The organism is Vibrio proteolyticus NBRC 13287 (assembly GCF_000467125.1).
Lineage (GTDB): Bacteria > Pseudomonadota > Gammaproteobacteria > Enterobacterales > Vibrionaceae > Vibrio > Vibrio proteolyticus.
Window position 1 is genome coordinate 173015 of record NZ_BATJ01000005.1, and the last position, 57671, is coordinate 230685.

Below are 57671 nucleotides of genomic sequence, written 5' to 3' on the forward strand. Positions count from 1 at the left end.
AGCCGGGCGTAACACGTACCCACTGCCAGCGTTATTCCTGGTCATGGCAACCCAAAACCCAATTGAACAGGAAGGCACTTATCCGTTACCGGAAGCACAGTTGGATCGCTTTCTCCTTCATCTTGATGTCGACTATCCTGACGCACAAAGTGAGCTGGAGATCTTGCGCTTAAACCGTGGTGAAGCCATGGGAACCAGTAAGGCGCAGCCACCAGTGCTATCCCAGCAGGATATCTTTGCCGCTCGCCAGGAAGTGCTCAACATACATATGGCGGAAGGCATTGAGCAGTACATCATTCGTTTGGTGATGGCAACCCGTCAGCCAACGCAATACGATGATAAGCTGGCACAATGGATTGAGTTGGGCGTCAGTCCCCGAGCCACCATCGCTCTGGACCGATGCGCTCGGGCGCATGCATGGTTATCCGGTCGAGATTTCGTCTCTCCGCAAGATGTTCAGGCAATGGCTTACCCGGTACTGCGTCACCGTTTATTGCTCACTTACCAAGCACAGGCCGAAGGCGTGCAGCCGAATCAGGTCATCGACCACCTGCTCTCATTGGTCGGCAGCGCATAACGGTTGGATAAAGCATGAAGCAGCCTCAAACGCCCACCTGTCCACCAAATGCCGACGGCGTGACATTGTCACTGGATGAATTGCTTTATTACAAGCAGCAGACGGTGCACTGGCTACCGCCCGCCAAAAGCTTGTGGTCGCAGATGCTCGGTCAGCATCAGAGTCGTCAGCTTGGACGAGGTATGGACTTTGCTGAAGTACGCCAGTATCAGCCCGGGGATGATATCCGCAGTATCGACTGGCGAGTCACGGCCAGAACCGGCAAAACCCACACCAAGCTGTTCAGTGAAGAACGCGAAAAGCCGGTGGTGCTCTATATCGATTTGAGCAGCAGTATGATTTTCGGCTCGACGCTGATGCTGAAATCCGTCCTGGCTGCGCACATGGCGAGCCTAATCAGCTGGCTGTACGTGGCACAAAAAGATAGGATCGGCGCCGTGATAGACACCGGAACCCAGCTCGTCGAGCTGAAGCCGACCAGCCGTAACAAAGGGCCACTCGTGCTGATTCAGCAATTGATCACCTTGCACAACCAATTGCTCCAACATCCGGCCAGTGAACATGTGGATTCGATGACAAACGCCTTTCAGGCGCTGAATCGTCTGTGCCCTAAAGGCAGTGAGGTCATCATGATCAGCGACTTTGTCCGTATGAGTCAGCAGCATCACACCCTGTTAACTCAACTACGCCAACACAACCGGGTACGGTTCGTACACATTTCTGATCCACTGGAACAAGGTAAGACCCGCTACCGTGGTGTTGAACACGTTTCAGACAAAAAAAATACGCAGTGGTTAGACTTCGCCTCGCGCAAAACGCGCCAGCGCATTGAACGAGCGTTCGATTCGAAACAACAACAATTGAAGTCTAGCGCCCAATCTCTGGGCATTACCTTTACTTCGCTCTCAAGCGACCAATCCTTACTACAACAATTATCTGGATAATTTTGAATGACCGAACAAGCTAATTCTTCGCTTCTTCCCTTAAACCCGATGCACCTGCCAGACGCGCCTTCGTGGTTTCCTCTGGCATGGGGCTGGTGGGCGATAGCTGGCACGCTCGTCCTGGCAGTATTACTGTTCTGGATGCTGATGCGCCGTAAGAAAAAACATCTGGCACCGAAGAAAACCGCATTACGCTTGCTTGCGGCGAACCAACACCCATCCAGTGCAATTGAACTGGTTCGTCAGGCCGCCCTCTGCTACTTCCCACGTGAAGAAATCGCCAAATTAACCGGCAAAGAGTGGTATGCCTTTCTCGACTCTTATCTCAATACTCCGCTGTTTGAACCAAATCAGGAACAGTGGCAGCGAGCACTTTACACCAAAGAACCTGTCGCCAGCGCCGATATGCTGGTCCAACATTGTGCCCAATGGGTAAACGAAGCCCTGCCACCGAAAAAAAGGAGAGCTTAGATTGGCGAATATTGAACTGGCTTGGTGGTGGATGCTGGCGCTTCTTCCCCTGCCTCTGCTCATTTATTGGCTAACTCCATCAGCCCGTAAAACGGCCCCCATTTACCTAGCGTATTTACCTAGGGCTGATGCCAAGTCGTCGCCGAAAAACGTCTCTGCCCGAGTGCTGGCTGCGCTCGTGTGGATAGCGCTGATCATCGCCGCCGCGCGTCCGGTGTGGTATGGCGACCCAGTCACAACTCAACCTAAGCATCGTGACCTGATGTTGGTGGTCGACCTGTCTTATTCGATGAGCCAGAAGGACATGAAACAGGGTGATAACTATATTGATCGTCTCAGCGCGGTCAAACATGTTCTGACTGATTTTATCGCTAAACGTCAGGGGGATCGCCTTGGCCTGGTGCTGTTTGCCGACCATGCCTATCTGCAAACGCCACTGACGCTAGACAGAAATACCATTTCTGAGCAGCTCAATTCCGCCGTGCTGCGCCTGATCGGCACCAAGACCGCCATCGGCGAAGGCATTGGCCTGGCAACCAAAACGTTTATCGACAGTGATGCGCCTCAGCGCGTCATGATTTTACTCAGTGACGGCAGCAACACGGCCGGTGTTCTCGATCCCATCGAAGCGGCCAAAATTGCCAAGAAATATCAGGCCACCATTTATACCATCGGTGTAGGCGCCGGCGAGATGACGGTACAAGACTTTTTCATGACCCGGAAAGTGAATACCGCGTCGGATCTGGACGAGAAAACACTGATGGAGATCGCCAAAATGACCGGCGGGCAATATTTCCGAGCTCGCGACAGTCAGCAGTTGGCGACCATTTACGACACCATCAATAGCCTGGAGCCTGTCTCTGAAGGCAGCCAGACATGGCGTCCTGAGCAGGAGTGGTTCGGTATCCCGCTCGGTATCGCTCTAGTGTTGTCTGTTGTCCTGTTCATCATCCGGAGGAACCATGTCTGACTTCACCTTCCTCTATCCATTCTGGTTATTGGCGCTGGTCCCTCTAGCCGTACTTTTGGCCTGGCTCGGAATCCGGTCTCGCAGCCAGACGCTGATAGCGCCGCACCTCGCGAAAGCCATGGGGTTAAGCGGTAACCAGCGTTCAAAATCCGCACTGCTGGTGATCGCTTTGTGTTGGCTGATCGCGGTGGTTGCCTTGGCAGGCCCCAGCCTGCGTACAACTGAACGGCCAAGTTTTAAAAACGCTTCGGCACGTGTACTGGTCATGGATATGTCGATGTCGATGTATGCCACCGATATCAAACCCAACCGACTGACTCAATTGAAATACAAAGCCACTGACTTACTGCATCGCTGGCAGGAAGGCAGTACCGGTTTGGTCGCATACGCAGGTGACGCCTATACCGTGAGTCCGATGACAGAAGATACTCGTACGATCACAAACCTAGTTCCTAACTTAACGCCAGAATTAATGCCCTACCCTGGCGCTGATGCGGCGTCCGGGGTTCAGTTGGCGATCGCCATGATGAAAAATACCGGACTGGAATCAGGTGACATTGTTCTGATGACCGATGATCTCGACATTCAGGAGCGCAGCAGCATTGCCTCTCTGCTGTCCGGAACCCAATGGAAATTATCCATACTGGGTGTCGGTACCCGCGCTGGCGCTCCCATTCAGCTTAGTGACGGTTCGTTACTGCAAACCGAGTCCGGTACGACAGTAGTTGCTAAGGCAAACTTTACTAACATGCAAAAATTAGCCAAGCAAACCGATGGATTCTTTACCCCGGTTCAACTCGACAGCAGTGATATCAACGCCATCGCTGCACGCACGCAGGAAGTCAGTACTACGGCCGACAAAAACACGACTCATCAGGTTGAAGATAAAGTCAATGATGGCTTCTGGCTGGTATTGTTCCTATTGGTGCCCGCTGCTCTGATGTTTCGTCGTGGCTTGGTTTTCTCGCTGGCCTTGCTGAGCGTGCCGTGGTTGACTCCAACCCCCGTCCAAGCCAGCCCCTGGTTAAATCAGGAGCAAACGGCCATGCAGCTTTATCAGGCTGAAGATTATTCCAATGCCGCTCAGGCATTCAGTAGTCCGGAATGGAAAGGCGTCGCGCAGTACAGTGCGGGGGATTTTGAGGGCGCCATTGAGTCGTTAAAAAACGTGCCGGGCACTCGTGGCAAATACAACCTGGCCAATGCGTATGCGCAGCAACGTGATTTCGATAAGGCCATCGAGCTGTATGAAGAAGTTCTCAAACACGATCCGAGCAATCAGGACGCGCAGCATAACCTGGATGTGGTGAAAAAAGCCAAGCAACAGCAACAGCAACAGCAACAGCAACAGCAACAGCAGGATAAGTCCGAACAGAATCAATCGTCAAAACAATCTGACTCAGACGGTCAAAACGGCGATCAGCAGCAGGCTCAACAAAACAGCTCGGGCTCAGACAATACCGACACATCGCCGCAACACAACGCTCAGCAAGAACAACCGGACCGCTCAACGGATCAGAATGATCAGTCAGCGGATCACGAGAACACCCAGAACAGCGAATCTGAGCAGAACACAGACCAAGCCGAGAGCCGCGCGCAAACGCAATCGACCAAACGCGCTTCGGACAACGCAGCCCAGCCACAAGATCCCAGTGCAGAGGCGAATGCGGTTCAGACTGACAACCAGCAACAAGTCGATCCAGAGCTACGCAAGCTGGAGCAAGTGGAAAGCGCACGGGACCCAAGCCGCTTATTACGTGCCCAACTGATGCTTCAAGCTCAACAGAAACAACCTCCTAAGAACTCAGGTAAACAGTGGTAATGATGAGACATCCTATTTTGAAACTGATCACCGCCCTTCTCCTGGCTGCCAACCTTTTCAGTCCGGCAAGTTATGCCGCGACCGTCTGGGCAAGCGTCAGTAAAAACAAAGTCGCCAAGAACGAAGTATTCCAATTGAGAGTCGTGACTGACCAAAAAGCCAGTGCGGACGCCATTGATTTCAGTGCGCTTGAAAAAGACTTCTATGTGGGTCGACCTGGGTTTGGCTCTTCGGTCAACATTATCAATGGTGACCGAACCGTGCGCAGCGAGTGGAACGTGTCGCTGGCCGCTCAGAAGCTTGGAAAAATGATCATTCCTGCGTTTGATATCAATGGCGATAAATCTCAACCGATTGCGATTCAGGTTACCATGGACGAGCAGGATCCTAACATCGCCGATCTGGTTGAAATGCGTGCCAGCCTCAACAACAGCGACCTCTATCCTAACGAGAGTGCCACGCTGAAAACCCGCTTGATCATCAAAACCGATCCGCGCCGTTTGCAAAATCCTCAAGTCGAGCCTCCCGCAGTTAATGGCCTCACGTTGACACAAATCGGTGAGCCCAACCAATATCAAAGCGTACTCAATGGTGTTCAGGTTACCGTGGTGGATCAAAATTACCGCGTCACGGCCGAGAAAGCCGGAGAGTATCAACTGAAAGGTCCATCGTTCAAAGGAGCAGTGATTTACGGCAGTTCAATGACCGGAACCACCAAAATGATTAATGTCGATACCGCTCCGAAGCAGTTCGACATTTCGGTGCGACCAAAACCGGCTGGCTACAAAGGTGTCTGGTTACCCACGACTCAGCTGACCCTGCAACAAACCTGGACCGACAGCAGCGGCAATCCGGTAGCAGCAGATGTTACCTACCCTACGAAGATCGGAGACGCACTTACCCGAGAGATCACATTGGATATCACCGGTCTCAGTTCAGAGCGCTTCCCGGATATCAAAGTAAACTACCCGGATACCATCCGGGTCTACAGTGAGAAACCGCAATTCAGCGAACCGAAAAACGGCGTAACCCGTATGACGTTAAAGCAGGTGTTGATCCCACAAAGCACGGGAGATATCCCGCTCAACAGCATTTCAATCAACTGGTGGAACAGCAAAGCCAAGCAGCAGAAAACCAGTAAAATCCAAGGCCTGACACTGAACGTGTCACCGGGTGAAGCACTCAATGCCGCGCCGGCCAACTTTTCTGCCCCTGTGGCAGCAACGCCTGCAATCTCACCAGAAGTGCAAACCGTCACCGTAAAAGATCGTGGTATCTGGCCGTATCTCACTGGATTATTTGCGGCGCTGTGGCTGATCACCGTCATCATCGCAATAAAAATGCGCCGTACGCCGCGTGCCGTTAAACCTGAGGTAGCGACAGCATCGGGGTCGATCGTTGTTCAGGTAAAACAAGCGCTTGCTCAAGGCGATACCATTCGCGCTCAGTACTGTGTTCATCAGTGGATGACAGAGCTGCCGCTGAGCCAAGAGGAGCAGCGTGATATTCAACATGAACTGGATGCGATGAATGCATCGAGCTTCAGCTCGTCACCCTCTCGTTGGCAGCCCTCCGCCTTACTAAAACGACTGGCTAAATTGGACAAACGTCAACGCAGTGCATCGTCATCACCGGACCAACTGACCCACCTTTAAACCAATAGCGCCTGCGCGCACAAAACGGTGTATCAACCTTAGCGTTGTTACACCGTTCGTTTTAAACTTGATGCCATCTTGTTTCCATCATCGACATCCACATGAAAATCATCGCTGTAACCGCTTGCCCAACCGGCATTGCCCACACATACATGGCCGCTGACGCACTCAAAAAAGAAGCAACCAAGCGAGGCTTGTGCCTGAAAGTGGAAACCCAAGGGGCTATGGGTATCGAAAACCCGCTCTCTGTCAGTGATATTGCACAGTGCGATCTCGTCCTTATCGCCTCGGACATCGACATAGAGCAACGCGAACGTTTCCATGGCAGCAAGATCATGAGCGCCTCGATAGAGGAAGTGCTGACCAACGTCGTAGCCGTGATTGATCGCTGTCTGAAAGTATGATTGTCAGTCGCATCACATTCTGCCTGCCTGGAGACGGTGTTCCCGGATGGCAGTTGAGCGAACTGAAAGGGCTGGCGAGTCTATTTCGTTCAGTGGTGGTGTGGATCAACATCACTCAGAGCCGCCAGGCGAATCTTGAACACGGGCTAAAAATGCTCAGCGTCAAAAACTGCCGTTATGATCTGTGTCAGCTAGCCATCGAAGGTTTGGACGCCGAACTGGCGTGTATGGTGCTGACAGAGTACATCAGCGAAAAATTCGATCTGGTTGCCACCACACATAACAGGAAGCGCATCGCTGCCTACCAGCTGGACAACTACCCGCCACTGCAATCCCCGGTCCCCTTCAACTGGCATTTTTTGCATTCACATCGCAATGAGACTGAGGACAAGAACCATCTGCTTGCCCAGTCCGCCATGTGCGCTAACCCCAGTCGTCAAGACGTGTTGTATCAGGCGTTGCAGGCGAGAGAAACAATCTCATCAACCTTGATCGGACAGGCACTGGCACTGCCTCATATCATGCACAGCGACGTCACCGTGCCGACAATGGTATTTCAGCGACCAAACGCACAGGTAGTTTGGCATCAGAACAAGGCACCGGCACATCTGGTCATCACTCTGTTTATCCCCTCACCGACAGATAGGCAAACCCTGATCCCCTTTACCCGACTTACCCGTTGGTTACTCAGCGAGCCCCATCAGACACTGCTGCTGGACAATCTGGACGATTTTACCCTGCGCATCATCATCAGCCACATCATGGCGACCTATCAGCCAGAGTGAACCATCACTCGGTATTCTGACGGCGTCAGGCCCGTGCGGTTCTTAAAAACACGAAAAAAGTAATTCACATCCTGAAAACCGCAACGCGTCGCCACTTCTGGCAGGCGAAAGTCATAACGTTTGAGCATGAATTTCGCACGCTCAATCCGCACCCAGGTAATATAATCAGCCAATGTCATATGCCCTTGTTGGCGGAACATTCGTGACAGATGGTTTGGCGAAATATTAAATCGATGTGCAATACTCGAGCGTGTGATAGTTCGGTGAAAGTTTTCCTGAATATAAATGCAGATCCCCTGGTAGAGATCCTCACTGCGCTTTTTGGTTGAAACGACCGGACTCTCGAGCATCGTACTGCTGTAGCTGAGCAATGCCAGTAGCAAATGTTCATCCATCGGACGCTTGTTCGGCTCACGGGCCAGGGCATTCAGCGCTTCGAGAATGTGGTCAATCGCGTGTCCGGTCCGGGTTTGGATACTGTGTTTTCGAATGTCAAAAAAACCCTCTTCGCCTTTCTCTTTACTCACCAGACTGAAGCCGAGCTGACGGCGACCAAACAGCAGACTCAGTACCGAGCATGACTCATCCCAATGCGGTTTATTCCAGCAGTTGGGAGGAATATACAGCGCATCCCCCGAATGGATACTGACGGTCGAGATACCGTGTTCATTATCTTCCATTTCGTTCACATACGTGCCTTTGAGTACCAGCTCCAGACGAGGAAAGTTAACCTGATAACTGAACGCCGGCGGTGTACATTGATCGCTGCCAAACCAGATACGATTGACGCTCTCTCGCTCTGCCATCACGACATCAATCACATTTTTAAAGGTATCCACCGCACTCTCCTACCCAAACAAGGTAGATACTTTAGTCCAACCTCATAGCCAATACCACAACCTTACTTTTAATACCGACATATTCAAAATATCAAAAAATCAATTTATCTAACTGTTTTTATTGATTTTTAAAACCAAACAATAACCATCCATTTAACTCAACGAAAAGAGATACAGATCACGTTTAAAGTTATAGGTTACAATAATCCAGTAAATGCATCTTTTCTTCACTATATGAAGTGCGTTTGCGGATCCACAATGTCAGCATCAAATAACAAAACAACAAGAATAATCCTACGGGGGTGTATGACATGATCACTCAATTGATCAATGAGGACCTGATAAAGCTGGACCTCACCGCGACCAGCAAAGACGACGTTTTTGCTGAACTGATCGATGTTCTAGCAAACCAGGGGCGCATCAACGACAAAGCCCAGTTTCTGTCGGACATCAAAGCCCGAGAAGAGCTGGGAAATACCGGGTTTGAAGACGGGGTCGCCCTGCCACATGCGAAAAGCGCTGCTGTGGTAGAGCCGGCGGTCGTCATTGGTGTGAGTCGTCAGGGGATCGACTATGGCGCCGAAGACGGGCAACCTTCTCGCTTATTTTTCATGATTGCATCACCCGACGGTGGTGCCAACCACCATATTGAAGTTCTGGCCGAGCTGTCGTCCAAACTGATTGAGGACGGATTTATTGAGCGCTTCCTCCAGGTTGATACGCCTTCCGATGCATTAGCCCTGTTGTTACAAAAAGAGAGTACGCCAACGGATTTGCCACACGCCACTAACGGTTTCATCATCGGTGTCACTGGCTGCCCTGCCGGCGTTGCTCACACCTATCTGGCGGCCGAAGCCCTGGAAAAAGGGGCGGCGGCGCTGGGCTATGAAGTCAAAGTTGAAACCAATGGCTCCATCGGGGTAAAAAACAGCCCGACTGCGGAAGACATTGCCCGTGCCGATGCGATCGTTGTCGCCTGTGACAAACAGGTCGACATGACCCGCTTTGCGGGTAAGCGCGTAATAGAAACAGGGGTCAAAGCACCGATTCGCGATGCTGAAGGTTTGATCAAACAAGCGCTGTCTGCCCCGACTTACCAAGCGGATGCGTCTGCAAAGCCTCAGGAATCTGCCGCCAGCAAAGCCTCTCAGGCACGCTCGGATCTGTACCGCTACCTGATGAACGGGGTTTCTCATATGATCCCGTTCGTTGTCACCGGCGGCCTGCTGATCGCACTGTCGCTGGCCATCGGTGGCCAACCGACTGAAGCGGGCATGGCTATTCCGGCTGGCAGTATGTGGCAAAAAGTGCTGGATACCGGCGTAGTCGCCTTCCAGTTGATGATCCCAATTCTGGCGGGTTACATTGCGTATGCCATTGCCGATCGTCCTGCGCTGGCGCCAGGCCTGATTGGTGGCTGGATAGCCAACAACGGATCTTTCTATGGCGCTGAAGCTGGCACGGGCTTTATTGGCGCGATCATCGCAGGTCTGCTAGTGGGATACTTTGTGAAGTGGCTGACCAGCATCAACTACCACAAATTCATTCAGCCGTTGGTGCCAATCATGATTGCACCCATTGCAGGCTCTTTGTTTATCTCCGGTCTGTTTATTTTCGTCATTGGTGCACCGATTGCGAGCCTGATGGACAGCCTGACCGCGATGCTGACAGCCATGAGCACCGGCAACGTTGTACTGTTGGGTATCGTACTGGGTGGCATGGCTGGCTTCGACATGGGTGGCCCCTTCAACAAAGTAGCGTTCTTGTTCTCCGTCGGCATGATTGCCAGCGGTCAGACCCAGTTTATGGGCGCGATGGCCTGCGCTATTCCTGTGGCTCCGCTGGGCATGGCGTTAGCAACGGTATTAGGCCGTAAACTGAATCTGTTCGAAGACTCGGAAATTGAGGCCGGTAAAGCGGCGGGCGCGATGGGTTTGGTCGGCATTTCAGAAGGCGCAATTCCATTTGCAGCTCAGGACCCCATGTCGGTTATTCCGGCGAACGTACTCGGCTCAATGGTCGCGGCTGTCATGGCTTTCTCATTTGGCATCACTAACAGCGTCGCCCACGGAGGACCTGTGGTCGCCCTACTCGGCGCGATGAACAAACCATTGCTGGCGCTAGTGTGTATGGCCGCAGGCGCAATCGTCACTGGTATTGCATGTGTCACGTTGAAAAAAGTGCGTAAAGCCAAGCTCGAAGCGGTCGCGGCATAAGCCAGCCTTGACTTCAATACGCGAAATTTTAAGTTGGCTCTGTTAAAATGAGCCAGCTTTTTACAACGCAAACCAGATGTCAAACTGGTGCTATGCTCCTGACCATTCCCTGAATGGCCATTTGTTGTACTCCCGCTCCGTTCGGGAGCTTTTTCGTAAGGTAATTACAAGATGTCGATCCACGAACCGCATCCCCGCTGCTTCTACCCCATGGACAACGTGATCCAGAATTATGCCTGGGGCAGCACAACGTCAATCAGCCAGTTGTTCAATATCGAAAACCCGACCAACCAGCCACAAGCTGAGATTTGGATGGGCGCACACCCGAATGGTTGTTCCCGTACTCAGATCAACCAGCACTCTACACTGCTGTCTGACTTAATCGCCACCGACAAAGATGCGTTTTTGTCTGCCGATACCAATGCACGTTTTGGCGAACTGCCTTATCTGTTTAAAGTCCTCGCTGCGGCTAACGCACTGTCCATTCAGGTTCATCCGAGCAAAGCCGAAGCCGAAGCCGGATATGCAAAAGAGCAACAAGCTGGCATCCCTCTGACAGCCGGCCACCGCAACTACAAAGATCCCAACCACAAACCTGAGCTGGTATACGCCCTGACTCCGTATCAGGCGATGAACGGGTTTCGTTCATTTGCTCAAATTTCAGCGCTGTTTTCAGCCCTGAATATCAGTGCCATTTCGTCACTGGTTAACGCGTTTACCCAGAACCTGACATCAGCAGGTTTAGCGCAGTTTTTTACCGAGTTACTGTCACTGCAAGGTGAGCAGAAAGCACAAGCGGTGGACGCGTTACTGACTTACGCCGATACCCATAAAGGCGAACCTCTGTTCGCGCTTATTCTTGAACTGGCAGACCAATACCCGGGTGACATTGGTTTGTTCGCTCCGCTGATGCTGAATGTCCTGACGCTACAACCGGGCGAAGCCATGTTCCTGGATGCACGTACCCCGCACGCTTACCTGAAAGGCACCGGGCTGGAGATCATGGCCAACTCAGACAACGTACTGCGCGCCGGATTGACGCCCAAGCATATGGACGTCGAGGAACTGGTGAGCTGTACCCTGTTTGAAGAAAAGCCGGCTGAAACTTTGCTTTTGGCACCGCAAGTCGATGGTCAGGTATTGAGTTATCCAATCCCAGTCCCCGATTTCAAATTCACTGTCTATCTGTCGGCCAATCAGCAAACAATCACCACACACAGCGCGGAGATTCTGTTGCCTCTTGATGACGTAATGACGGTCTCTCATGCAAGTGGTGAAACGGTGACGCTCAAAAAAGGCCAGTCACTGTTTATCCCCGCGTATGCAGGCGAATACACGCTTCAATGCGCAGGACGCGTCGCTCGCGCCCATAACTGATGTTCGCCACTGGCCGGCCACGCTCGGCCAGTGCTCCCCTCTCCTCTTAAACACACACCGCCTCTTAGCTCGTTGTTTATTATTTTTCAGAAACACGCAATACCCAGAACTGAACGTTTTCGCGCATCATTACGACGCGAACAACCCTTGACATAAAAACAATAAAATTATCGTTTTGCGATAAAATATTGTTGATCAACGATCAAATTATGATTAATATTTCTCCATCGCAGAATGACAAAGGAAAACCTTCATGAATAAAATTCAGACACAAAGCCGCCGGATCAGACAATTCTTTCAGTTCTTTCTGATCGTGACTCCAATCGCAGTCTGCTATTACTGGCTTACCGTCGGAACAACGTACGATGTTCTCACCCGCTTTGGTATTGTCGAGTTGAGCTACGACTTCAGTGAGTACACGCAACAGCCACTGACCGCAATGACACGGCTGTTCGCCGCAGGCGCCAGTTTACTGCTGTGCGCTATCTTGATGTACGCACTTAGTGTGTTAATCCGCTTATTCCGCAACTACGAACATCACGAAATCTTCACTCTGGACAACGCCATTTGCTATCAAAAGTTGGGACGTTGCTTGTTTTACTGGGTGGGGGGCTCTATCATCCACGGCGCACTGATATCAGTGATTCTCTCGTTTAATAATCCACCGGGAGAACGCATGGTCACCTTATCATTTCAAGGGTTGGATTTTTTAACGCTGGTGTTAGGTGTCATCATTCTGATCATCTCTTGGGTCATGCGAGAAGGACATGATCTCGCGGATGAAAGCCGCCTGACGATTTAAGGAGTCTCATGTCTATTCGAATCAATTTGGACGTTATGATGGCGAAACGCAAAATGCGTCTGAAAACTCTCGCACAAGCCGTCGACATTACCGAAGCGAACTTGTCCATACTCAAAAACGGTAAAGCTAAGGCCATTCGTCTGCCTACGCTGGAAAAACTGTGTGAAGTGCTTGAGTGCCAACCTGGCGATCTGCTCGAATACGTAGACGATCAGGATAACCCGACGCCTTAATTTCAAATGGTATCCACTGCCATTTAACCCGCAGCCCTGTGTTGCGGGCTTTTTGCGTCAGGAACTGGCGTTGTATTCTGCGATTCAAACCAAACGCATCAGGGCTTTCCCCCTTTGTGACAAAGGCACCTGATGCGTATGCAATCAGTCTTGTAAATAGTTGCATATCTGCGACAAGCTGAGATTTTATAAAACTGAAATTTTTCTCTACTCATACTTTAGTTTTGTTTCAATATCTTACGAGCCATTATAAAGATTGAGTAAAATTCCTGTCAGCGTTGTGCTTTCTTCCCATATCTGGATTGTCGTATCATACTTTACCTATAAGGCCTTCAGCCTTGTCAGAATGAATAATTTTAACAAACCAACAAGAAAAATTTGCCGTGAGATTTTTAGTTTATTCTTTTCTCATTAGCCTGTTTTGCGCGCCCGCACTGGCAGCCGTCGACTTAGTGAAAGTCGACAAGTCGAAACGACGGATGTATCTGTTGAAAGACGATGAGATCATTCGAGAGTATCGTATTGCATTGGGAAAACGTCCAAGAGGACACAAAGTTCGTGAAGGCGACAGCCGGACACCGGAAGGTCGTTACCAACTTGATTTTGTGATGAACGACTCCGACTTTTATCGTTCCATTCATATTACTTACCCAAATCAGCACGATGTCGACTACTCCCATCGTTTGGGCTACCGGCCTGGTGGTAATATCAAGATCCATGGTCTTAAAAATGGTGATAAAGTGAATCCGGATTTTGTCCAGAGCTTTGACTGGACCAATGGATGCATCGCAATCACCAATGAAGAAATGGACGAGTTCTTATCACTGGTTCAAGCCGGAACACCCATTGATATTGAGTGGTGATCAGGACGCGTTACTTTGAGCCGATGCCGGGCTGTCAGCAGCCTGGCTGCGCTTGTCTCGTGTCACCCACCAGCAGATCAACGACCCAATCGTCACCATCAGCACCCCCTGCCAGAAACTGCCCGTCAATGCCACGCCTAATATCACGGACGACAGCAACGTGGAGAAGATTGGCGTGAAGTAAGACAGGGTCGCGAGTAAGACCATATTGCCACCCAAAATAGCAATATTCCACAACGCATAACCTCCCCCCATCACTATACCGGTCCACAATACATTGCCCGCCGCAGAGAGTGAGAACGTCATGCCGGTTTCATCACTGAACGCATACTGGGTCCACAAGGAGACTGCCGTCATAGCAAAAAACAGCGTGATCGCGTTTTGGCCCCCGGACAGGCGTTTCGTAACGTTGCAATAAATCGCCCAGAGAAAGGCACCAATGAATGCCAGCGAGTACGTCAGGGGGTTCGTGGCAACACTGGCCGCCAGCTTCACCACCGACAGGCCTTCATCTCCGGTGATCGCCCAGGCGACACCAATAAATGCCAGGGCCACGCTCGGATAAACCAGAATATTGGTTTTCTTATTACTGACGATCACCGCCAGTAATACCGTCAGAGCCGGCCACAGATAGTTGATCACCGCCATCTGCATTGCCTGATGACGATCATTGGCCATCCCGAGCGACAACGCCAGACACACCTCGTAAGCAGCAAATAACCCGCCGCCAATCAATACATAACGCCAGGATAAATTACGCCACTTCGGCACACCAATAACGATCAACAAAAACACCGAGGCAACGGTATAAATCCAGGCTGCGCCACCAATTGGTCCGAGCTGCTCCGCCACTTTGCGGGCAAACCCTAACATGGAGCTCCAGAGAAGCACGGCCGCAACGCCATACAGAGTAAATTTATACTGATTCAACACACTACAACTCAAACAACCGCAAGCAAACTCTCACCTTGCGTTAAGAATCGTTTTCTGTCAATCGACGAATCAGTTTTGCCGGAGTCCCCCCAACCAGGCTGTCAGGCGGCACATCACGCGTCACGACTGAATTCGCTGCAATCACGGAACGTGCACCGATCGTGACTCCCTGATTGATCACCACATTGCCACCGATCCAGACATCATCCTCCACCACAATCGGCTGACAAAAAGTTTCCCAGGTGCGACGGCGACGATAGTCCAGAGAATGGCCTGCGGTGTAAAACTGCGCATTCGGTCCGATAAGAACATGATTGCCAATGGTAATGTGCGCACCATCCAACATGGTGGCGTTCATATTGATAAAGGTGTTGTGGCCAATGGAAATCGTCTGGCCAAACTCACAACAAAAAGGAGAACGAATCACACTGCCTTCACCAAACTGCGCCAACAGGTCGTTGAGAATAGCACGGCGAGTATCCTCGTCACTGGTCTGATTGAGGTCACGACCGAGTTCGCTGGCTTTGTCCCTCACCACGTTGATACTCTCATCACCTCCGTCAAACAGCTCACCGGAAGTCATTTTTTCAAATTCAGTCATGCTCACTCTCCTACTTTGCGAGATTTAGACAGGAACCGAGAGCATACCCGCTTAACCGGACAGAAACAGAGAAAACTTTGGCAAGTTTTACATCCGTAATTAGAGCGAGTCATCAACGAGCACAAAAAAGCCGGGTAACACACCCGGCTTTTGAATCAATGTGCGGATTAACGCTAAGTGGCTCAGACAATTTCCCAGCTGTGCGTCATCTCGACACCTTGTCCGAGCATCAGACACACGGAGCAATACTTCTCTAATGAGTTGGCCGCAACCTGAGCGACCACATCGGCATCCAGCTCGTGGCCCGAGACAACAAAATGAATGTTAACCTGAGTAAAAATGCGCGGCGCGGTTTCACGACGCTGTGTGGTCAGCTTTGCGGTACACGCCGTCACTTGCTGGCCCGCTTCTTTGAGTCCATCAACCACATCCACAGAGCTGCAGCCACCGGCCGCCATCAACACCATCTCCATTGGGCTTGGCGCTGTTGCGCCGCCGTTGCCATCCATCACCACAGAGTGGCCAGACTGTGATTGACCCAGAAATTTAAACTCTTCAATCCACTTAACTTCAGCTTGCATCTCTTTCTCTCATTTAACAGCAATACCATCGGACAACTCTAGCACAGGTGAGCTTATCCACACGAGGCTTTACCTCTCCTGCCCCAGTAATGGCCAGACAGGAGAAAGACCATCAGGTCATCCACACGACCCGCGCAGCTAATAAAATCAATACCACACCGGAAAGCCGGTCGATCAACTGTGCTTTCGTCCGCACTCGATCCAGCAAGCGGGGGCTGGAAAGTAGGAAAGTGAGCAACGTATACCACAATCCATCAACCACCAGTGGCGTGGCAACAATGACTGCTTTGCTACCGAAATCACTTCCCACCGCAACAAATTGACTGAACAAGGCGATAAAAAACAACGCGATTTTAGGGCTGAGCAAAGAAATCAAAAAACCTTCTTTGGCTGACTGCCATAGCGTAGTGGTTTCACCGGATTCCAGTTTGGCCGCCACACCACCTTTTGAGCGTAACGCATTCCACCCCAGATAAACCAGATACAACGCGCCCGCATAACTGATGGTTTTGAACAACAAAGGCGACTGGTGCAACACCACCGCGAGGCCAATGAGGGTGATAAACGCATATATCCCAATTCCCAACGCGTGGGCCCATGCCGTCGCAAGGCCGTTCGCCCGCCCACCGGCAAGGCTGTGCTTCGCGACCATTGCTAAACTGGGACCGGGAGACATCGCTCCCAACAGACAAACGGTAAAAAGCGATAGCCAGATAGTAAAAGTCATAGATGTGTCCTCCTGATAGCAGCATCATTGCTCAAATCAGGACATAAATAGAAATCAAAGTTTTTCATAAAAGCCATGATTTTAAATCATACCAATAGAATAAGGCGACTGACGCATCATCAGATACACTTGCTCACGCATCCAGCGGTGCGCACTGTCGTTGTCATATTTTGGGTGCCACATCAGCCAGTACTGATGTGTCTCCGTATCAAACGGCAAGGGCCTATGTTGCAAGGGCGCATGTTTAGAAAGATTGATGGCGATATGCTCAGGCACGACCATCAGCAAGTCACTGCCCTGGAGCGTATTAATTGCAGCGGAAAAAAACGGTACTTTAAGTGCAATTCGACGTTTTACTCCCAATGCTTTCAGCACTATGTCCGTGGACGCATCTTTATCGCCGCCTCCGGTGACTTTAATGTGCGCATAACGCAACAGATCGTCCGTGGTGATCGCACTGCGAGCGCAAAGCGGATGCTGGGTACTCATAAGGCACACTGACTTATCTTCCCCCAGTTTGAGGCTGCTGACCTGTTCAGGCTGTCGAGGCAGCATGGTGGATGCCAGTTGGATCCCGGTATCGTGCAAGTGATCTAGATAAGACGGATCCCATAATCGGTAAGCAATATCCACATCTGGGGCCTGCGCTTTAATGGTGCGTGCAATATCAGGCAGGATGTACTGCGCAACGTAATCACTGGATGCGAGCACTACTTCACTCTGCCATTGCTGCGGCTCAAACGGTTTGTCATCCAGCAAGTGCTCAAACTCACCCAGCAACGCGTCCAGTTTGTACTTGAGTGCTGTGGCCCTGGGCGTCGGTAAGAGCAAATTACCGTCCCGCACCAGCAAGGGGTCTCCGCATAAATCGCGTAATTGCGCCAGTTGACGACTCACCGCCGACTGAGTGATATTCAGGCGCTGGGCCGCACGGCTGACGTGGCACTCTTCCAGCAAGACGTGCAAAGAGCGCAATAAATTCAGGTTAATGTTACCCAACATATTCCACCCAGGGCTTGCGCCATTTCGGAGCCGGGTAGTTTTCTGGCCAATATTCAACCTGGCGTCGGATCAGGCCTTGTCCAACGGTGTGAAAGGTGATTGCGGTGTCGGTACGCTTCCCGTCCGACACGGTGACATCCGTGACGACCTGTTGTCCATCTGCCACGATACAATTGATGACAAAAGTCCAGCGACCTTCCGCCGGATACGCAGAATTCAACTCAGCAAAATTGTTGCGCCCTGTGATTCTTTCACCACTTTGAGGCCAAAGAATCTCCACATCTTCTGACAGACAGTTCGCCGCCAGATAAAAATCATTGCTCTGCATCGCTTGCCAATAGGCCTCGACGGTCTGTTGCGCATTCATGCTTGCCCCTTGGTGGTATTGAAGAATTCCGTCAGCACAGTATGTGTCATCAGATGGCGCAGTTCCGGAATTTGTTGCAACTGGTCGCGGATTGCGTTGAGGCGGTTCATAGTGGGTACCTCAACGTAAAGCATCATGTCTGTCTCACCACTGATGGCATGGCACCATTTCACGCCATCGATCTGATAAATATCTGCCGCATACGCTTCACATTGATGCGAAGAGCCGGACGTATCAAACTTAATCGCCAGATAAGCACAAATCATCTCCGTCGGCTTGTCGGTTACAATGTTGGCGTGATAGCCGAGAATAACCTGATCGTTTTCCAGCTTGCGGATTCGCGCAGTCACCGCTGAACGGGACAAGTTGACATCCCGGGCAATTTCACTCACCGAGCGCCGGGCATTGTGTTTGAGAATGTGGATGATTTGGTGATCGAATTTGTCCATTATGACTTCCTGTAATCGCTCAACTTATCCTGTTGAGTTCAGGTAATGTGACACAAATTCTCGATGCAGAAAAGCCGACAATGTGGCGAAAATCGGCAACCAAAACGTCATATTGACAGATAACTCCGTCATTTTGGTTACTGAGTTTCCGCGGAGAAGCGGGTACTCTTGGCGAATACGGATCTTACGGAGACAACAATAACAATGAGTCAGTTGAAACAGGACATCACTTTGCTGTCTGGCATCGGGCAGCTTTCCACTACTCTGATGGGCACCGGGCTGTTTATGATCCCCGCGATTGCCGCAGGGATCGCAGGTCATCTCTCACTTTGGGCCTGGCTGATTCTGTTTGTGGCTATTTGCCCAATCGCGTTGACGTTTGCCCAATTGGGTAAACGCTACCCGAGTGCAGGCGGCACTGCCTATTTTGTCCGTAAAGCCTTTAACAGTAAACTTGAACGCAGCGTGGCCTGGCTATTTGTCAGCGTAATCCCCGTCGGAGTCCCCGCCGCTATCGCTCTGGCGGCCAGTTTCTTGCAACAATTGCTCCCTGAGGCTCTGAATCACGCGTTGCTGGCACAAAGCCTAACGGTCGCATTGCTGATTCTGGTCAACCTGATGGGGACGAAATCGTCTGGTCGACTGCAAACGCTGATTGCCCTGAGCATCTTTGCACTGGTCGGTGCGTTTTTATGGCAAGGCAACGTCACCACGCAAGATCTGCACATGCCAACTCTGGATGGCGAGTCCTGGTGGCCGATAGGTGCGGCATTGGGAGTGATGTTCTGGTGCTTTGTCGGTATCGAAGCGTTTGCGCACATGGGGGAAGAGTTTAAAAATCCGCAGCGCGATTTCCCTATTGCGATCGTTGTCGGTTGTTTTGTGGCCGGAGCCACCTACTGGGCATGTTCAGTCGTGATCCTCAAATTCGGTGCTTACGGCACAGCTGAGCTCGACAGTGCGTCGATTCCCTGGCTAAGTGAGCAACTGTTTGGCGATGGCTTTAAAACGCTGATCAGCGTTGTCGGGTTTTCCGCGTGCTTCGCCAGCGTCAACCTCTACACACAAAGTCTGTCGCGCATGGTCTGGGCGCAAGCACGTGAATATCGTCCACACAGCGCTATCGCACGCGTATCCATCCGTGGTGTGCCAGCCAATGCAACGCTGTTTGTTGGTGCCGTTTTGATGCTGTCGTGTGTGATGGGTGCCCTCTCAGATCTGGATCTGGAGTTCTTCCTTAAGCTGGCCAACAGCATATTCGTTCTGATTTATCTGTTGGCCATGCTCGCCGCATGTAAACTGCTGCGCGGTATCGCCCGAGGCATGGCGATGGTTTCGCTCTTGCTTTGTACCGGTGTGTTTATTTGCCTAGGCTGGTCAATGCTCTACGCATTGAGTGTGTTTGCGGCCCTGTCACTTCCTTGGGAACGGTGGCTGAGAAAAACACCCACGGAAGCCACCTGAACAATTACAACAACTCACTGACGACCTGGTTGCCACGAATACACGTCAGCGTTTGTGGCGCCACTTTACACCAGCTTCCGTCACTTTCCAGTGGCTCAGAAGCCAGCGCTATATTTTCCTCTTCCGCTCTGATAAACACGGTCGGCGGCTCCTTATCGGTGCTGTAACGCACCACCCAGAAGCCGTCCCCATCAGACAGGCACATCGACGCTTTGAACGGCTGATCAACGCCCTTTTCCGCCATAATCGACTCAATGTCATCAATGGTTTTGCGGATTGCGGCGACCGGGTCTTCACGCAAACCATTGTTCATCGCTAATAGAAAAATCAGTTCACTGTCTGTGCTGCCTCGACGCTGCAAATACAAAGCTTCCGGCAGTTGCCGTTCAAGCGCGTACTTGACCTGTGAATACCCGCCTATCTGGCCATTATGCAGAAACATCCAGTTATCGAGAATGAACGGGTGACAATTTGAACGAGAGACGGAGGTCCCCGTAGAGGAGCGAACATGGGCCATAAATCGATGTGAACGAATATGGTGAGTCAGAGAACGTAAATTCTCATCGCCCCACGCCGGCAAGACTTCATGAAACTGGCCGGGCGTAGCCCGTTCTGTGTACCAGCCGAGACCAAACCCGTCTGCATTGACACGCGTGACCGCTTTACGAGCTTCGAGACTCTGGTGTACTAACGAATGCTCTGGTTCATACACCAGTTCATCAAGATAAATCGGGCGTCCCTGATACGCCAACCAGCGGCACATAATCGCTTTCCTGTTAGACTAAGAGAGGCATCCAATAAATCACGTTTCAAAAACCCTGGCAAGCCGCATGATCTGCGGCTCGATTTGATCCAGTGCGGTATTGCCAAACCCGAGAACCGCACCATACCAGTGGCGTAATTCTGCACAATCATGTTCATAGTAACTGAGAGGACGCAGAATGATATCGGCCTGCTTTGCCCTATGACACACAGTCCGCTCATCCGGACCGTTGCGCCACTTGAGTGTCACATGCAGACCAGCAGCCTGACTGATGACACTGACCGAAGGCAGGTAGCGGCCAATCGCTTCGCATACCCTCTGGTGCTTTTGTTTGTACAACCGGCGCATTTTGCGGATATGACGCTGCAGGTCCCCCGCGGCAATAAACTCCGCCAGCGCGGCCTGAGTGTGTGCCGGGGAGTCACCACTGAGCGCATCCTTCATTGCCACACAGCTCTCCACCAAGGACGCAGGTACCACCAGATACCCTATCCGCAGCCCGTTAAACATGACTTTGCTGAATGAACCGACGTACAACACACGCTCATCGCATCCCACCTGAGCTGCGAGCCCCTGTAAGCTGGTGTACGGCCGGTGAGCGAACTGAAATTCGCTGTCATAGTCGTCCTCGATGATCCAACTTTTTCGGATGCGAGCCCATTCAATCAGGGTGAGTCGCTGCTCGGTGTTCAACGTCGTGCCCATTGGGTACTGATTGCTGGGCGTCACATACAAAGCGCGGGCATGACTTTGCAACGCGGTTTCAATCTCCAATCCACTGCGCGCACGGACCGGCAACGGCTCCAGGTTCAAACTATTCAACTCAAGCACTTTGGTCATCTGAGTATAACCGGGCTGCTCCATCAGCACGGACTCCCCCTTTGGTACCGTGGCCATCAAGGCAATAGCCAATGCCTGCTGGGCACCCGACGTAATAATGATCCTATCGGCATGGCAATGCACAGAGCGGCTGCTGGCCAGATAAGCAGCCAGCGCAGAACGCAATTCCATGCTTCCCTGAATCGGTTGATTGCCCAACAGATTGATCCGGCCGACATGACGTTGCAAGCACTGGTTCCATTTCGCCAGTGGGAATTGGGCCAAATCAGGCACACCAGGCGCAAACGGGGCATTCACATCCCCTGGCGGTCGGTGTGTGTCTTGAGCACCTACCGTAGCATCACCGGGATTAAAATACTGTTCCGGCAACGTCACCGCGACAAAAAATCCGGCGCCGCGCCGGCTCTCGATATAGCCTTCCGCCACCAGCTGTTCATAGGCTGCAACCACGGTATTGCGGCTCAGTCCAAGCTCGGCAGCCATCTTACGCGTTGACGGCAAACGTCCTGCGGTCGGCCACAACTGACCGACGATTTTTAGGCGCACCGAGTGGAATAGTTTGCTCTGTAGGTTCTCCGGTCCGTCGGCCAGAACCAGATCACCAATTTCAATTGGCTGCAAATTGGACCTATAAAAAATTAAAAACTGGCACTCATAAAAGTACCAGTTTGCACTTACATTGCCAATCAGAAGCCATCAACGAGGACTGATCATGCTATCGCAAACCCAACGCACTGAAATCAAAAAATCCGTTCACAAAACTGTGCTCGACACCCAACAGCTTCACGCGATCATCGACGAGAGCCTGTTGGCACACATTGCAATTACCGAAGCGCATGGCCCCGTGGTGATCCCTATGCTAACTTGGCGAGTCGGACAACGAATCTATATCCACGGCGCACGCAACAGTCGCCTCATTCGCCAGCTCAAACAGGGTAATTCCACCTGCCTGACTTTTACGTTGTTTGACGGCTGGGTACTGGCCCGGTCAACGTTCCACCACAGCGCGCATTACCGCTCTGCAGTGGTGTTCGGCCAATTCGAAGAAATAGAGGACAACGCGGAAAAAGATCGCTTACTCAATCATTTCGTCGAACAGATTGCCCCCGGAAGAAGTGCCGAGGCCCGAACCGGAAATGAAAAAGAGCTGACGGCAACCGTGGTTCTGAGCATGCCACTGTCTGAAGCATCGGTGAAAATCAGTTGCTCTGATGTGAATGATGATGCTGCCGACATGGACTTGCCGGTTTGGGCTGGCATTGTGCCCTATCGTACGGTTGTTGGCCCATTGGTCCCGAGCCCAACCATGACCACGATACCGGAAACGCCGGATTACAGCCGGGCGTATGGTTCAAGGTGGGTCAATTATCCAGTTGATTAATCCAATAAAAAAGGAGCCTTTCAGCTCCTTTTTCAAGGTCTGTTACTCGTCCTCCGGTCGAAGCAGAGCATCGAACGTCGGATGCCCGTGCAATGATTCCAAATCCGGTTCTTCGTTGAGCAAATCTTTGATCGACGGGCTCACCTCAATGGCGTGCACTAAGTCTTCAATCGCCTGCTCTTCCGCACCTAATCGGGCAAACGCACACGAACGCTGATACAAAGCCGGGCCATTTTTACCATCCAGCTCCAGTACCCGGTTACACATACTCAACGCCCAGTAGTACTCTTTCATCTCCATGACCGCATCGGCTTTGTACGTCAAAGCTTCCAGGTCACCCGGACGGATCTTGAGGATTTCGTCATACACTTCAACTCGTTGCTCCGGCGTTGGCATGCTTTGCGCGCGTAACCACAAGTTATGAATTTCGTTAATAATCTCAATTTCTTTGTTGTTTTCAGTGATGATGCGGGTCTTACGCTTCAAGTCGCGTTCCAGCGCCACGAATTTCTTTTCGTACTCCAACGCAATTTTATTCAGTCGTTTATCCGCCAAATCTTTGGTGTTGTTTTTGATCTCTTTCATCGACTGCCAGCCGATCAAAGCGATCAGCGAAGCCACTCCGGCAATAATGTAGAAGAAATAAGTAACCGTGACGTTGGCATAGTTCAGTGATTTATCGGCAACCGCCAGCTCACGGTCAGTGATCTGCACAGTGAGACGACGCTCGAGATCTTGCTGCTCCTGACGCAAAGATTTCAGCTCGTCCATAATGTAGCGCTCCATTAACGGACGATCCAACAAGTCGCTCTCTGAGTATTTTTTTTCCTCGGCTTGGGCAACAGACAAGAAACAGCTAACAAAGACGGCAAATAACAGGCTGATTGTTCTCATCGTTATTCCTTTTTGTATTTTTTCAGTTGAGTTATCACCACACTAACAAATCCAACGCCTGTGAATCCACTTTTCGAATAAAAATCCTACCAAATCAGAACAAAGTGGTGAAGCTGTGCAAAATCGACGGCACATCACTCAAGCTAGCGTTCTGCTTTGCTATAGTGGCCAAAAGAACTCATTTAGACACAAGGATGAGCCCGTTGTTTGAAGTTCGTTGGCGTTGCCTTTACACCTTATTTTTTAGTACCTGTTTGTTTGTGCTCAACGGCTGCAGCTCGGTGACGTTGCCTGACGACGCCCAAAAGAAGCTGAGCTACCACTTTGGGTATCAACAAGACTCACGTCTCGACCACTATTTTAAGCCCACCGAACATGGCCATGACCTCACCCGAGAGTCCGGTTTTCTGCCCTTGAATAAAGGCCACGACGCACTTCTGACCCGGTTGGCGTTGATCGAAACCGCACAGAAAAGCCTCGATCTCCAGTACTACATCTATCGTAACGATGAGACCAGCCAACTCCTCACGTGGCGTTTATACAAAGCCGCAGAGCGTGGCGTGCGGGTGAGGCTGCTGCTGGATGACATGCAGGCACGCAGCGACAAAGCCATGGCCTACCTCAATGCGCATCCGAACATCGAAATCCGCCTGTTTAATCCACATAAAAACCGTCACTCTCGTGGACTGAGTTTCCTGGGTGATTTCGACCGGCTGAATCAGCGTATGCATAATAAGTCTCTGACGGCCGACAACGTCGCCTCCATCGTCGGTGGGCGCAATATTGGCAATGAGTATTTCTCTTACCTGTCGGATGTTGAGTTTGGTGATTTTGATGTGCTGCTGCATGGCAACACGGTCGAGCAGATTGCGGATCAATTCGACCTGTACTGGAACAGTGACTACGCCATTCCGATGGAGTGGATATATCCAGACGCCAGACCATACACGCCCGCAGAAGTGCAACAATGGCTCGACAAGACAAAAATTGCCGACAAGTTCTCTCACGGCATCTACGACTTTACCCGACTGCCACTATACCATCAGCTACGTCAGGGCCATCTTCCTCTGCACTGGGGACCAGCGCAGCTGTTGTACGACGTTCCGAGCAAACTCGAAGGACAAGACAGCCAACTGGTATTACAGCTTAAATCTTTACTGGCCAATGTGGAACATTCTTTGATCCTGATTTCGCCTTATTTTGTCCCGACCGAGTCCGGCACCCAACAATTGATCAGGGCCGTGCAGTCTGGCAAAAACATCATCATCGTCACCAACTCACTGGCTTCTAACGATGTGTTTGCCGTGCATGGCTGGTATGCCAAATATCGTGAACAATTGGTAAAAGGCGGTGTTCAGCTTTGGGAAACCAAATCCACCAGCAAACAAAATAACCGCTGGAGTATGACCGGCAGCAGTCGGTCCAGCTTGCATGCGAAGGTGATGTTGATGGATAACCAAAAACTGTTCGTTGGTTCTATGAATTGGGATCCACGCTCAGCCCTGCTGAACACGGAAATGGCCGTGGTACTCACACAACCAGAGTATGTCTCGCAACAATCGGAGCAGTTTATTCAGTCGTTACCCGAGGTCGCCTATCAGGTGTTATGGCAGGACGGCGATATCGTCTGGCGTGACGCTGCAACCGAAACGTTGTACACCAGCGAACCGGACGCCAGTCTCTGGCGACGCATCGGCGCCTGGTTTTCCGGAATTTTACCGATAGAAGATCAGCTTTAGCGGCTAAAAAAATGGCTCTGCAAGTGCAGAGCCAACATATCAGTAAGATATAGAGAGTTTCCAATTACAAAGCAGGATTAAGCTTTGTCGGTTTGCTCAGTGTAGGGGGCATGAGACGCAGAAGTGTAAGCATCAGGTCAGCACAACGTAAGAATATGTTCAATACATAATTAATATCAGTAGTTTAAACCTTAAACCAAATTCAGAATGCGTCCTGAAAACGCTGAATGTATTGCAACGGCGTCAGACCTCGATGACGTTTAAACATACGGTTGAAACTTGTGATGTTGGTGTACCCTAATCGAGCCGCCACTTGATCTAACGGCACATGGCGGCTGATTAACTCTACCGCGACATTGCTCAATACATAGCCACAGACAGTAGAGAAATTCAGCCCACGAGCATGCAGCAGGCGCTGAAAATGTTGCTGAGAAACGCCTAAAATGCCCGAAACCCGCATTAAGTTCGGCAAACCAAAATGACAGCTGTATTTCACCACTTCGTAAATCACTTTGAGCTCATCTTCTGGATCCGGCATGTTAATAAATTCATCCAAATCCGAAAAACTCATCGCCAGTCGATTTTTCGTGACGGTGCGATGCAGCTGAGTGGCCAGGCGTTGATCCGAATGCAACCAAATTTCGGTCCGATAATGATTCCACCCGACTTCGCAGCCAAAGTAGGCCTGATACGCCGCTTTATTCACGCGGCTTCCGGAGAGCATCACTCGCTTTGGCACAAACCCTTTCCCCAGATACTCACGCAGGACTTTCATCATGAAAACGGCCACACGCACACTATCATGAACCTTGACGTCAGATGAGACATACGTGTTGTCGTAGTACCACTTAATCAGCGACCCCTTCTGTTCACCCGCCATAAACGCCCCCGACTGTAAACTGCGTATACCGTAATTGATACGGCGGATCGTGGACGACAAGTCGTGACCGGAAAACATCCAACGTCCGGCCGCCCCCAGACGGCCAAGTTCAATGTTCTGGGTAACATTGAGTACGATGTCCGGATCCCCAGTCTTGAATTCCAGCTTCAACAACCAACGGCTCATTTCCGACACCGGGATCAAGTTCATCGGGTTATGAAAAACGCTATCCGGGATCCCAAGCGCCTGCTCATCTAGCCCATATCGGATCATGGCCGTGTCATGGATGTTTTTAATCCCTAACGCGCGAATAAAGCGGACACTTTTCATGGCATCAATTAAATCAAAATAAGTTAAATTTTGATTTAATTTGTCACAGACAATGGATTTCTTCAACGACTTCGCACAATGAGCTCGATTTTATTTAAAGGAGAAATCAATGAGTCTGTTCAGTGTTCCGTTTGTGGAAACCACAGCAGATACAGTACTGCACGTCATGGCTACCGTGGTTTTGGTTGGCTCTATCGGTGCGGCGTTGTATGGCTTCTGGAAGATACATGAATTGCCGATCAACAAAGCGCACAGTAAAGAACATCATCAACTTGGTCTGATCACGGCCTTAACGTGGATCGGTTTTATCTGGCATTGGGTCTGGGTGCTCGCCGTCATTCTGGCGTTCGTTGATCTGGATAAGGGCATCGTCTATCTGCGCGACACCTGGCGACATGCGCCAAGTCAAAGTAAGGAGGAGCACTGATGCTGGAAGGATTGGCCGTCTGGTCCTTGTTCATTTACCTGCTGCGTCTGGTCGGCATGCCATGGAACAAGCTCACCAAAACGTTCGCTTATCTCGGTGGGTTTAGCTGGCTGATGTTTGTCTGGGTCGGCTTAATCAATTTCGCGCCGATGGATTTATCCGGCGGCTCTGTCGTGCAATCCCCACATATTCAGTTGCGCCCGGACTCGATCAACATCAACGGCAAAGTCAAAACCATTTATATCCAACCCAATCAGGTCGTCAAAAAAGGGCAGCCTATTTACGATTTGGAAGATGCACCCTATCAAATTGCACTGAAGCAGGCACAAGTCAGTACGCAAGCCGCACAAATCGCACTCGATAACGCCCGAGAAGACATCACGGTCGCCAAAGCCAATGCTCAGGCAGCAGAGCATGATGTCACGACCTCCGAAAGTGAACTGGCCGCGGCTAAAGTGGATTATGACTTGCAAAAAAAGATGCTGGCACGTTATCAAGCGCAAAATCGCGCGGTGCACAACACCATTACAGAAAGCGATATCGACCAACAAACCACAACCGTGGCGCTGACCAGACAAAAGATTTCTACGTTGAGCGCCCAGCTGGCTAAAAAGAGAGCCGATGCAGAGAAAGCCAGGTTGGATATCCGTAAATCACAACTGACTGTGCGGTCGCGAGATGCTGACCGGCGCAGCGCGCAACAGCAAATCGCTAAAGCTAAATGGGATCTGGACAGCACAAAAGTACACGCTCCAGCCGATGGCTTTGTCACTAACTTTATTTTACGCGAGGGCCAGCTCATCTCGCGGTTGCCACGCTTGCAGATGTACACCAACGAAAAGTACGTGCTAATGCGTGTCAATCATCAGGCGATACGAAATGTCAAAGCAGGTCAGGCGGCCGAATTCGCCACCTCTGTGTATCCCGGCAAAATTTTCTCCGCCAGGGTCGAAGGCATTGTCGAAGCCACCGGAGAATCACAAGGCAACCTGCTGGGTTTTGATCAAAACGTGCGTGCCACAACAGGAAAAAACCTGCAGAATAAACATCACTTTGTCCGGCTTAAAATCGAAGAGCCTGATGGGTATGACATCCCTGTCGGCTCTGTCGGGCTGGCCTGGATCAGCGCAGAAAAACCCATTTCATTCATGGCGTTCCTCGACGTGATCCGCGGCATCATTCTGAGAATGAAATCCCAGCTGTACTTTTTCTATTCAATCTGAGCACATCCCTCAGCAAAACGCGTCGGCCTGGCCGGCGCTTTTACCTTTCCTTCCCCGCGCGATCACCGTTCGTCAACATTTATAAAAACAGTTCAAATTGGTCGAACAACACGCACATTTAATTTGATATCTAACCTTTAAAACTTATTCAACCCCAGTAAAAACGTTACAAAATCATGAATAATCACTTTCACATTTGAAAGTAGCTATAATATTGTTTAGTGTACTATATATTCGAACTGTAAATATTAACCACCACAAGGAAGTGTTGAATGTCAACCATTCTTGAAGTCCGTAACCTTTTTAAAGTGTTCGGCGAAGAGCCGGACAAGGCCTTCCCTTTGCTGGAAAAAGGCTTAGACAAAGATCAGATCTTTGATGCCACCGGACTGACCGTCGGCGTGAAAGATGTTTCGCTCTCTATCAATCAGGGAGAAATCTTCGTCATCATGGGTTTGTCCGGTTCGGGGAAGTCCACATTAGTCCGTCTGCTCAATCGACTGATCGAACCAACCCGTGGCGACGTGATCCTCAAAGACAAAGACATAGCGCACATCTCACCAGAAGAATTGCGTGAAGTGCGGCGCAAACAGATCTCGATGGTTTTTCAGAACTTCGCTCTGATGCCGCATATGACCGTAATCGAAAATGCGGCCTTTGGCCTAGAGCTTGCGGGGATAAGCCCAGAGCAGCGCCATAAAGCCGCTCGCGAAGCATTAGCCGCGGTTGGGCTGGAACCTTACTGTGAGTCCTATCCGGATGAGCTGTCCGGAGGGATGAAACAACGTGTCGGCCTGGCACGAGCCCTCGCCTGTGACCCGGATATCCTGTTAATGGACGAGGCTTTTTCGGCACTAGACCCACTGATTCGTACAGAGATGCAGGACGAGTTGTTGAGATTGCAGAATGAAGACCAGCGCACCGTTGTGTTTATTTCGCACGATCTGGATGAAGCCATGCGTATTGGCGATCGTATCGCCATCATGCAAGACGGCGTCGTGGTTCAGATCGGTACCCCGGATGAAATCCTGCACCATCCGGCCAACGACTATGTTCGCTCGTTTTTCCGTGGCGTCAACGTTGCCAGCGTGCTCAGCGCCCGGGACATTGCGCGCAAAAATCCGGCTGCCGTGATCAAGAAATCGGAGATGGACGGCCCGGCGTCTGCCATGCAGTTACTGATGGATCATGACCGTGAATATGGCGTTGTGGTTGACCGCTCTAATAAATACGTTGGTCTGGTGTCGCTGGAATCGCTGAAATCCGCCGCCGACGCACGCGCGTCCCTGACGTCTGCGGTGTTGGGAGATACCACTTCTTTATTGCCAGACGCCAGCGTCAGCGAGTTAATCAGCCAGGTGGCCGACCTTCCTTACGCCGTACCGGTGGTCGATGCAGAAGCAAACTATTACGGCGTTATCAGCAAATCACGCCTTCTACAAACGTTGGACAGGGAGTAAATCATGACCACGGAAACCACACCTTCAGATCCTTGGAGCCAGACGACTGAGCCTGCGAGCGATCCCTGGTCCAGCGACAGCAGTCAGGCAACCAACAGTGACTGGCTTAATGCCGCACCGGCAGATCAGCCGGACTTTGACTGGATGCACCCCTTCGACCACTCAGTGATCCCTTTCGATAACTGGGTCGAAACCGGACTTAACTGGCTGGTCACCCATGGACGCCCAGTGTTCCAGGCTATCCGCGCCCCTGTTGACGTCATTTTGAGTTCATTCGAAACCGTTCTGACCTCAACACCTGCGCCCGTAATGCTGGTCATCCTGTTCTTATTGGCTTGGCAGTTTTCTGGTATCCGCATGGGCATCTCAACACTGTTTTCACTGATCATCATCGGTTTAATTGGTGCTTGGAGCGAAGCCATGACAACGCTCGCGCTGGTTCTGACGTCTGTATTTTTCTGTCTTCTGATCGGGCTGCCGATGGGGATATGGCTGGCCCGAAGCCAAACCGCGGCCAAAATCGTACGACCCATTCTCGATGCGATGCAAACCACCCCCGCATTCGTTTATCTGGTTCCCATCGTCATGCTGTTTGGTATTGGTAATGTGCCCGGCGTGGTGGTTACCATCATTTTCGCCCTGCCACCAATTGTGCGACTGACCATTCTGGGCATCCAACAAGTGCCTGATGAGCTTATTGAGGCAGGCCATTCGTTTGGGGCGAGCCCGAAACAGATGCTGTACCGGATTCAGCTGCCGCTGGCCATGCCGACCATCATGGCGGGGGTCAACCAGACTCTGATGTTGTCACTGTCGATGGTGGTGATCGCCTCAATGATTGCCGTGGGTGGTCTGGGTCAGATGGTACTGCGCGGTATCGGCCGTCTGGACATGGGCATGGCCGCGGTCGGTGGTCTTGGCATCGTGATTCTTGCCATCTTGCTTGACCGAATTACTCAGTCGCTGGGACAGAAGTCCCGCGACAGTAAAGTGCGTTGGTTCCACTCAGGACCCGTCGCACTGATTCTACGACTGAAACCTGATTCTACGTCGAAACTTAATCACATAGGAGAAAAGTAATGAACCTGTCATGGATGAAACCTGCTCTTGGTGCCCTGCTCGTCAGTGGTGCTCTGTCAACTCAGGCATGGGCAGAACAACTACCGGGAGAAGGCATTACCGTACAACCTGTCCAGTCTACAGTGGCGGAAGAAACATTCCAGACTCTGATCGTCAACAAGGCGATGGAAGCGCTCGGTTATGATGTTCAGCCGACCAAAGAAGTAGATTACAACGTCGGCTATACCTCGATCGCTGAAGGCGATGCCACCTACCTGACCGTTGGCTGGTTCCCGCTACACGCAGACAAATATGAAATGGCGGGCGGTGACGCGAAGTTTTACCGCAAAGGCCAGTATGTCTCTGGCGCAGCACAGGGCTACCTGATCGACAAAAAAACCGCCGAAAAGTACGGCATTACGAACATCGGACAGCTGAAAGATCCGAAAGTAGCCAAACTGTTTGATGCCAATGACGACGGCAAAGCCGATCTCACCGGTTGTAACCCAGGCTGGGGTTGTGAGGGGGTCATTGAGCACCAACTGGATGCGTTTAAACTGCGTGACACAGTCAGTCACAACCAAGGCAACTACGCGGCGATCATCGCCGATACCATTTCCCGTTATAAAAAAGGGGACCCTATTCTGTATTACACCTGGACACCGTATTGGGTGAGTGGTGTGCTGGTACCAGGGAAAGACGTAGTTTGGCTGGAAGTACCGTTTTCCTCTCTGCCGGGTGAACGTAAAGACGTTGATACCACCTTATCAAACGGCAAAAACTACGGTTTTGAGATGAACTCGATGCGTATCGTTGCCAACAAAGCTTTTGCGGAAGAAAACCCGGCGGCAGCCAAACTGTTTGAAATCATCAAGGTCAACATCAACGATGTGAGTGCCGAAAACATGATGATGAGTAAAGGTCAGAACTCGCAAAAAGACATTGAAGCTCACGCGGACAACTGGATCAAAGCCCATCAACAGCAGTTCAACGCCTGGATTGATGAAGCGAAAAAAGCCGCAATGTAACCGCGACTAACGTATACGCACCAGCGTGTATCTTATGCAGGCTCGCCAGCGAGCCTGCTGTTTCCATTCAACCTGACAGGGAGTCCATCTTGGATAAGCACGAAGAAGTTTTAGTGGCAATCCGGCAGATCATCCGCGCTGTCGACTTGCATTCCAGACAACTGAATAAGGATCTTGGCTTGACCAGCCCACAGTTGATTTTGATGCGCTCTATACGCGACTCCGGGAATGTCACTATCAAACAGTTATCGATCTCGACCAACATGAGTCAGGCAACGGCCACCAGCATCATCGATCGCCTGGAAAAGCGAGGCCTGGTCAGACGTCAACGCAGTGAGAAAGACCGCCGCATTGTGCACACCATTCTGACCGAAAAAGGCGACCATGTGTTGGAAACCGCACCTCTTCCGATTCAAGATAATTTTATCGAGCGTTACCAGAAGCTGGATATTTGGGAGCAATCGCTGCTGCTGTCTGCCGTGCAACGCATCTCTTGCATGATGAACGCCAAAGACATTGACGTCGCGCCATTACTGAGTGTGGAGGAGTCCAAACACGACTAGCCGGTAGTGCAGTAATCATGCGCACTACCAGCTCCAGCCTATTGTTTTTCCTACCAGTTCGTATACCTTATTTAACGAAGCATCACCGCCATGATGAGCACCTTAGTATCAGGTTGTCTGCCGTGCTGCGTATACCTGATCCCAGATGAATACCAAAAACAAGGGCCTCCAGAGTGAGCGAATTTCAAGATTTATCCTTTCAAATAGAACAACTGTCCAAAACCGATCAGGAGCAACAACCTCAGGTACTGAATGAGCAGATAGAAGAAGGCCTCGAAGCCGGCTCCGTCGCTCTTATCCTCGAAGCGTTTCCCATTGATGATCGTGTACGTCTGTGGCGTGGGCTCCCCCTCGAGATGCACATTGATGTCCTGACCGAGATGCGTGCCGACGTGCGCCTTTCGATCATCCAGTCACTCTCTGAAGTTGAACTGAAAATTACCTTGGCCAAACTGGACAACCTATCGCTGATTGAATGGGCCGACTCTCTGCCTGAAGCCATCATTAATGACGCCATCGAGCTGATGGAAAAAGATGAGCTTGAACTGTTCGATCAGGCCAATGAATACGAAGATGACCAATTGGGCCGCTGGGCTGAACGGAAAGTAATTGCGCTCCCGTTTAATATTTCAGTCGCCAAAGCGCGTGAACTGATGGAGCGCTACAGTTACGAATCGCCGGATCACCTTTACTTGATCAACAAGAAGAAACAGATGCGCGGCATGGTGCGCTATTTGGATTTACTGCGCAGTGAACCAACGGAGCGTCTGAAAAATCTGGCAATAGAACCCATGACGACCTTAAATGCCAGAACGCAGTTGCCCGAGTCCATAGAAGCCCTGGAACACAGCTCTTTGCCCGCTCTGCCCGTCGTAGACGACGAACAAATTCTGATCGGTGAAGTGAACTGGCAGTTTGCGCTGAGCACGCAGCGTGAAATTTACGAGACCCGTTTGATGGCGGGTACCGGTATGGATGAAGGCGACGATTTGTTCGCTCCCGTGTTGAAAAGTTCGCAAAAGCGCGGTGTCTGGCTCGGTATCAATCTACTGACGGCCATCCTGGCGTCCATCACCATCGGCTTATTCGAAGATGTGATTGCTCAAGTTGTGGCGCTGGCGGTGTTGATGCCCATCGTGGCATCAATGGGCGGCATCGCAGGCAGCCAGACTCTTACTTTGATGGTGCGGGCAATGGCGTTAAATCAGATCACCCCTGGTAACCGGATGGCGCTACTGAAAAACGAATTAGGCATTGGTTCTCTTAACGGTTTGGCCTGGGCGGCGATCATCGGCATTCTCGCTGCGCTGTGGTTTCAGGCGCCAATTATCGGAGCCACGATTGCGCTGGCTATCGTGGTGAATATCATCACCGCAGCACTGTTTGGTGTCTTGATCCCGATCGCACTCGATAAGTTAAAACTCGACCCGGCCCTCGCCGGTTCGGTCATCCTGACGACCGTCACGGATGTGGTTGGCTTTTTTGCTTTCCTCGGTACGGCCAGCCTGGTGATGCTATAGTCAGTAATCAAGCGGTCTGGAGGCCGCTTTGTTTAAGCTGAACGCGAATAAAATGACAACTGTCATTAGCAAATATGTAAACATTTGCACATTGCATTTTCAATTTGCAATTTCAAACACTTATTTAGCCCCAAAACCCCTGACAAAGCCCTAATTTTGGTTGCTATAAAACTTGGCACATATACTGCATTAATAAATCTGACCCTTGTAAGCCGAGGGTCATCTAGCCAACTGACGTTGTTAGTGAACTCCGATTGTTCGCATCATACATAAGCCAATTGCCCTTCTTGCAATTGGCTCTTTTTTTATCTGTGAGAAAACTCAGGTTTCTACCCAATTCCATTTCGCTCTCGCAAAGATGTTTGAGTAAGCTTAACTCAACGTTCATCACCCTATATAACCTCTCGGCCAGCTGCCATTATGTCTGTCAATTATCATACTCGTTTACTTCCAGTGGTACGCCATTTAGAAACGCATTTCAATGAACCTCTTAATCTCGATAAGGTGGCCGCTTTGGCGTGTCTCTCACCCTATCACTTCCATCGCATCTTTAAAGCGGTCATGGGCGAAACACTCAATGAGTATTTACGACGCCTGAGGCTGGAAGCCATCGCGAGTACGCTCTTCTATCAAAAGCCCAGTGTGACAGCCATCGCCCTGGAGTACGGTTTTTCCAGTTCTCAGAGTCTGGCCAAAGCATTCCGGCAGCACTTTGGGTTGACACCCAGCCAGGTGCGAGACTGTGTCGACTTAGCCTCGTTTGCCCAGTTATTGCAACACAGCAAGATCGGACACACGTTGCGCAAGAATGGACACGCCGGTGACATCGAGGCTCCCTACACTACAGATGAACCGCTAACAAGGAGCATCATTATGGACACTATGTCACTCGCCCCCGGCCATCTGGCTTACATTCGCGTTACTGGCCCGTATGGGGAAAACTATCAACCTGCCTGTGAGAAGTTATTTGGTTGGGCAGGTCCGAGAGGATTGGCTGGTAATACCTGTATTTTCGTTTATCACGACAACCCAGAAATCACTGCGGCCGAAAAATGTCGTACGGACATCTGCCTGGTCCTGGACGAGCCGGTTGAAACCGCTCAGGGTATCGAGCTCAAATCGTTTGACGGAGGAGAGTACGCTTTTATTCGCAAAACCATTACAGACCACAGTCAATACGCCCCGGCCTGGGACGAGTTAATGGGGCAGTTGGTTAAAAGTGGGCTCGATTCCGACGACAGACCCTGCTTCGAGCTATATCACTCGTGCGACGACAACACAAACGTTTGTGATGTCAGCTTCTGCACCGCGATTAAAGCCTGAGTACCATCTGGGCGGTTGGTTTATCACCGCCCAAAACAAACAACCACGTTACAATTCGGTAAAAGCCGCTCAAAAGCATAGAAAAACGAGCGAAAAAATCAAAAATCAAATCATACCCCGCATTTACACAACAAATCACGCTCACATTTCATACATCCCGTATTCCCTCAGGTAATATCACTCAAAAGTGGTTCAAAATCCTTGCCAAACTTCACCATAAACCCGGTGAATAAGTAAAACATAAAAAAATCACCAAAGACACGCCATCATTTGCATTCAACAGAACAAACACACCAACAACACCCTTAAAAAAACCAAAAAAGTAAAAATTTCAAATCTTTGTTTTAAAAGAAAATAAAATCACAAAACATAAAAGCAAACGTTTTAATAGCAATAAACTCATTGACTCTCAATTTTACATCATCATAATACGCGCCGTTTGCCTGGATTTTGGTAACGTAAGTTTTCGACAATCAGATAGCGGAGGTTAAAAATGGCTGCAGACAACAACTACAGTCTTGGTCCGGTGCCAGTATCGGCCAGAAAAGGAGTCGCATCACTGACCATGGTGATGCTGGGGCTGACATTTTTCTCCGCAAGTATGTGGACCGGCGGTTCACTCGGTACCGGCCTGAGTTTCAACGACTTCTTCCTTGCTGTACTCATCGGCAATCTCATACTCGGTATTTACACGTCTTGTCTTGGCTACATCGGCGCTTCAACCGGCCTCTCCACCCATCTCCTTGCGCGTTTTTCTTTCGGTTCTAAAGGCTCATGGCTGCCCTCAGCCTTGTTGGGTGGAACGCAAGTGGGCTGGTTTGGCGTCGGAGTTGCGATGTTTGCGATTCCGGTGCAAAAAGCCACCGGTATTGATACAGATATTCTGATTATCGTGTCTGGTTTAATGATGACTGCGACGGTCTATTTTGGCATTTCAGCTTTGATGATTCTGTCTGCCATAGCGGTACCGGCCATTGCAATTCTGGGGAGTTGGTCCGTTTCTGAAGCCATAAACAGTGTGGGCGGTTTGAGCGAGCTACAGACCACACAACCAACGCAACCTATTGACTTTTCGGTTGCTCTGGCCATGGTTGTCGGCTCCTTTGTCAGCGCAGGTACACTCACTGCAGACTTTGTTCGTTTCGGTAAAAAGCCAGCAGGCGCGGTCCTGGTGACCATGATCGCGTTCTTTATCGGTAACTCACTGATGTTTGTTTTCGGTGCAGCCGGCGCCTCAGTGACTGGTCAGTCGGATATTTCTGAAGTCATGATGGCACAGGGGTTATTGTTGCCTGCCATTATCGTCCTCGGTCTTAACATCTGGACCACCAATGACAACGCGCTCTACGCCTCCGGTCTGGGTTTCTCCAACATTACCGGTCTGCCGAGCAAATTCATTTCTATATTCAATGGCCTGATTGGCACCCTGTGTGCGCTTTGGCTGTACAACAACTTTGTGGGCTGGTTAACCTTTCTTTCTTTGGCTATTCCGCCTATCGGTGGTGTGATCATTGCGGATTTCATGATAAATCGTAAGCGTTACCGTGATTTCTCGACCGCAGAGTTTCAGACCATCAACTGGGCCGCAATCTCCGCTGTCATCATCGGTGTGGTTGCAGGTCATTTCCTGCCTGGCGTGGTACCGGTCAACGCGGTACTGGGCGGGGCATTGAGTTACCTGATACTCAATCCTATTATCAACAAAAAAACACTCGCAACGCAGACGGCATAAGGACACGTCATGACAACATTACTGATAAAAAACGCCAGACTTGAAGGCGAAGAACCGCTCAAAAACATCTTGATTGAAAACGGCTGCTTCAGCCGGATCGACCCTGCGACGGACAGTGATGAATTTGCAGGCCAAATCCTTGATGCGAAAGGCGGCCTGGCTGTCGCTCCTTTTTGTGAACCACACATTCATTTAGATACCACGCAAACGGCCGGTGAGCCGGCCTGGAACATTTCCGGAACGCTGTTTGAAGGCATAGAGCGCTGGGCGGAGCGCAAAGAACAGCTCTCTATCGAGGATGTGAAAACACGTGCAACCCAAACCCTCAAATGGCAAATTGCCAACGGCGTGCAGCACGTCAGGACGCATGTCGATGTATCTGATCCCACTCTGATCGCTCTCAAAGCAATGCTTGAGGTACGGGAAGAGATGAAGCCCTGGGTCGACATACAGATCGTGGCCTTTCCTCAAGAAGGTATCCTCTCTTATCCCAATGGCAAAGCGTTACTCGAAGAAGCGCTCAAACTAGGGGCAGACGTGATCGGCGCAATCCCCCATTTTGAGTTCACTCGTGAATACGGTGTTGAATCACTGCACTATGTGTTTGAACTGGCGAAAAAATACGATCGACTGATCGACGTACACTGCGATGAAATCGACGACGAACAGTCCCGCTTCGTTGAAACGCTGGCGGCATTGGCGCACAAATACGCCATGGGTAATAAGGTCACAGCCAGTCATACAACCGCTATGGGTTCTTATAATGGCGCCTACGCGTCACGGCTATTCCGATTGTTGCGGATGTCCGGCATTAATTTTGTCGCGAACCCACTGGTGAATATCCACCTTCAGGGCCGTTTTGACGATTACCCTAAACGCCGTGGCGTCACCCGGGTGAAAGAGATGCTCAACGCAGGCATTAATGTCTGCTTTGGTCACGATGATGTATTCGATCCCTGGTATCCTCTCGGAACCGCCAACATGCTCCAGGTGCTGCATATGGGCCTACATGTGTGTCAGGTGATGGGCTATGACCAGATCAATGAGTCGCTCAAACTCATCAGCAGCCACTCCGCCCGCACGTTAAACATTCAGGATCACTACGGCATTGAAGTCGGCAAACCAGGCAGTCTGTTGATCCTACCAGCAGAAAGTGGTTTTGATGCACTGCGCCGTCAGGTCCCGGTGCGCTACTCGATACGTCATGGCAAAGTGATTGCTGAGACGGCCCCGACCGTCACGCAGATTCACCTTAAAAATTCAGAACCGGTCGATTTCCGGCGTTGAGAATAAAGGCGAGTGTCATCACTCGCCTTTTTATTATTTTCAAGCTGGCACCACAGGTGCCCGATCGGAAATCACCGCGCCATCTTTAATGGTGATCACGCGCCGGGTCCGCTCTGCCAAAGCGTTGTCGTGGGTCACGATGATCAATGTCCTGCCTTGCTGGTGAAGTTGATTGAACAACGCCTCGATCTCCGCTCCCGATTTTGAATCCAAAGCTCCGGTAGGTTCATCAGCCAGAATAATGTGTGGATCGTTCACCAGTGCCCTCGCGATCGCCACACGTTGCTTTTGTCCGCCTGACAGCTGATTCGGCTTGTGATCCAGCCTGTCACCCAGCCCGACCAGCTCAAGTAAGCGGGAAGCACGAATACGCCGTTCTTTCGCTTTAACTCCGGAGTACACCAGCGGCAAGGCCACGTTGTCCAGCGCGCTCGCGTATTCCAGCAAATTGAAACTCTGGAATACAAAGCCAATTTTCTGATTGCGAATCGATGCCAGCGCATTAGCACTCAGCGCCGAAACATCCTGTCCATCCAGATAATATTCACCGTTCGTCGGCTGATCCAGACATCCCAGCACATTCATCAGCGTGGACTTTCCCGATCCTGACGGGCCAAGGATCGCCAGAAACTCGCCCGGCGCTATCGTCAGATCAACCCCATCCAGTGCGCGGACTTCGGTTTCACCGCTAGCGTAGTACTTACAGATATTGTTGAGCCTGACCAAAGGTTTGTCGGATAACATCATGATTTTTCGTTCAACTTTTTATTCACTTTGCAGTGCCTGCAACGGCGTAATACTGGCGGCACGATTTGCCGGTAGCCAGGCTGCAGCAACACCAATCACCAGTAGTGTCGCGATCACAATCGCCACCACCAGCCAGGACAACTCGGGAATAGGTTTACCCAGTTGCTCGTAAAACACGTTTCCGTCCAGATTCACCGCTCCGATTGCCGATACCATGGCGTAAGTCACTCCAAGTCCCATCACCCCACCCAACATCATTGTCAGCATGGACTGAATCAGATAGTGCAGCCGGATAGCTGTTGGGGTCGCCCCAACCGCCATACGCACACCGATGTCGCGGGTAGAGCGCTTCACGGTGGCATACATCACGTTGGCAATACCCACGCCTGCTACAGCCAGCGTAACGAAACCGATGATGCCAAGAAAGCTTTGTAAACCAACCAGAAACTGCTGCATGCTTTTTTGTTTTAAAAACATATCGTCGATTTGCACAGCCTGTTCGTCGGCCACACTGGCTCCATGTTTACGCGCCAGGATCTGACGTAAGGTCGCAGCCAAAACCAACCGATCGGCATGCTGACTTGGCTGGACATTGATCGCGCCGATATCACCATTTGTATGAAAACGTTGCCAGGTCGACAAAGGCACAAAACTGGAGTAGTTCACCGGATCGCCCCATTCGATATCCGCACTGTTTTTGGCCAGTACCCCAATCACGGTAAACTCTTCCGATCCGAGTTTGACCTTTTGACCCACCGGGTTCACTTTTAGCTTCACCGCAGCAAACCAATTAAACGCTTCATTTGGGTTAAACAGATCCGCCGCGCTGGCATAACCCAACACGATCACCTTACGCTGCTCTTTTTGATCGAGCGGATTAAACCAGCGGCTGCCGGGCATCATCTTCAGTCTGGTCATGGTCGCATATTCCGTCGGAACCGCAATCGGGTTGCGCCACGTTCCCCGGTCACCAACGGAAAGTCGCTCATCCCATTCTGCGCTCGGCAGCGCAGTGAGTACCGCTGGTAACGCCTGCAACGCGGCGCTATCATCAACCTTGAGTTTGAGCGGTTGTCCCTCATGAAACACGCCGTTGTCGATACTCGCCATCCCACCCGTTACATACAAGAGATTGCCATTGCCATTTTGGATCGTGCGGATAACACTCAGGCGGATCCCCTCTCCAACCGCGAGCATAGACGCAATGCACAACGTCGCCCAGGTGACAGCGAGAACCGTCAGCGTCAGGCGCAGTTTCTCAGCGGCCATTTCCTGAATAATTTGTCGCATCGGTAACAACATCGTCACACCCTCGCACTCAAAGCCACGACCGGCGTCAGTCTCGACGCACGGCGGGCCGGAAAATACGACGCCATCAAAGCCAGTGCGACAGTGACGAGCATGGAAACACCAATCGAACCTAGCGTGATCACCGGGGTTCCCATCCAGTCCGGTAGTGATAGTTGAACCAGTAAATGAACCGTCCCTGCAGCGACCAACAAGCCTGTCAAAGTACCGACAACGACGAGAGTGAGCCCTTCGGCAAGGAACTGAATCATGACTGAGTTTTGCGTTGCGCCGATGGCCAACCGAACCCCAATTTCACGGGTTCGCTCCGTCACCGAAAGGAACATAATATTAGCGACCCCTAACGCGCCGACAGCCATGGTCATCGCCCCGCTGGCGGCGAGAAATAACTGGATCCCGCGTAATATCCCGTTGATCACATCCGCGCCATCACTAAGATCGGGCAGATGAATAGCGTCCGTATCGCTAGGGTCGAAATGCAGCTGACCCGCGAAATAACGCAACAGGTTCTGGCGCAACAGAGGGCCATTGATCTCCTGTGCGGGCTTAACCAGCAGCAACCCTGGTTTGTCATTCCAGATATCCAGATAGGTGGTTCTTGGAATCAACACACGACGCTGATCGCCAAAGGAGATCCCCGAATTTTCATCACTGAGTACACCAATGATGTAAAACGGGATACCCTTGACCTTAATCCTGTCCCCAACCGTCAGTTTGCCCATCTGAGCAATCTGGTTACCGACTATCGCAACACGGGTGTGGTTATTGAGATCCGAGGGGGTAAATCTCCTGCCTCCCGGCTTCAGAGTTAGCTGCGCTAACGACAAATATGCGTCATCGGTACCGCCAACATTAGACGTGAGGGTCTGACCTTTGCCGTTAGTGACGGCCGCATCCCACTGTTCGTACATCAGCGCCAGTTTAGAAACGTACCCAGTTTGCATCAGACGGTTAGCCTGCTCCGCGGAGATTTGAATCGTCCGCCGTGCCGCTAATCCCTGCCATGGTTTACCGGTTTGAGAAGGTGCCACAATCTGAGTGCTGTTGGTCAGTAGAGCAAAAGCCGCACTCTGTTGGCGATAAAAACCTTCTCCCAACGCCATCAGAACCACCACAGAAATCACACCCCAGGATATGGCAATCACGGCCAGCGCACTTTTCATTCGGTGTGCCGTTAATGTCTGTCCGGTTTGTTGCAGCACGTTGATCATGAACGCAATGCTCCGGAAATCATGCTGATGGTGTTATCGTCTAGTTTACCGGCGGCTTGTAACAGGCCAATACGCTGACGCCAGTAGCCATACAAGTTCTGCTGCAGACTATTTCTGGCCGTAAACAAATCGTTGTGTGCATCAATAACGTCCGAGGCCTGCGCCATCCCCGCGTCATACAGTGTTTCTTTACTACTCAGCACTCGAGCACGGTAATCAACCAACTCTTTGGCCATCAGCACTTGTTGCCAGTTGAGCCTGACTTGCTCGAATTGTTGTTGAATGCGTTTTTGAATGTCGATCTCCACTTTGCGAACATCTTGCTTAGCACTGAGAATCGTCAATGATGCCTGATCCACTTTAGCCCGAGTCGCACCGTTTAAATCAATCGGCACAGTCAATGATAGCCCGGCACTGAACTCGCCCTCTGAACGTCGATCGCCGTCCTGATACCCAAGGTTCCCCGTCAATTTCGGGTAATAACCGCCTTGTGCGACCTTTCTCGCGACTTCGCTAACCTTGAGTTTCTGCATCGCCACCAGCAATTCGGGGCTGTTATCTTTGGCCAATTTCAACCACTCGGTTTTGGTGCTGACCAGCATGGCAGGTTCCACCAGCGTATCGGTCTGAATCTCATCCACGTGTTCAGGCAGACGGTCTATCAGCGCCGCCAATTCAGCGCGCTTTTCTTCCAGTCTCGACTGGGCACTGAGAATCGCCGCTTTTTCCGAGATCTGGTTGGCACGCATATCTTCGATGTCAATCGACTTCGTCTTACCCGCCCGGTAGCGCTTCTCAGAGATCCGCAGCAGCTTATCGCCTTCCGCCAATTTGTTCTGTGCCAGTTGTAGGTCACCTTGAGCGCTGGCCACATCCAGGTATGCACTGATGAGCTGTTGAGCCAGCGCATTGTGTGCTTTTGACAATTCCAGCTCGGAGGCGACGTAGCTGGCCTGTGCCTGATCCAAACCGGACCATAGCGTGCTGTCCCAGATAGTCTGAGTAATGTCCGCCCCATAACTGGTTGCGTTTCGGTGATTGTCATTCCAGCTTGTGAACGCCGTAGCATTCATCGAAGGCAATAACGCACTGCGACTCTCGGAAACTTGCACTTCACCGGCACGAACTCCGATCTTTGCCTGCTCATACGATGGATCGTACTGTTTCGCCGCCTGCCAGGCCTCTTCAATCGACAGGGCATAACTTGGCATGGCCAACAACCCCACTGACATCACCAGCATGCCTCGCACCGGGCGCCAAATTTTGTTACCCATGCACTGCGTCCATCATGCTGTTGTCAATGATCTGCTCATCCAGACTGACGCCTTCAATGACTTCCACCTGAATACCGTCCGACAAACCGAGTTTTACCGGCTGGGAGTGAAAGCCCTGTTCAGAGTTATCCGGGATCAGGACGGTGGGCGTGTCCCCCTCAAACTTCAATGCACGCTCTGGCAACGTCAGAACATTCTGTGCCTGTTTGAGGGTGATTTTCGCGGTAGAGGAAAAACCGGAACGTAGCGTGACGGTATCCGGTATTTGCAGGTTGGCCACTTCCACCTCAAAGCCGTTATCAAAGCTCTTGGCTGAGGTGTCTGCCGGAGCATTGAGGTTTTCCGACTGGATCGCGACCTTGGTCAGTGTGCCGTGTATTTCGAAATCCGGAAACGGCGCTACCGTCAACACGACCGGCATACCCGGAGTTAACTGCGCAGCATCATGTTCGCTGACACTGCCTTTAAAAACCATGCTGTTCATGTCCGCCAGCGACATCATTTCTGTCGCCGCCTGACTGGATTCAGTCGAAATAATCGGTTCACCCACTTCGACTTTACGATTCAATACCGTACCGTCAATCGGCGCATAAATGGTCGACGTCAGTTTGGAATTGCCCACCGAAGCTTCCCCACTTTGAATCAGTTCCAGATTCTGGCGTTTTTGTAACACGTCAGCTCTTGCGGATTTCACCTCTGATCGGGCGGTGACATACTCGTCATAATTACGCGGAATGATATTCTGTTTGATCAGGCTCTCCAGATTGGCCAATTTCTGACGTGCCGATTCTAAATCCGCTTCACTGCGCATCAGCGCAGTAGAGGCTTCTGTCAAAGCTTGGGGCGTCGGATTTGGACGCACTTTTATCAGAGCCTGACCTTGTGTCACTTTCTGCCCAACTTGGACGTATATTTCACCCACAATGCCATCAATTTGTGATTTGATTGATACCGAGTGCGCGGGCACGATTTTACCCACCGCAATGGCTTGCTTTTCAATACTGCCTTTTTCTACACCAATGGTCGGAAAGGGTTGAGGTGTAGGGCCGGAGTTAACATAAAGAGACACACCACCGCCGACAATGCTGGCCGCTATCAGCGAGAGGATCCAGGGTTTGGACATGAATGACTTCCATCTACGATTAAGGCTGTAGCCATCTGACTACGTTAGGATTGTTAAGTTCCGTCCAATAATACAGTGTACAAATCCACCCCAGCCATCGATTTAATGTATGGGTTTGTATTTACAATACGCGTAAAACAAAAAGGGAAGCGTTACGCTTCCCTTCTCTACTCAAGCCACATTTAACCGAGCATGGCTTGACGATTTTTACTCATCGGACGAATACGTCGAATCGCCACTGCACGATGCTGTTTCTTTTTAATCTGGATATGGCATAGCTCCAGAATCAAACCAAACGCCATCGCAAAATACACGTAACCTTTGTTGACATGGATGGCAAAGCCTTCCGCCATCAACAAGCCACCGAGCAGCACCAGAAACAGCAACGCCAGTGTTTTGAAGCCCGGGTAACGAGTCACCAGGTTATTGATCTTTTCTGCGGTCATCGCCATTACCACTGCCGACGCCAGAATCGCCGCGACCATCACGGGAACATCTGAAGTCAGGCCGACAGCAGTAATCACCGAGTCCATCGAAAACACCGCGTCAACAGCAACAATCTGTAGCAACACGACCGCCAGTCCGGTACGAACTCGAGTGGAGTGCGCAGACTCGACATGCATCAACCACGACCAAAGTTCCTTAGCACTTTTGGCCAATAGGAAGGCACCACCCAGGATCATAATCGTGTCGCGTCCGGTAAAGGTCATACTGGCGACAGACCATAATGGTTGAGTTAAAGACATCACCCAGGATATCGAAAAGACCAACACGATACGCGCCATGACAGCTAACGCAATACCCAGATTACGTGCGGTTCGACGTTGATAAGCGGGAAGTCGTTCACACAGCACCGAGATAAACACTACGTTGTCGACGCCCAAGACAATTTCAAGGACAAACAAAGTAGCAAATACGGCCAGAATTTCGGGTTGTAAGAAGAGTTCTATCATGATTCAGCCTCCGCATATAAGGAAGCCGAGAAGAAGTGAAGTCGCCTGAAGGGGTCGTCCATTGAGTTTTTTATACCTCTGTTACTTAGGGATCCGTAGTAAATCACCCTGGTGAAACTAAGGCAATAGTGGCAAGTGTAACAATTTATGACAAAAGAAAACCCCACCAAGCTCTCGCCTGGTGGGGTCGGTTCTTACTCGCAGCAATCCGGCTACTTTAGGTGCTCCCTGCATCTATTCCCTGATAGTAAGCTGCATCCTTCAGCACTTTCCGTATCATCGCCTTCCTAGCGGTGTCCTTTATCTGTCTTCCTGACAGACGTGCCTCAGTCCTTGAAGTTGTCCATTAACCTTCCGTAGTGTAACCATCCTAGTTACTGAGCTTCCAGCCAATGTCCTTCGCTTTCCTTGCCAATCATTCATCCTGAATAATCGAATCTTCTTCCTGAAGATGACCAATCCATGGGTCTTTCCTGTTCCGTGTCGGCATCCTGCTGACACCTTCAAGATTAGGCGATGGGGATTTTTCGACAACTCAGACTTCTCACAAACTCAGTCGAATAAAAAACCACCACCAAAAAATAAACTTTAAAATACAATAACTTAATAAATTACAACGCCTATGTCTGGTAAAAATAACGATGTAGTCTCACGCCTTTGTAAGAGATCTCGCACAAGAACTTGAGCAAATTCACCCATCAGGATGCTGCCCTCAACCAAAAACGCAGTGACGCACTTCACAGTCTTTTATCTGCTGCCGCCTTGTACTCATGACCTGAGTGTCTATTTTTCTGGACTCAAGCCAAATAAATTAGGATATTATTGCTGAATTCAATCACAGCAATCACAACGCCGCTAATTCAGAGGAACGACGAATGATTTCGAAATGGGCACAACGCTTTTACCAAATGGCAAAACTTGTTGGCTCCTGGAGTAAAGACCCTTCCACACAAGTGGGTGCCGTCATTACTAAACAAAACCGAATTGTATCCGTTGGCTTTAACGGCTACCCGCACGGTATCTCAGACAGCGCCAATACCGACGATCGGGATATGAAATACCTGAAAACTTTGCACGCTGAGGAAAATGCGATTCTGTTCGCCAAACGAGATTTGGATGGCTGTGAAATCTGGGTTACACATTTTCCATGTCCGAACTGTGCCGCCAAAATCATCCAAACCGGCATTTCGGCCGTACACTGCCCCGAGCAAACGGAAGATTTTCTCTCTCGCTGGGGAGATAAGATTATGGTGAGTCAGGAAATGTTTCTTCAGGCCGGCGTGAAAGTCAATTGGCTTCCCTTAAGCGATCTTGAACACATTGACGTCTGATCAATTCACTGTGTCGAAAAGGCTCCTTAACGGAGCCTTTTTCATCTCAACGAGTAGAAATTGGATTTGCACAGCTGAAAACCTCGCCTCTTAAAGCGCCAAAACACTCTTTTTTGCTCGCCGTAACCACTTCCAGTGAAACGAGGCTAATTGCACTCATTCATGTTCACTAAAAAAGCGTAATTTGTGACACAAACCAAACCTCAATCCCACACACTTACACCAATTACAAAAGATACTGAGAAATGAGTATTTTTTAACAAAAAATAAGTTTGCAGTTCTGAAATTGTCAATAGCCGCCAGTCATTGAAAAACACGGTAAATGGGTTGTCTTTCTGCGCTTATCCAGCAAAAACCACCAGAATTAATTTTTCTAGCAGAATAAGATGTTAGCCATTACAATCCTGCCACATAAAAATTACAACAGAATTACAGATTCTAATAACCCTCTGCTTACCTCCCCCTACAACTACCAGGTCAGCAGAGTCAGCCCATAATGTGAAAGGTCCTATACATACGATGAGTCCAGAGAAACACCTTCTTGACTGGCAAACCAGCCAAACGATTGCTGAATCCATTTGTCCCCTGATTGGCCAGCTTTATCGACAAAAAGGCGTAGAAGTTATCCTGTTTGGAAAAACGCTGATTAACGCTACCACCATCGATATCATCAAAGCACACCGCGTCGCCCGCCGTTACACCGGCACCCCTCTTTCTGCTGAGCAAACTCAACCAATTATCCAATGTCTGAGCGAAATGGAACTGTCTCCTTGTCGAATCGATATTGGTCAGCTTGCTCACCAATACTGGAATGGACGCGACGATGCACACGGTATTAAAGACTTTATTCACACTGCACTGGTCGGTGCCATGAATGGCCAAACCGTGTCTGAGCCTCGTGACGTTGTGCTGTACGGTTTCGGCCGCATCGGCCGTCTGCTCAGCCGTCTGCTGATTGAAAAAAGTGGCCCTGGTTACCCGCTTCGCTTACGCGCCATTGTGGTTCGCGGTGGCAAGAAAGGGGATCTGGAGAAACGTGCCAGCCTGCTGCGTCGTGACTCAGTTCACGGTCAGTTCAACGGCAGCATCATTGTCGATGAAGAACGTAAAGCCATCATAGCAAACGGCAACTACATCCAGATTATTTATGCCAACAAGCCAGAAGACGTCGACTACACCGCTTACGGCATCAACAATGCACTGATCGTTGATAACACAGGTGTTTGGCGCGATTCAGAAGGTTTGAGCCAGCATCTGCAAAGTAAAGGCGCGGCGAAAGTACTGCTGACGGCGCCAGGCAAGGGCGATATCAAGAACGTGGTCTTTGGTGTGAACGACAACGTGATTGGTGAAGATGACACCATCATTTCAGCCGCTAGCTGTACTACCAACGCCATCACTCCCGTTCTGAAAGCGATGAACGACAAATACGGCGTGCTTTCAGGTCACATTGAAACGGTGCACTCGTTCACCAACGATCAGAATCTGATCGATAACTTCCACTCCGGTGAACGCCGTGGCCGCAGTGCATCACTGAACATGGTTCTGACCTCGACTGGCGCCGCCAAAGCGGTTGCAAAAGCACTACCAGAACTCGCGGGCAAACTTACCGGCAACGCAATCCGGGTACCAACGCCTAATGTGTCTATGGCCGTTGCGAACCTGAACCTGGAAAAAGGGACAGACAAAGACGAGCTGAACGAATTCCTGCGTGGTATGGCGTTAAATTCTTCGTTGTCCGCTCAGATTGACTACACCGACTCAACCGAAATCGTATCCAGTGACCTGGTGGGCTCTCGCCATGCCGGTGTGGTTGACGGTGCGGCCACGATCGCTCAGGGCAACCGCTGTGTACTGTACATCTGGTACGACAACGAGTTCGGTTACAGCTGCCAGGTAGTGCATTGTATGGAACAGATGATGGGTGTGCGCTACAAAACGTATCCATCGGCATAAATTTAAGACTCCACAACACTAAAACTATAAACCTACTTTCCCCGTACTTGCCGCCCTACTTCATTGAAGGGCGGCTTTTTTGTTTTTCTGAACAGCGTTCATCTTTGGTTCATCTTGACCCTGATAATCTGAACCTGTAGATAGAGAGGTACGTATTATGAGTAGACTTATCGTCACGTTTCTGACAATTATCACCGGCTTTTTTGCTCTGGTTGCCAGCCTGATTATGGTTATCCCGCTGACGATCGCCGCGCTGATCACCGGACGACGTATCCAGAAAGAGATGCAAAACTATCATTTCGCCACAGAGCAGAACGCCGTTATTGAAGGCGAATATGAAGAAGTTCCGAAAAAATAGACCAGCGATACTCTCCCGCATCAAACGACATATTTTACCGGCAGCGTTCCTACTTGGCGCTGCCGGCTTAGTGACATCCGCAATAAGCGGTGTAGCAGCAGTCCGGAACACCCGAGTTATTCCAGTGCACCATCGCTGCCCCCTTATAATCAGGCCACATTCAACGAGTACGTCGACGAAACGCGTCAGTGGCTCGAACAACATCGCTTTTTTATCAGCGATGATCATGCACGCGAAATCGCATTGAACCTGCCTCATGAATATCGTCCAGACACACCCAATGGTGAAGCGGTGCTGTTGGTGCATGGACTGGGAGATTCACCTTACTCCTTTGATGATATTGCCCGACACCTGGCCACCAAAGGCTATTTGGTGCGCACGATTCTGTTGCCAGGTCACGGTTCGAAAGTCGGCGATCTGATGCTTCCATCCGAACAGGATTGGCAGGGCGTAGTGCATCACCACACCCAGTTGCTCAAGCAAGAGTCCGATAAAATCTGGCTGGGCGGCTATTCCACTGGTGCCAATTTGGTGACCACTGAAGCCTTACAAGATGCAAGTATCCAGGGTTTGCTGTTATTTTCTCCGGCGTTTAAGCCCGGCAATGACATTGTCTCCTGGGTCGAAATCGCCAGTTGGTTTATGACATGGGCGGATCAGGATCCAGAAGACAATTACCTGCGTTACAATTCACTGCCAATGAACGGTGCCGTTGTCTACTATCAGACTTCAGAAACCGTGCGCAACCAACTGGCACAAACACGCTTTGAGCGGCCAGTATTTATGATCATGAGTGAAAGTGACAGCGTGATCAGCACCGACTATGCGATGAACACCTTTACCAACAAAATGCCCAATCCCGGCAATGTACTGGTTTGGCAAGGGGAAACGCCCTTGGCCGATCAGCGGGCCGTACGTTTTAGCATGAGGATTCCACATCTGCGGATTTCTAATGGCTCCCATATGGGGCTACTGTTTTCACCGGAAAATCCCGAATATGGTATGAACGGCCACAATATGATCTGCAGCAATGGTCAGGATGAAGAGTTGCAACGGCTGTGTGCGCAAGACAAAGAAGTCTGGTACTCAGCATGGGGTTATCGTGAGCCAGGGAAGATACATGCCCGCTTAACCTATAACCCCTACTTTGAGCAAAGCATGACGCTGCTGGATAAAGTCATGAGTACGCCAACACCAGCTCGATACGTCGGACGCTCGCTTAACGTGCAATAAGCCCCTCGCGGGGCTTATTTGTTCATTGTGTTTGTTCTTGAAAAACACTTTGTAGCGCATCGCTTACCATTTGGTGATCGTCGAGTTGAGCGAGGCCAGAAACCGTCACCGCCCCAACCAACCCAGATCCCGCAATTCGAATCGGAAACGAGCCACCATGAGCACAATATTGCGCGGCATCGATATGCGGCTGCGTTTCAAACTCGCGCTGCTTTTGCGCGTTGTACAGCGACAGGTAGTAGGAACTGCGGCCATAGCGCAGCACCGAATTGCGTTTGCGGCGCATCCAATCGAGATGATCCGCACACGTGCCCGGCATGGCGTATTGAAATAGTGTTTGACCAAAACCATACACTTCGATCGCCACCGCGACTTGCTGGCTTTCCGCCATCTGCTTGAGCGCACAGCCCAATTGCCACGCCACATCGTGGTTAAAATGACTCAGTTGCAGCACCTCTTCTTGCTGCGCAATCTCGGCCAGTGTCAGGCTCATAACTTCACCCGCAACGTTTGACCCGTTTTGCTGCTCTCCAGCGCCATTTCAATCAGCGCGATGTTTTGCAGCGCCTGCTCTGGCGGCACCGGGTTGGCCGTGCCGAGACGAATCGCATCCGCCACGCCTTTGAAATAGAGCTGATAGCCGCCCAGTTCTGTCGGAATGGTTTCTGATCCCGTTTCGCTGTGTAACTGACCATACAGCGACGCCTCTTCCTGCGACCATTGCGGACTGTCCGGTTGCTTGCCTTCTTTGAGGTAGGTTTCCTGTGGATCGAGGCCGTATTTCTCATACTTCGCCAGGCTGCCCAGCACTTTGTAGCGCAGGTTCGGCTCTGGGCTGTAGAGGTTTGAATGCAGGTGCACCAAGTGATTTGGGTAGTGCAGGATCAGGTTGTAGTAATCGATGGTGGTGGCGCCCGGGCGCATCATGCGGCACTGCGCATTGATCGCTTGTGGCAAGCCAAACAGCGCCAGCGCTTGGTCAAGCAGGTGCGGCGCCAAATCAAACAAAATACCGCCGCCATCTTGCGCCAGTTCACGCCAGCGCTGACGAATTTCCGGACGGTAGCGGTCGAAGTGGGATTCAAACAGTTTGATGTCGCCCAAACGCCCTTCCGCCATCAGCTTTTGCAGCGTGAGGAAATCGCCATCCCAACGACGGTTATGGAACACGCTCAGCGTTAAGCCTTTTTCCGCCGCCAACGCAATCAGCTCTTCACCATCTTCAATGCGTGTCACGAACGGCTTTTCAACGATCACATGCTTGCCATTTTGCAGCGCGCGTTTGGCCAGCGGGTAATGCACATCGTTCGGCGCGGTGATGATCACCAGCTCCGCATCGCTGTTGTCCAGCAGATCATTGGCATCGCCAAACCATTGCGCGCTCGGCCAATCGGCCGCGACTGCGGCTTGTTGGCTGGAACTGATCGCACTCAGCGTTAGCTCAGGCAGCGCGTTGATGAAAGGCAAGTGAAAGGTTTTCGCCGAATAGCCGTAGCCAATCACGGCGGTTTTTACCGGAGCGTAAGTCATATCAAAACTGTCCTTCTGGTGCGGTCGCCACAACACACTGAATGTCGTGACGGTCAAATAATTCTTGCAGTGCTGGCGCGGGGGGCGCGTCGGTGATCACCATGTCGATCGCTGCCACATCACACACGTGATGGAAATTTTCGGTGCCCATTTTGCGCTGTTCGCACACCAAAATGATCTGCTGCGCTTGCGCCATCATCGCGCGTTTCATCGACGCTTCTTGTTCATCATTGGTGGTCAGGCCGCGCTCAGACAGCGCGCACACACCAATAAACGCCTTATTCACATGATAGCCAGCCATTTGCTGCTCAGCCTGCGCGCCCAGTATGGCGCGGCTGTACGGGTCAAAATGACCGCCCAGCAGATGCACCACATGCGAAGAGCCCTCTTCAACCTGAGCCAGCGTGTTAACCGAGTTGGTCACGATGGTCGCGGGCGCCGCCAGATAACTGGGGACGAGGGCCAACGTAGTGCTGGTATCAAGCACAATGTAGTCCTGTGCATCCACCAGCGATGCCGCGCACTGCGCCAATGCGTGCTTGGCCCTGCTAACAGTTTTAGCAGAGAACGGCTCGCTTTTCGGCGACACCGGAGCCAACATCGCACCACCACGAATGCGCTGAATGCCCGGCAGCTGGGTGAGTTTCACCAGATCGCGCCGCGCGGAATCACGCGACACACCAAACTGATTGCAGATATCGGTCGCGGTAATTTTCCCCTGCTGCTTCATCAGGGTTTGTAAGTGAACTAGGCGCTCTTCTTGGGTCATAAACTTAAAATCACGTAAGTCATTTTAAGTTATTCTAAACTTATTGTTCTAAATGTCACGGGAAATCTTCCTCATGCAGACCACCCCATTCACCGCCATAAAGCCAAAATCACTAACAAGTAAAAAATCAATTACACTTTTTTTACATTTCCAATGTATGATGAATCACATCAAAATAATGAGGACAAACCTATGAGCAGCGGACAACGCAACATCACATTACGGTTTCTGGCAGAACCCGGTGATGTAAACTTTGGCGGCAAGGTCCACGGCGGCGCTGTCATGAAGTGGATTGACCTGGCCGCGTATGCCTGTTCAGCCGCCTGGAGTGGCAAGTACTGCATTACCGCCTACGCCGGCGGAATCCGGTTTGTGGCTCCGATCCATGTCGGCAACCTGGTTGAAGTCAGTGCAAAAGTCATTTACACCGGAACTACCTCTATGCACATCGCTATCGATGTTCAGGCCAGCGATCCCAAAGAGATGAAAAATCGTCTTACCACGCATTGTATCGTGATCATGGTGGCGGTTGATGAGGCTGGTAAGCCAACGCGTATTCCGGAGTGGGTGCCACAAAGTGAGGAAGACATCGCCCTACAGCAGTCTGCCATTCGCCTGATGAACATGCGCAAAAAGATTGGCGAAGAGATGGAAGCGCACGTCAAATACCTGAAGTAAAGTCATGTTTAACGCGTTTTATTTGTAATCGTTTACCTCTGTCATTTTTCTTTCATCTTTGTTTGATTTAATCCGCGGTTCATTACTGCGCAAAGGCAGGAAAAGACAGAGGAATCCTGATTGAGCCTGAACACCACACTGAGCGCCGATACGCTGGCCAACCCCAAATCGGTGGAGTATCAATGGGTACGGACGATGTACGTCGAAGGCTACGACACACAGGCAATCAATCATTACATCCGCACCTGCTTCGGCGGCGATGACATTTTCGCCGATCTGTTTCGCAAAGTGGCGTTACAACAAGAGAGTATCTACGTGCTGCTTCAATACGTCGGGTGTGCTCCTTCCAGCCGCGAGTTCTGATCGCCCTCGTTTTCTGCTACAGTTGCTCCTTTCTCACAAACGCAACTATTCTCAATATACACTGCGTTAATCCTATGAATATGAGCAAGTTACCTGCAAATTTTCACTTGGATTTAACTATCCAGGTGGACAACTACACTATATTGACGCCTGATATAATCAACCTAACCAAATGGAAGCGATGATGGAAGGTGCTCAACCTATTGAATCACCTCATAAAAAGATTGAGAGCACGACCTCTCAGCACCTGATTGCTTGCGAAGAATGTGGTCTGGTTGTCGATATTCCCGCCGTCGCAGCAGGACAAAAAGCTCAATGCCCGCGTTGTCATCATACGTTACTGAAACAACCGACCAACCCGTATCAACGCCCGATTGCTTATGCAATCACATGCCTGATTACGTTGATTCTCAGCGTCTCGTTTCCTTTTATGTCGTTCAGTGTCAAGGGCCTCACACAAGAGATCACGTTGCTGCATTCGGTCAAGACGCTGGAGCAGTTTCAAAACTCGCTACTCGCCTCGCTGCTACTGGCAACGGTCATCGTACTGCCGGCGATTTACATCTGTTGCCTGCTTTATTTACACCTAAAAGCCCTGCATTTTCGTCGTCATCCACCAAATCCAAAGCAGAGGCACACCACTAAACTCATCTGCCGGGTCCTGTTTCAGGTTGAGCCCTGGTTGATGGTGGATGTGTTTCTGATCGGTGTACTGGTCAGCCTGATCAAAATCGCGTCTCTGGCAGACATTGGCATGGGCACCTCCTTCTGGGCGTTTTGTGTCTATACCGTCTTGGTCGTGAAATGCATCTCCATGGTTGACAAAAGTTGGTTGTGGGATCAGTTCATTCCAAGCATCCCGGTTGACCACGTCTGCGATGGTGACAGCCACCTCTCGGCCAATCATGTCAGTTGTCATGTTTGTCATCAGATCAATCCGCTCGACGAACAACGGCACAGTCGTTGCGTCCGCTGTGGCAGCCGCACACACAAATATGACCCATCCGGAGATCTGCAGAAAGCCTGGGCACTGCTGATCGCCTCTGCGATTTTTTATGTGCCGGCCAACCTGTATCCGATGATGTATACCGTAAGCTTGGGCCACAGTGAAGGTTCTACCATCCTCGGGGGGGTGATTCTGCTATGGCAACTAGGCTCCTATCCCATTGCGATGGTGATTTTCTTAGCCAGTATTTTTATTCCATTAGCCAAAATGTTCACCTTAGCCTGGCTGTTTGTCACCGCAAAAAACATGCACAAGCACCCGCGGCAGGAAAGCATCACCCGCTTAAAAGCGTATCGTATTACTGAGTTTATCGGCCGTTGGTCGATGATTGATATTTTCGTGGTAGCCATTCTGGTCGCACTGGTTCAGCTCCACAACCTGATGGCCATTTATCCGGGTCCGGCCGCCCTTTCTTTCGCTGCTGTCGTGATATGCACCATGCTCTCCGCGATGGTATTTGACCCGCGCATGCTCTGGCAACGTATGCCAACGCACGCTCAGCAGCCTATTGATCTTGTGAACGAGAAAACCAACGATGAGTGAAGAGAAAAAAACCTCGGCTAACGTTCAACCGCAACGGCACATTTCCACTATCTGGATCATTCCGATCCTGGCTTTGGCAATGGGTGCCTGGATGTTGTACCAACACATCACCAGCACTGGTCCGGAAATCACGTTAAAAATGAAGACGGCCGAAGGTATTGAAGTGGGCAAAACAGAGATTCGCTCTCTGAACGTGAAAGTTGGTACCGTCACTGAGGTCACGTTAAGCCACAACTACGATTACATCCTGGTCACCGCTCGCATGAACAAAGACGCAGAACGGATGCTGAAAAAAGACACCCTGTTCTGGGTCGTTAAACCACGTATTGGCCGGGATGGCGTGTCTGGCTTGGAGACCCTGCTCTCCGGAGCCTATATCCAACTTCAGCCCGGCCACGAGAAAGAAAAGCGCGAAGAATTCACCGTACTTGACGTCCCGCCAGTGGCACCGCCGGACGCCAAAGGATTAAGGGTCGTTCTGAGCAATCAGGAAGCGGGCAAGCTGTCCGTGGGTGATCCGGTGATCTACAAAGGCTTCACTGTCGGGCGTGTTGAGAGCACCAGCTTTGACGTCAACACGCAAAAAGCCCTCTATCAACTGTTCATTTTTGAGCCCTACGACAGCCTGGTCCGCACCCGATCCCATTTCTGGTTGTCATCGGGGGTCGACTTGCAGCTCAATGCCGAAGGTTTCAACCTGAGATTCGGTTCACTGGAAAGTTTGTTGACTGGCGGCGTGACCTTCGATGTACCGCGAGGTATGGACTCGGGCCAGCCCGTCACAAAGCAGATGCGTCGCTACCGCCTGTTTGACGATCACAAACAGGTCCGAGAAGGCCTTTACGACGAATACCTGGAATTCGTGATGTTGTTTGATGAATCGGTGCGCGGCCTCAGAGCCCGTGCTCCCGTGGAATACCGTGGGATCCGCATCGGTACCGTGATGCGCGTTCCAATGCGCATGCCGACTCCGGATGAGGACTTCTCTGCCACCCAAATTCCTGTTCTGGTGCGCATTGAACTGGGGCGTGTCTACGACTCGTTTGAACAAGTGCCAGTCGAGATCCTCAAAACCAAGTTACGTGAAGAGTTCAAACGAGGCCTGCGCGCCACCCTCAAAACGGGCAGCTTGTTGACGGGGGCTCTGTATATTGATGCGGATTTCTATCCGAAGGATCAGGCAAATCAGCCGGAGTCATTTGAAGGCTACGATGTGTTTCCGACCAGGCAAGGCGGCTTTGCCGAAGTGCAAAAACAAGTCACCGACTTGCTGCAAAAACTGAACGATCTGCCGTTGGACGATACGCTCAACTCTCTGAACGCCACGTTGGAAACCTCAGAGAAAACCTTGGCATCAGCCGAACGCGTCGCCGCCAGCCTGGATACTTTGCTCAAACAGAAAGACACTCAGGCGCTGCCAAAAGACATTCGCGACAGTCTGAAACAGATCCAGGATACCCTCAATGGCTTTGGACCAAACTCGCCAATGTATTCCGAGCTGCAGTCTGCGCTGGGTCAGTTTGAACAAGTCATGACAGAGTTTAAACCCGTACTGCGTCAGTTAAATGAAAAGCCGAACTCTCTGGTGTTTGGTGATGAAAAAGCGCAGGACCCTGTGCCGGCGAAAGGACAGAAATAATGAAAAAATGGTTAGTTTTCAGCTTAGTTGCACTGGCAGGCTGCAGCGCAACACCACCCGCCAGTCAGTTGTATGTGTTGCCCGCCCCTGAAGCCACGGTCAGGGCTCCACAAACCGCTCCGATCCTAGTTGTTCGGCCAGTCGAACTGGCGCCTTATCTGGACAGCGCCGGGTTGGTTTACCGCACCTCTGACACTCAGGTGATCCAAACTAGGCAGAACTTGTGGGCACAAAACCTGTCAGCCCAGTTAACGCAACGCCTGGTGGCGGACTTACGCAGCAAACAAAGTCAGTACTGGCCAGTGCAACTGAACCCGGTGATGACAAGCCGTGGTCAACCTATGCTGCTAGTGCGCGTCGAACAGTTCAATGGTTCGTATACAGGCAACGCTGATATCAGCGGGGAGTGGACACTGGTTGACGCTGAAGGACAGATTCAGCAGACCCAGGCTTTTCGTCACAGCGTCCCCCTTGACTCAGGAGGCTATCCGGCATTGGTGGAAGCATTGGCGCAAGGCTTTCAGCAAGTCACCAGCCAGATTGCGCAAACCCTATAACTACTCACGTCAAGCTATACAAAGAGGGCCTGGCGCCCTCTTTTGCTTTCCTACCGACATAAAAAAACCCAAGCGGAAGCCCGGGTTTTGGTTACAAAAAACTGTTAGTCGTTGGATAGTAAGGAATCAGAGCTAACAGCCAGCTATGCGTAACGCCAGAACTGCTCTTACAAACCAGCTGATCGGCGGCCAAACCAAAAGTGCTGGATGAAGAAACAAAATGGGCGACCTTACGGTCGCCCTTATTCTTATTATCCTTTCACACCGCCGGCGGTAAGTCCTCCGACTAACCAGCGCTGCGCAAGTAAGAATACGACGGTTATTGGCAATGCAGACAATACTGCTGCGGCTGCAAAATCCCCCCACAGATAGTTCTGAGGGTATAAATACTGCTGCATACCAACCGCTAAGGTGTATGAGTTTACATCAGAAAGAAGCAAAGATGCTACCGGAACCTCACCCACAACCATGATAAATGACAAGATGAATACCACCGCCAGAATCGGTACAGACAGCGGTAACAGCACCAGTCTGAAGGCTTGCCATGGTGTTGCGCCATCC

General features: G+C 50.9%; 57 protein-coding genes (2 of these 57 running past the window's edge). 35 read left to right on the plus strand and 22 right to left on the minus strand.

What is annotated here, in order from left to right; genetic code table 11:
• The 8 genes from VPR01S_RS08200 to VPR01S_RS08235 form a co-directional block, all read left to right on the plus strand.
• Positions 1-577: the 3' portion of an AAA family ATPase gene (locus VPR01S_RS08200; RefSeq protein WP_021704849.1), read on the plus strand. 380 nt of this gene lie to the left of the window's left edge; 577 of the gene's 957 nt are visible here — the last part of the coding sequence; its start codon lies beyond the left edge, outside the window; the stop codon is at positions 575-577.
• A 14-nt stretch (positions 578-591) separates the two neighbouring features.
• Positions 592-1521, plus strand: coding sequence for a DUF58 domain-containing protein (locus VPR01S_RS08205; protein WP_021704850.1), 930 nt, complete (start codon positions 592-594; stop codon positions 1519-1521).
• Between the two features lie 6 nt (positions 1522-1527).
• Complete coding sequence (locus tag VPR01S_RS08210; protein ID WP_021704851.1) at positions 1528-1992, plus strand: DUF4381 domain-containing protein; 465 nt, start codon at positions 1528-1530, stop codon at positions 1990-1992.
• Position 1993: 1 nt separating this feature from the next.
• Positions 1994-2962: a vWA domain-containing protein gene (locus tag VPR01S_RS08215; protein ID WP_021704852.1), complete on the plus strand. Its 969-nt coding sequence runs from the start codon at positions 1994-1996 to the stop codon at positions 2960-2962.
• Positions 2955-4784: a VWA domain-containing protein gene (locus VPR01S_RS08220; protein WP_021704853.1), complete on the plus strand. Its 1830-nt coding sequence runs from the start codon at positions 2955-2957 to the stop codon at positions 4782-4784. Before VPR01S_RS08215 ends, VPR01S_RS08220 begins: the two co-directional genes overlap by 8 nt.
• Positions 4784-6439: a BatD family protein gene (locus VPR01S_RS08225; protein ID WP_021704854.1), complete on the plus strand. Its 1656-nt coding sequence runs from the start codon at positions 4784-4786 to the stop codon at positions 6437-6439. Before VPR01S_RS08220 ends, VPR01S_RS08225 begins: the two co-directional genes overlap by 1 nt.
• A 101-nt stretch (positions 6440-6540) precedes the next feature.
• A complete protein-coding gene (locus tag VPR01S_RS08230) occupies positions 6541-6843 on the plus strand; it encodes a PTS fructose transporter subunit IIB (RefSeq protein ID WP_021704855.1) in 303 nt (100 codons plus the stop codon).
• Positions 6840-7628: a PTS sugar transporter subunit IIA gene (locus tag VPR01S_RS08235; RefSeq protein WP_021704856.1), complete on the plus strand. Its 789-nt coding sequence runs from the start codon at positions 6840-6842 to the stop codon at positions 7626-7628. Before VPR01S_RS08230 ends, VPR01S_RS08235 begins: the two co-directional genes overlap by 4 nt.
• Here the strand turns inward: VPR01S_RS08235 and VPR01S_RS08240 are convergent.
• Entirely contained in the window at positions 7616-8434 is an 819-nt protein-coding gene (locus tag VPR01S_RS08240) for a helix-turn-helix transcriptional regulator (RefSeq protein WP_156008700.1), read from the minus strand. The genes VPR01S_RS08235 and VPR01S_RS08240 overlap by 13 nt on opposite strands.
• A 344-nt stretch (positions 8435-8778) precedes the next feature.
• On the opposite strand from VPR01S_RS08240, the gene VPR01S_RS08245 reads away from it, so the two are divergent.
• The 5 genes from VPR01S_RS08245 to VPR01S_RS08265 all read left to right on the plus strand — a co-directional run bounded on the left by VPR01S_RS08245 (position 8779) and on the right by VPR01S_RS08265 (position 13958).
• On the plus strand, positions 8779-10683 hold the full coding sequence (locus tag VPR01S_RS08245) for a PTS fructose transporter subunit IIABC (protein WP_021704858.1): 1905 nt from the start codon (positions 8779-8781) through the stop codon (positions 10681-10683).
• Between the two features lie 171 nt (positions 10684-10854).
• On the plus strand, positions 10855-12060 hold the full coding sequence (gene manA / locus VPR01S_RS08250) for a mannose-6-phosphate isomerase, class I (RefSeq protein ID WP_021704859.1): 1206 nt from the start codon (positions 10855-10857) through the stop codon (positions 12058-12060).
• A 253-nt stretch (positions 12061-12313) separates the two neighbouring features.
• The gene (locus tag VPR01S_RS08255; protein ID WP_021704860.1) at positions 12314-12862 is read left to right on the plus strand and encodes a DUF2975 domain-containing protein; all 549 of its coding nucleotides are present in this window, start codon (positions 12314-12316) and stop codon (positions 12860-12862) included.
• 8 nt (positions 12863-12870) lie between these two features.
• Positions 12871-13095 carry a helix-turn-helix domain-containing protein gene (locus VPR01S_RS08260; RefSeq protein WP_021704861.1) on the plus strand — a complete coding sequence of 75 codons (225 nt, stop codon included), beginning with the start codon at positions 12871-12873 and terminating at the stop codon, positions 13093-13095.
• Between the two features lie 383 nt (positions 13096-13478).
• Entirely contained in the window at positions 13479-13958 is a 480-nt protein-coding gene (locus VPR01S_RS08265; protein ID WP_021704862.1) for a L,D-transpeptidase family protein, read from the plus strand.
• Here the strand turns inward: VPR01S_RS08265 and yddG are convergent, their stop codons facing one another.
• From yddG to VPR01S_RS08300, 7 genes are all read right to left on the minus strand, one after another.
• On the minus strand, positions 13959-14831 hold the full coding sequence (gene yddG / locus VPR01S_RS08270; RefSeq protein WP_021704863.1) for an aromatic amino acid DMT transporter YddG: 873 nt from the start codon (positions 14829-14831) through the stop codon (positions 13959-13961). It abuts the gene before it with no gap.
• A gap of 100 nt (positions 14832-14931) precedes the next feature.
• Entirely contained in the window at positions 14932-15492 is a 561-nt protein-coding gene (locus VPR01S_RS08275; protein WP_021704864.1) for a sugar O-acetyltransferase, read from the minus strand.
• A gap of 182 nt (positions 15493-15674) precedes the next feature.
• Positions 15675-16073, minus strand: coding sequence for an OsmC family protein (locus VPR01S_RS08280; protein ID WP_021704865.1), 399 nt, complete (start codon positions 16071-16073; stop codon positions 15675-15677).
• Positions 16074-16185: 112 nt separating this feature from the next.
• On the minus strand, positions 16186-16800 hold the full coding sequence (locus VPR01S_RS08285) for a LysE family translocator (protein ID WP_021704866.1): 615 nt from the start codon (positions 16798-16800) through the stop codon (positions 16186-16188).
• An 81-nt stretch (positions 16801-16881) separates the two neighbouring features.
• Positions 16882-17802, minus strand: a complete 921-nt coding sequence (locus tag VPR01S_RS08290; RefSeq protein WP_021704867.1) for a LysR family transcriptional regulator — start codon at positions 17800-17802, stop codon at positions 16882-16884.
• Positions 17792-18169, minus strand: coding sequence for a nuclear transport factor 2 family protein (locus tag VPR01S_RS08295; RefSeq protein WP_021704868.1), 378 nt, complete (start codon positions 18167-18169; stop codon positions 17792-17794). Before VPR01S_RS08295 ends, VPR01S_RS08290 begins: the two co-directional genes overlap by 11 nt.
• The gene (locus VPR01S_RS08300; RefSeq protein ID WP_021704869.1) at positions 18166-18618 is read right to left on the minus strand and encodes an Lrp/AsnC family transcriptional regulator; all 453 of its coding nucleotides are present in this window, start codon (positions 18616-18618) and stop codon (positions 18166-18168) included. The genes VPR01S_RS08295 and VPR01S_RS08300 overlap by 4 nt, the downstream gene beginning before the upstream one ends.
• Before the next feature lie 204 nt (positions 18619-18822).
• On the opposite strand from VPR01S_RS08300, the gene yjeH reads away from it, so the two are divergent.
• Positions 18823-20082, plus strand: a complete 1260-nt coding sequence (gene yjeH / locus VPR01S_RS08305) for an L-methionine/branched-chain amino acid transporter (RefSeq protein ID WP_021704870.1) — start codon at positions 18823-18825, stop codon at positions 20080-20082.
• 4 nt (positions 20083-20086) lie between these two features.
• On the opposite strand, the gene VPR01S_RS08310 is transcribed toward yjeH, so the two are convergent.
• Both VPR01S_RS08310 and pdxR read right to left on the minus strand, forming a co-directional pair.
• Positions 20087-20845, minus strand: a complete 759-nt coding sequence (locus VPR01S_RS08310) for a class II glutamine amidotransferase (protein ID WP_021704871.1) — start codon at positions 20843-20845, stop codon at positions 20087-20089.
• A 39-nt stretch (positions 20846-20884) separates the two neighbouring features.
• On the minus strand, positions 20885-22306 hold the full coding sequence (pdxR, locus tag VPR01S_RS08315; protein WP_021704872.1) for a MocR-like pyridoxine biosynthesis transcription factor PdxR: 1422 nt from the start codon (positions 22304-22306) through the stop codon (positions 20885-20887).
• A gap of 91 nt (positions 22307-22397) precedes the next feature.
• Here pdxR and VPR01S_RS08320 point away from each other — a divergent pair, with 91 nt between their 5' ends.
• Positions 22398-23066, plus strand: a complete 669-nt coding sequence (locus VPR01S_RS08320; protein WP_021704873.1) for a pyridoxamine 5'-phosphate oxidase family protein — start codon at positions 22398-22400, stop codon at positions 23064-23066.
• Between the two features lie 42 nt (positions 23067-23108).
• Here the strand turns inward: VPR01S_RS08320 and VPR01S_RS08325 are convergent, their stop codons facing one another.
• A complete protein-coding gene (locus VPR01S_RS08325; RefSeq protein ID WP_021704874.1) occupies positions 23109-23960 on the minus strand; it encodes a tetratricopeptide repeat protein in 852 nt (283 codons plus the stop codon).
• A gap of 194 nt (positions 23961-24154) precedes the next feature.
• Here VPR01S_RS08325 and VPR01S_RS08330 point away from each other — a divergent pair, with 194 nt between their 5' ends.
• Positions 24155-25699, plus strand: coding sequence for a phospholipase D family protein (locus tag VPR01S_RS08330; RefSeq protein WP_081693132.1), 1545 nt, complete (start codon positions 24155-24157; stop codon positions 25697-25699).
• A gap of 202 nt (positions 25700-25901) precedes the next feature.
• On the opposite strand, the gene VPR01S_RS08335 is transcribed toward VPR01S_RS08330, so the two are convergent.
• Entirely contained in the window at positions 25902-26909 is a 1008-nt protein-coding gene (locus VPR01S_RS08335; RefSeq protein ID WP_021704876.1) for an AraC family transcriptional regulator, read from the minus strand.
• A 109-nt stretch (positions 26910-27018) separates the two neighbouring features.
• Between VPR01S_RS08335 and VPR01S_RS08340 the strand changes: the two genes are divergently transcribed.
• The 10 genes from VPR01S_RS08340 to VPR01S_RS08385 all read left to right on the plus strand — a co-directional run bounded on the left by VPR01S_RS08340 (position 27019) and on the right by VPR01S_RS08385 (position 38531).
• Complete coding sequence (locus VPR01S_RS08340) at positions 27019-27336, plus strand: hypothetical protein (protein WP_021704877.1); 318 nt, start codon at positions 27019-27021, stop codon at positions 27334-27336.
• Positions 27336-28559, plus strand: a complete 1224-nt coding sequence (locus VPR01S_RS08345; protein ID WP_021704878.1) for an HlyD family secretion protein — start codon at positions 27336-27338, stop codon at positions 28557-28559. Before VPR01S_RS08340 ends, VPR01S_RS08345 begins: the two co-directional genes overlap by 1 nt.
• Before the next feature lie 272 nt (positions 28560-28831).
• Complete coding sequence (gene proV / locus VPR01S_RS08350; RefSeq protein WP_021704879.1) at positions 28832-30019, plus strand: glycine betaine/L-proline ABC transporter ATP-binding protein ProV; 1188 nt, start codon at positions 28832-28834, stop codon at positions 30017-30019.
• A 3-nt stretch (positions 30020-30022) separates the two neighbouring features.
• Positions 30023-31099, plus strand: coding sequence for a glycine betaine/L-proline ABC transporter permease ProW (gene proW, locus VPR01S_RS08355; protein WP_021704880.1), 1077 nt, complete (start codon positions 30023-30025; stop codon positions 31097-31099).
• Complete coding sequence (gene proX, locus VPR01S_RS08360) at positions 31099-32106, plus strand: glycine betaine/L-proline ABC transporter substrate-binding protein ProX (RefSeq protein ID WP_021704881.1); 1008 nt, start codon at positions 31099-31101, stop codon at positions 32104-32106. The genes proW and proX overlap by 1 nt, the downstream gene beginning before the upstream one ends.
• Before the next feature lie 89 nt (positions 32107-32195).
• Positions 32196-32669, plus strand: coding sequence for a MarR family winged helix-turn-helix transcriptional regulator (locus VPR01S_RS08365; protein WP_021704882.1), 474 nt, complete (start codon positions 32196-32198; stop codon positions 32667-32669).
• A 173-nt stretch (positions 32670-32842) separates the two neighbouring features.
• Complete coding sequence (locus tag VPR01S_RS08370; RefSeq protein ID WP_021704883.1) at positions 32843-34189, plus strand: magnesium transporter; 1347 nt, start codon at positions 32843-32845, stop codon at positions 34187-34189.
• A 420-nt stretch (positions 34190-34609) separates the two neighbouring features.
• Positions 34610-35512, plus strand: a complete 903-nt coding sequence (locus VPR01S_RS08375; RefSeq protein WP_021704884.1) for an AraC family transcriptional regulator — start codon at positions 34610-34612, stop codon at positions 35510-35512.
• Positions 35513-36005: 493 nt separating this feature from the next.
• A complete protein-coding gene (gene codB, locus VPR01S_RS08380; RefSeq protein ID WP_021704885.1) occupies positions 36006-37244 on the plus strand; it encodes a cytosine permease in 1239 nt (412 codons plus the stop codon).
• 9 nt (positions 37245-37253) lie between these two features.
• Entirely contained in the window at positions 37254-38531 is a 1278-nt protein-coding gene (locus VPR01S_RS08385; RefSeq protein ID WP_021704886.1) for a cytosine deaminase, read from the plus strand.
• Positions 38532-38570: 39 nt separating this feature from the next.
• On the opposite strand, the gene VPR01S_RS08390 is transcribed toward VPR01S_RS08385, so the two are convergent.
• The 6 genes from VPR01S_RS08390 to VPR01S_RS08415 form a co-directional block, all read right to left on the minus strand.
• Positions 38571-39278 (minus strand): ABC transporter ATP-binding protein, encoded by a 708-nt coding sequence (locus tag VPR01S_RS08390; protein ID WP_021704887.1) that lies wholly within the window; start codon positions 39276-39278, stop codon positions 38571-38573.
• Positions 39279-39296: 18 nt separating this feature from the next.
• Positions 39297-40580 carry an ABC transporter permease gene (locus VPR01S_RS08395; protein ID WP_021704888.1) on the minus strand — a complete coding sequence of 428 codons (1284 nt, stop codon included), beginning with the start codon at positions 40578-40580 and terminating at the stop codon, positions 39297-39299.
• Positions 40581-40582: 2 nt separating this feature from the next.
• Positions 40583-41797, minus strand: a complete 1215-nt coding sequence (locus VPR01S_RS08400) for an ABC transporter permease (RefSeq protein ID WP_021704889.1) — start codon at positions 41795-41797, stop codon at positions 40583-40585.
• Positions 41794-43071, minus strand: coding sequence for a TolC family protein (locus VPR01S_RS08405; RefSeq protein WP_021704890.1), 1278 nt, complete (start codon positions 43069-43071; stop codon positions 41794-41796). The genes VPR01S_RS08400 and VPR01S_RS08405 overlap by 4 nt, the downstream gene beginning before the upstream one ends.
• Positions 43064-44194: an efflux RND transporter periplasmic adaptor subunit gene (locus tag VPR01S_RS08410; RefSeq protein WP_021704891.1), complete on the minus strand. Its 1131-nt coding sequence runs from the start codon at positions 44192-44194 to the stop codon at positions 43064-43066. Before VPR01S_RS08410 ends, VPR01S_RS08405 begins: the two co-directional genes overlap by 8 nt.
• Positions 44195-44376: 182 nt before the next feature.
• Positions 44377-45147 carry a TerC family protein gene (locus VPR01S_RS08415; RefSeq protein WP_021704892.1) on the minus strand — a complete coding sequence of 257 codons (771 nt, stop codon included), beginning with the start codon at positions 45145-45147 and terminating at the stop codon, positions 44377-44379.
• Positions 45148-46022: 875 nt separating this feature from the next.
• Here VPR01S_RS08415 and VPR01S_RS08420 point away from each other — a divergent pair.
• The 4 genes from VPR01S_RS08420 (at position 46023) to VPR01S_RS08435 (ending at position 50025) form a co-directional block, all read left to right on the plus strand.
• Entirely contained in the window at positions 46023-46478 is a 456-nt protein-coding gene (locus VPR01S_RS08420; protein WP_021704893.1) for a dCMP deaminase family protein, read from the plus strand.
• Positions 46479-46997: 519 nt separating this feature from the next.
• Positions 46998-48434, plus strand: coding sequence for a glyceraldehyde-3-phosphate dehydrogenase (locus VPR01S_RS08425; protein ID WP_021704894.1), 1437 nt, complete (start codon positions 46998-47000; stop codon positions 48432-48434).
• Positions 48435-48591: 157 nt separating this feature from the next.
• Entirely contained in the window at positions 48592-48792 is a 201-nt protein-coding gene (locus tag VPR01S_RS08430; RefSeq protein WP_021704895.1) for a hypothetical protein, read from the plus strand.
• A gap of 75 nt (positions 48793-48867) precedes the next feature.
• The gene (locus tag VPR01S_RS08435; protein ID WP_052035736.1) at positions 48868-50025 is read left to right on the plus strand and encodes an alpha/beta hydrolase; all 1158 of its coding nucleotides are present in this window, start codon (positions 48868-48870) and stop codon (positions 50023-50025) included.
• A gap of 22 nt (positions 50026-50047) precedes the next feature.
• Here the strand turns inward: VPR01S_RS08435 and VPR01S_RS08440 are convergent, their stop codons facing one another.
• The 3 genes from VPR01S_RS08440 to VPR01S_RS08450 are packed head-to-tail and all read right to left on the minus strand — an operon-like array spanning position 50048 to position 52324.
• Positions 50048-50518, minus strand: a complete 471-nt coding sequence (locus tag VPR01S_RS08440) for a heme-degrading domain-containing protein (RefSeq protein WP_021704897.1) — start codon at positions 50516-50518, stop codon at positions 50048-50050.
• Positions 50515-51555 carry an oxidoreductase gene (locus VPR01S_RS08445; protein WP_021704898.1) on the minus strand — a complete coding sequence of 347 codons (1041 nt, stop codon included), beginning with the start codon at positions 51553-51555 and terminating at the stop codon, positions 50515-50517. The genes VPR01S_RS08440 and VPR01S_RS08445 overlap by 4 nt, the downstream gene beginning before the upstream one ends.
• A gap of 1 nt (position 51556) precedes the next feature.
• Complete coding sequence (locus tag VPR01S_RS08450) at positions 51557-52324, minus strand: DeoR/GlpR family DNA-binding transcription regulator (RefSeq protein ID WP_021704899.1); 768 nt, start codon at positions 52322-52324, stop codon at positions 51557-51559.
• A 192-nt stretch (positions 52325-52516) separates the two neighbouring features.
• Here VPR01S_RS08450 and VPR01S_RS08455 point away from each other — a divergent pair, with 192 nt between their 5' ends.
• The 5 genes from VPR01S_RS08455 (at position 52517) to VPR01S_RS08475 (ending at position 57110) form a co-directional block, all read left to right on the plus strand.
• Positions 52517-53002, plus strand: coding sequence for an acyl-CoA thioesterase (locus VPR01S_RS08455; protein ID WP_021704900.1), 486 nt, complete (start codon positions 52517-52519; stop codon positions 53000-53002).
• Between the two features lie 120 nt (positions 53003-53122).
• On the plus strand, positions 53123-53365 hold the full coding sequence (locus VPR01S_RS08460; RefSeq protein WP_021704901.1) for a hypothetical protein: 243 nt from the start codon (positions 53123-53125) through the stop codon (positions 53363-53365).
• A 184-nt stretch (positions 53366-53549) separates the two neighbouring features.
• Positions 53550-54914 carry a paraquat-inducible protein A gene (locus VPR01S_RS08465; protein WP_021704902.1) on the plus strand — a complete coding sequence of 455 codons (1365 nt, stop codon included), beginning with the start codon at positions 53550-53552 and terminating at the stop codon, positions 54912-54914.
• Positions 54907-56553, plus strand: a complete 1647-nt coding sequence (gene pqiB / locus VPR01S_RS08470; RefSeq protein WP_021704903.1) for an intermembrane transport protein PqiB — start codon at positions 54907-54909, stop codon at positions 56551-56553. Before VPR01S_RS08465 ends, pqiB begins: the two co-directional genes overlap by 8 nt.
• Complete coding sequence (locus VPR01S_RS08475; RefSeq protein ID WP_021704904.1) at positions 56553-57110, plus strand: PqiC family protein; 558 nt, start codon at positions 56553-56555, stop codon at positions 57108-57110. The genes pqiB and VPR01S_RS08475 overlap by 1 nt, the downstream gene beginning before the upstream one ends.
• A gap of 251 nt (positions 57111-57361) precedes the next feature.
• Here the strand turns inward: VPR01S_RS08475 and malG are convergent, their stop codons facing one another.
• A protein-coding gene (malG, locus tag VPR01S_RS08480) for a maltose ABC transporter permease MalG (protein ID WP_021704905.1) crosses the window boundary here: on the minus strand, positions 57362-57671 show its 3' end. 581 nt of this gene lie beyond the right edge of the window; the window shows 310 of its 891 coding nt (coding positions 582-891); the start codon falls outside the window, past its right edge; the stop codon is at positions 57362-57364.

Bases quoted from the DNA above. Each gene is read 5' to 3' on its own strand.
- VPR01S_RS08205 (WP_021704850.1), top strand. From the start codon at position 592: ATGAAGCAGCCTCAAACGCCCACCTGTCCACCAAATGCCGACGGCGTG.
- VPR01S_RS08210 (WP_021704851.1), top strand. From the start codon at position 1,528: ATGACCGAACAAGCTAATTCTTCGCTTCTTCCCTTAAACCCGATGCAC.
- VPR01S_RS08220 (WP_021704853.1), top strand. From the start codon at position 2,955: ATGTCTGACTTCACCTTCCTCTATCCATTCTGGTTATTGGCGCTGGTC.
- VPR01S_RS08225 (WP_021704854.1), top strand. From the start codon at position 4,784: ATGATGAGACATCCTATTTTGAAACTGATCACCGCCCTTCTCCTGGCT.
- VPR01S_RS08230 (WP_021704855.1), top strand. From the start codon at position 6,541: ATGAAAATCATCGCTGTAACCGCTTGCCCAACCGGCATTGCCCACACA.
- VPR01S_RS08235 (WP_021704856.1), top strand. From the start codon at position 6,840: ATGATTGTCAGTCGCATCACATTCTGCCTGCCTGGAGACGGTGTTCCC.
- VPR01S_RS08240 (WP_156008700.1), bottom strand. From the start codon at position 8,434: ATGGCAGAGCGAGAGAGCGTCAATCGTATCTGGTTTGGCAGCGATCAA.
- VPR01S_RS08245 (WP_021704858.1), top strand. From the start codon at position 8,779: ATGATCACTCAATTGATCAATGAGGACCTGATAAAGCTGGACCTCACC.
- manA (WP_021704859.1), top strand. From the start codon at position 10,855: ATGTCGATCCACGAACCGCATCCCCGCTGCTTCTACCCCATGGACAAC.
- VPR01S_RS08255 (WP_021704860.1), top strand. From the start codon at position 12,314: ATGAATAAAATTCAGACACAAAGCCGCCGGATCAGACAATTCTTTCAG.
- VPR01S_RS08260 (WP_021704861.1), top strand. From the start codon at position 12,871: ATGTCTATTCGAATCAATTTGGACGTTATGATGGCGAAACGCAAAATG.
- yddG (WP_021704863.1), bottom strand. From the start codon at position 14,831: ATGTTAGGGTTTGCCCGCAAAGTGGCGGAGCAGCTCGGACCAATTGGT.
- VPR01S_RS08275 (WP_021704864.1), bottom strand. From the start codon at position 15,492: ATGACTGAATTTGAAAAAATGACTTCCGGTGAGCTGTTTGACGGAGGT.
- VPR01S_RS08280 (WP_021704865.1), bottom strand. From the start codon at position 16,073: ATGCAAGCTGAAGTTAAGTGGATTGAAGAGTTTAAATTTCTGGGTCAA.
- VPR01S_RS08285 (WP_021704866.1), bottom strand. From the start codon at position 16,800: ATGACTTTTACTATCTGGCTATCGCTTTTTACCGTTTGTCTGTTGGGA.
- VPR01S_RS08290 (WP_021704867.1), bottom strand. From the start codon at position 17,802: ATGTTGGGTAACATTAACCTGAATTTATTGCGCTCTTTGCACGTCTTG.
- VPR01S_RS08295 (WP_021704868.1), bottom strand. From the start codon at position 18,169: ATGAATGCGCAACAGACCGTCGAGGCCTATTGGCAAGCGATGCAGAGC.
- VPR01S_RS08300 (WP_021704869.1), bottom strand. From the start codon at position 18,618: ATGGACAAATTCGATCACCAAATCATCCACATTCTCAAACACAATGCC.
- yjeH (WP_021704870.1), top strand. From the start codon at position 18,823: ATGAGTCAGTTGAAACAGGACATCACTTTGCTGTCTGGCATCGGGCAG.
- VPR01S_RS08310 (WP_021704871.1), bottom strand. From the start codon at position 20,845: ATGTGCCGCTGGTTGGCGTATCAGGGACGCCCGATTTATCTTGATGAA.
- VPR01S_RS08320 (WP_021704873.1), top strand. From the start codon at position 22,398: ATGCTATCGCAAACCCAACGCACTGAAATCAAAAAATCCGTTCACAAA.
- VPR01S_RS08325 (WP_021704874.1), bottom strand. From the start codon at position 23,960: ATGAGAACAATCAGCCTGTTATTTGCCGTCTTTGTTAGCTGTTTCTTG.
- VPR01S_RS08330 (WP_081693132.1), top strand. From the start codon at position 24,155: ATGAGCCCGTTGTTTGAAGTTCGTTGGCGTTGCCTTTACACCTTATTT.
- VPR01S_RS08335 (WP_021704876.1), bottom strand. From the start codon at position 26,909: ATGAAAAGTGTCCGCTTTATTCGCGCGTTAGGGATTAAAAACATCCAT.
- VPR01S_RS08340 (WP_021704877.1), top strand. From the start codon at position 27,019: ATGAGTCTGTTCAGTGTTCCGTTTGTGGAAACCACAGCAGATACAGTA.
- VPR01S_RS08345 (WP_021704878.1), top strand. From the start codon at position 27,336: ATGCTGGAAGGATTGGCCGTCTGGTCCTTGTTCATTTACCTGCTGCGT.
- proV (WP_021704879.1), top strand. From the start codon at position 28,832: ATGTCAACCATTCTTGAAGTCCGTAACCTTTTTAAAGTGTTCGGCGAA.
- proW (WP_021704880.1), top strand. From the start codon at position 30,023: ATGACCACGGAAACCACACCTTCAGATCCTTGGAGCCAGACGACTGAG.
- proX (WP_021704881.1), top strand. From the start codon at position 31,099: ATGAACCTGTCATGGATGAAACCTGCTCTTGGTGCCCTGCTCGTCAGT.
- VPR01S_RS08375 (WP_021704884.1), top strand. From the start codon at position 34,610: ATGTCTGTCAATTATCATACTCGTTTACTTCCAGTGGTACGCCATTTA.
- codB (WP_021704885.1), top strand. From the start codon at position 36,006: ATGGCTGCAGACAACAACTACAGTCTTGGTCCGGTGCCAGTATCGGCC.
- VPR01S_RS08385 (WP_021704886.1), top strand. From the start codon at position 37,254: ATGACAACATTACTGATAAAAAACGCCAGACTTGAAGGCGAAGAACCG.
- VPR01S_RS08390 (WP_021704887.1), bottom strand. From the start codon at position 39,278: ATGATGTTATCCGACAAACCTTTGGTCAGGCTCAACAATATCTGTAAG.
- VPR01S_RS08395 (WP_021704888.1), bottom strand. From the start codon at position 40,580: ATGTTGTTACCGATGCGACAAATTATTCAGGAAATGGCCGCTGAGAAA.
- VPR01S_RS08400 (WP_021704889.1), bottom strand. From the start codon at position 41,797: ATGATCAACGTGCTGCAACAAACCGGACAGACATTAACGGCACACCGA.
- VPR01S_RS08405 (WP_021704890.1), bottom strand. From the start codon at position 43,071: ATGGGTAACAAAATTTGGCGCCCGGTGCGAGGCATGCTGGTGATGTCA.
- VPR01S_RS08410 (WP_021704891.1), bottom strand. From the start codon at position 44,194: ATGTCCAAACCCTGGATCCTCTCGCTGATAGCGGCCAGCATTGTCGGC.
- VPR01S_RS08415 (WP_021704892.1), bottom strand. From the start codon at position 45,147: ATGATAGAACTCTTCTTACAACCCGAAATTCTGGCCGTATTTGCTACT.
- VPR01S_RS08420 (WP_021704893.1), top strand. From the start codon at position 46,023: ATGATTTCGAAATGGGCACAACGCTTTTACCAAATGGCAAAACTTGTT.
- VPR01S_RS08425 (WP_021704894.1), top strand. From the start codon at position 46,998: ATGAGTCCAGAGAAACACCTTCTTGACTGGCAAACCAGCCAAACGATT.
- VPR01S_RS08430 (WP_021704895.1), top strand. From the start codon at position 48,592: ATGAGTAGACTTATCGTCACGTTTCTGACAATTATCACCGGCTTTTTT.
- VPR01S_RS08440 (WP_021704897.1), bottom strand. From the start codon at position 50,518: ATGAGCCTGACACTGGCCGAGATTGCGCAGCAAGAAGAGGTGCTGCAA.
- VPR01S_RS08445 (WP_021704898.1), bottom strand. From the start codon at position 51,555: ATGACTTACGCTCCGGTAAAAACCGCCGTGATTGGCTACGGCTATTCG.
- VPR01S_RS08450 (WP_021704899.1), bottom strand. From the start codon at position 52,324: ATGACCCAAGAAGAGCGCCTAGTTCACTTACAAACCCTGATGAAGCAG.
- VPR01S_RS08455 (WP_021704900.1), top strand. From the start codon at position 52,517: ATGAGCAGCGGACAACGCAACATCACATTACGGTTTCTGGCAGAACCC.
- VPR01S_RS08465 (WP_021704902.1), top strand. From the start codon at position 53,550: ATGGAAGGTGCTCAACCTATTGAATCACCTCATAAAAAGATTGAGAGC.
- pqiB (WP_021704903.1), top strand. From the start codon at position 54,907: ATGAGTGAAGAGAAAAAAACCTCGGCTAACGTTCAACCGCAACGGCAC.
- VPR01S_RS08475 (WP_021704904.1), top strand. From the start codon at position 56,553: ATGAAAAAATGGTTAGTTTTCAGCTTAGTTGCACTGGCAGGCTGCAGC.